Source organism: Streptomyces sp. NPDC030799, from assembly GCF_055572255.1.
On record NZ_JBVIDS010000020.1, the window covers coordinates 57,077 to 114,747 of the forward strand.

47 protein-coding genes, 1 tRNA gene and 2 pseudogenes (1 of these 50 cut by a window edge) are annotated in these 57,671 nt (G+C 71.5%); 33 read left to right on the top strand and 17 right to left on the bottom strand.

The features are described from left to right. The first annotated feature begins 4 nt into the window (after positions 1-4). From nth to ACZ41I_RS38335, 3 genes are all read left to right on the top strand, one after another. Entirely contained in the window at positions 5-994 is a 990-nt protein-coding gene (nth, locus tag ACZ41I_RS38325) for an endonuclease III (RefSeq protein ID WP_468516323.1), read from the top strand. A 54-nt stretch (positions 995-1,048) separates the two neighbouring features. Next, complete coding sequence (locus ACZ41I_RS38330; protein ID WP_399773306.1) at positions 1,049-1,774, top strand: NUDIX hydrolase; 726 nt, start codon at positions 1,049-1,051, stop codon at positions 1,772-1,774. 94 nt (positions 1,775-1,868) lie between these two features. Beyond that, positions 1,869-3,068 carry a MarP family serine protease gene (locus ACZ41I_RS38335; protein WP_363215586.1) on the top strand — a complete coding sequence of 400 codons (1,200 nt, stop codon included), beginning with the start codon at positions 1,869-1,871 and terminating at the stop codon, positions 3,066-3,068. A gap of 30 nt (positions 3,069-3,098) precedes the next feature. Here the strand turns inward: ACZ41I_RS38335 and ACZ41I_RS38340 are convergent, their stop codons facing one another. The 6 genes from ACZ41I_RS38340 to ACZ41I_RS38365 form a co-directional block, all read right to left on the bottom strand. Continuing rightward, positions 3,099-3,278, bottom strand: coding sequence for a hypothetical protein (locus ACZ41I_RS38340; protein ID WP_351243917.1), 180 nt, complete (start codon positions 3,276-3,278; stop codon positions 3,099-3,101). A 192-nt stretch (positions 3,279-3,470) separates the two neighbouring features. After that, entirely contained in the window at positions 3,471-4,400 is a 930-nt protein-coding gene (locus tag ACZ41I_RS38345; RefSeq protein WP_363215585.1) for an alpha/beta fold hydrolase, read from the bottom strand. Next, a complete protein-coding gene (locus ACZ41I_RS38350; protein WP_363215584.1) occupies positions 4,397-4,885 on the bottom strand; it encodes a phage holin family protein in 489 nt (162 codons plus the stop codon). Before ACZ41I_RS38350 ends, ACZ41I_RS38345 begins: the two co-directional genes overlap by 4 nt. 126 nt (positions 4,886-5,011) lie before the next feature. Next, positions 5,012-6,454: a Na+/H+ antiporter NhaA gene (gene nhaA, locus ACZ41I_RS38355; protein WP_399773298.1), complete on the bottom strand. Its 1,443-nt coding sequence runs from the start codon at positions 6,452-6,454 to the stop codon at positions 5,012-5,014. 180 nt (positions 6,455-6,634) lie between these two features. Next, positions 6,635-8,590, bottom strand: a complete 1,956-nt coding sequence (gene acs, locus ACZ41I_RS38360; RefSeq protein WP_363215582.1) for an acetate--CoA ligase — start codon at positions 8,588-8,590, stop codon at positions 6,635-6,637. A gap of 92 nt (positions 8,591-8,682) precedes the next feature. Beyond that, positions 8,683-11,049 carry a SulP family inorganic anion transporter gene (locus ACZ41I_RS38365; protein ID WP_468516324.1) on the bottom strand — a complete coding sequence of 789 codons (2,367 nt, stop codon included), beginning with the start codon at positions 11,047-11,049 and terminating at the stop codon, positions 8,683-8,685. Between the two features lie 283 nt (positions 11,050-11,332). On the opposite strand from ACZ41I_RS38365, the gene ACZ41I_RS38370 reads away from it, so the two are divergent. Beyond that, on the top strand, positions 11,333-12,598 hold the full coding sequence (locus ACZ41I_RS38370; protein ID WP_468516325.1) for a polysaccharide deacetylase family protein: 1,266 nt from the start codon (positions 11,333-11,335) through the stop codon (positions 12,596-12,598). Between the two features lie 3 nt (positions 12,599-12,601). Here the strand turns inward: ACZ41I_RS38370 and ACZ41I_RS38375 are convergent, their stop codons facing one another. After that, positions 12,602-13,582 (bottom strand): ATP-binding protein, encoded by a 981-nt coding sequence (locus tag ACZ41I_RS38375; protein WP_468516326.1) that lies wholly within the window; start codon positions 13,580-13,582, stop codon positions 12,602-12,604. Positions 13,583-13,683: 101 nt separating this feature from the next. On the opposite strand from ACZ41I_RS38375, the gene ACZ41I_RS38380 reads away from it, so the two are divergent. Then, positions 13,684-14,508, top strand: coding sequence for an oxidoreductase (locus tag ACZ41I_RS38380; RefSeq protein ID WP_399773290.1), 825 nt, complete (start codon positions 13,684-13,686; stop codon positions 14,506-14,508). Between the two features lie 412 nt (positions 14,509-14,920). On the opposite strand, the gene ACZ41I_RS38385 is transcribed toward ACZ41I_RS38380, so the two are convergent. Continuing rightward, complete coding sequence (locus ACZ41I_RS38385; RefSeq protein WP_363215577.1) at positions 14,921-15,751, bottom strand: HAD family hydrolase; 831 nt, start codon at positions 15,749-15,751, stop codon at positions 14,921-14,923. A gap of 593 nt (positions 15,752-16,344) precedes the next feature. Here ACZ41I_RS38385 and ssd point away from each other — a divergent pair. The 7 genes and pseudogenes from ssd to ACZ41I_RS38420 form a co-directional block, all read left to right on the top strand. Beyond that, complete coding sequence (ssd, locus tag ACZ41I_RS38390; protein WP_468516327.1) at positions 16,345-17,451, top strand: septum site-determining protein Ssd; 1,107 nt, start codon at positions 16,345-16,347, stop codon at positions 17,449-17,451. Beyond that, a complete protein-coding gene (locus tag ACZ41I_RS38395) occupies positions 17,448-18,656 on the top strand; it encodes a TadA family conjugal transfer-associated ATPase (RefSeq protein ID WP_468516328.1) in 1,209 nt (402 codons plus the stop codon). Before ssd ends, ACZ41I_RS38395 begins: the two co-directional genes overlap by 4 nt. 14 nt (positions 18,657-18,670) lie before the next feature. Further along, positions 18,671-19,516, top strand: a complete 846-nt coding sequence (locus ACZ41I_RS38400) for a type II secretion system F family protein (protein WP_468516370.1) — start codon at positions 18,671-18,673, stop codon at positions 19,514-19,516. Positions 19,517-19,726: 210 nt separating this feature from the next. Continuing rightward, positions 19,727-20,506 (top strand): type II secretion system F family protein, encoded by a 780-nt coding sequence (locus tag ACZ41I_RS38405; RefSeq protein WP_468516329.1) that lies wholly within the window; start codon positions 19,727-19,729, stop codon positions 20,504-20,506. Between the two features lie 85 nt (positions 20,507-20,591). Continuing rightward, positions 20,592-20,792 carry a DUF4244 domain-containing protein gene (locus tag ACZ41I_RS38410; protein ID WP_468516330.1) on the top strand — a complete coding sequence of 67 codons (201 nt, stop codon included), beginning with the start codon at positions 20,592-20,594 and terminating at the stop codon, positions 20,790-20,792. After that, complete coding sequence (locus tag ACZ41I_RS38415) at positions 20,779-21,153, top strand: TadE family type IV pilus minor pilin (protein WP_468516331.1); 375 nt, start codon at positions 20,779-20,781, stop codon at positions 21,151-21,153. The genes ACZ41I_RS38410 and ACZ41I_RS38415 overlap by 14 nt, the downstream gene beginning before the upstream one ends. Beyond that, a pseudogene (locus ACZ41I_RS38420) lies at positions 21,150-21,632 on the top strand (Rv3654c family TadE-like protein); the annotation flags it as partial. The gene ACZ41I_RS38415 and the pseudogene ACZ41I_RS38420, both read left to right, overlap by 4 nt. Before the next feature lie 34 nt (positions 21,633-21,666). On the opposite strand, the gene ACZ41I_RS38425 reads toward ACZ41I_RS38420, so the two are convergent. Beyond that, complete coding sequence (locus ACZ41I_RS38425) at positions 21,667-24,210, bottom strand: DEAD/DEAH box helicase (protein WP_399773270.1); 2,544 nt, start codon at positions 24,208-24,210, stop codon at positions 21,667-21,669. Between the two features lie 81 nt (positions 24,211-24,291). On the opposite strand from ACZ41I_RS38425, the gene bldG reads away from it, so the two are divergent. From bldG to ACZ41I_RS38480, 11 genes are all read left to right on the top strand, one after another. Continuing rightward, positions 24,292-24,633, top strand: coding sequence for an anti-sigma factor antagonist BldG (gene bldG / locus ACZ41I_RS38430; protein ID WP_009189842.1), 342 nt, complete (start codon positions 24,292-24,294; stop codon positions 24,631-24,633). 159 nt (positions 24,634-24,792) lie between these two features. Next, positions 24,793-25,224: an ATP-binding protein gene (locus ACZ41I_RS38435; RefSeq protein ID WP_363217558.1), complete on the top strand. Its 432-nt coding sequence runs from the start codon at positions 24,793-24,795 to the stop codon at positions 25,222-25,224. Between the two features lie 316 nt (positions 25,225-25,540). Then, a complete protein-coding gene (locus tag ACZ41I_RS38440) occupies positions 25,541-27,943 on the top strand; it encodes a sodium-translocating pyrophosphatase (protein WP_468516332.1) in 2,403 nt (800 codons plus the stop codon). Between the two features lie 242 nt (positions 27,944-28,185). Continuing rightward, positions 28,186-28,815, top strand: a complete 630-nt coding sequence (locus tag ACZ41I_RS38445; RefSeq protein ID WP_399773266.1) for a small secreted protein — start codon at positions 28,186-28,188, stop codon at positions 28,813-28,815. A 28-nt stretch (positions 28,816-28,843) separates the two neighbouring features. Continuing rightward, positions 28,844-30,364 carry a DUF7059 domain-containing protein gene (locus tag ACZ41I_RS38450; RefSeq protein WP_468516333.1) on the top strand — a complete coding sequence of 507 codons (1,521 nt, stop codon included), beginning with the start codon at positions 28,844-28,846 and terminating at the stop codon, positions 30,362-30,364. 475 nt (positions 30,365-30,839) lie between these two features. Continuing rightward, on the top strand, positions 30,840-31,037 hold the full coding sequence (locus ACZ41I_RS38455; protein WP_363217562.1) for a hypothetical protein: 198 nt from the start codon (positions 30,840-30,842) through the stop codon (positions 31,035-31,037). A 268-nt stretch (positions 31,038-31,305) separates the two neighbouring features. After that, entirely contained in the window at positions 31,306-34,140 is a 2,835-nt protein-coding gene (topA, locus tag ACZ41I_RS38460; protein ID WP_468516334.1) for a type I DNA topoisomerase, read from the top strand. A gap of 244 nt (positions 34,141-34,384) precedes the next feature. Then, positions 34,385-37,747, top strand: a complete 3,363-nt coding sequence (tmk, locus tag ACZ41I_RS38465) for a dTMP kinase (RefSeq protein WP_468516335.1) — start codon at positions 34,385-34,387, stop codon at positions 37,745-37,747. Between the two features lie 169 nt (positions 37,748-37,916). Further along, entirely contained in the window at positions 37,917-39,122 is a 1,206-nt protein-coding gene (locus ACZ41I_RS38470) for a DNA polymerase III subunit delta' (protein ID WP_468516336.1), read from the top strand. Between the two features lie 227 nt (positions 39,123-39,349). After that, the gene (locus tag ACZ41I_RS38475) at positions 39,350-40,954 is read left to right on the top strand and encodes an alpha/beta hydrolase (protein ID WP_468516337.1); all 1,605 of its coding nucleotides are present in this window, start codon (positions 39,350-39,352) and stop codon (positions 40,952-40,954) included. Positions 40,955-41,063: 109 nt separating this feature from the next. Beyond that, a tRNA-Thr gene (locus ACZ41I_RS38480) sits at positions 41,064-41,140 on the top strand. 149 nt (positions 41,141-41,289) lie between these two features. Here ACZ41I_RS38480 and ACZ41I_RS38485 read toward each other — a convergent pair. Both ACZ41I_RS38485 and ACZ41I_RS38490 read right to left on the bottom strand, forming a co-directional pair. Continuing rightward, a pseudogene (locus ACZ41I_RS38485) lies at positions 41,290-41,511 on the bottom strand (ATP-binding protein); the annotation flags it as partial. Continuing rightward, entirely contained in the window at positions 41,508-41,936 is a 429-nt protein-coding gene (locus ACZ41I_RS38490) for a hypothetical protein (RefSeq protein ID WP_468516338.1), read from the bottom strand. The pseudogene ACZ41I_RS38485 and the gene ACZ41I_RS38490, both read right to left, overlap by 4 nt. A 368-nt stretch (positions 41,937-42,304) precedes the next feature. Between ACZ41I_RS38490 and ACZ41I_RS38495 the strand changes: the two genes are divergently transcribed. The 4 genes from ACZ41I_RS38495 (at position 42,305) to ACZ41I_RS38510 (ending at position 49,923) form a co-directional block, all read left to right on the top strand. Beyond that, a complete protein-coding gene (locus ACZ41I_RS38495) occupies positions 42,305-43,600 on the top strand; it encodes a hypothetical protein (protein WP_399773249.1) in 1,296 nt (431 codons plus the stop codon). Between the two features lie 62 nt (positions 43,601-43,662). Next, the gene (locus ACZ41I_RS38500; RefSeq protein ID WP_468516339.1) at positions 43,663-44,340 is read left to right on the top strand and encodes a hypothetical protein; all 678 of its coding nucleotides are present in this window, start codon (positions 43,663-43,665) and stop codon (positions 44,338-44,340) included. 749 nt (positions 44,341-45,089) lie between these two features. Beyond that, positions 45,090-45,983, top strand: coding sequence for a glycosyltransferase family 2 protein (locus ACZ41I_RS38505; protein WP_363217568.1), 894 nt, complete (start codon positions 45,090-45,092; stop codon positions 45,981-45,983). A gap of 454 nt (positions 45,984-46,437) precedes the next feature. Further along, positions 46,438-49,923, top strand: coding sequence for an AfsR/SARP family transcriptional regulator (locus tag ACZ41I_RS38510; protein ID WP_468516340.1), 3,486 nt, complete (start codon positions 46,438-46,440; stop codon positions 49,921-49,923). 33 nt (positions 49,924-49,956) lie between these two features. Here the strand turns inward: ACZ41I_RS38510 and ACZ41I_RS38515 are convergent, their stop codons facing one another. Further along, positions 49,957-51,657, bottom strand: a complete 1,701-nt coding sequence (locus ACZ41I_RS38515) for a bifunctional 3'-5' exonuclease/DNA polymerase (RefSeq protein WP_468516341.1) — start codon at positions 51,655-51,657, stop codon at positions 49,957-49,959. A gap of 48 nt (positions 51,658-51,705) precedes the next feature. Continuing rightward, positions 51,706-52,455, bottom strand: coding sequence for a Clp protease N-terminal domain-containing protein (locus tag ACZ41I_RS38520; RefSeq protein WP_468325499.1), 750 nt, complete (start codon positions 52,453-52,455; stop codon positions 51,706-51,708). Positions 52,456-52,669: 214 nt separating this feature from the next. On the opposite strand from ACZ41I_RS38520, the gene ACZ41I_RS38525 reads away from it, so the two are divergent. Next, a complete protein-coding gene (locus ACZ41I_RS38525; protein ID WP_468516342.1) occupies positions 52,670-53,779 on the top strand; it encodes a DUF2786 domain-containing protein in 1,110 nt (369 codons plus the stop codon). A gap of 14 nt (positions 53,780-53,793) precedes the next feature. Here ACZ41I_RS38525 and ACZ41I_RS38530 read toward each other — a convergent pair whose 3' ends face one another. The 4 genes from ACZ41I_RS38530 to rpmB all read right to left on the bottom strand — a co-directional run bounded on the left by ACZ41I_RS38530 (position 53,794) and on the right by rpmB (position 55,546). Further along, entirely contained in the window at positions 53,794-54,309 is a 516-nt protein-coding gene (locus tag ACZ41I_RS38530) for a DUF4232 domain-containing protein (protein ID WP_399773233.1), read from the bottom strand. 112 nt (positions 54,310-54,421) lie between these two features. Next, entirely contained in the window at positions 54,422-54,901 is a 480-nt protein-coding gene (locus ACZ41I_RS38535) for a hypothetical protein (protein ID WP_399773230.1), read from the bottom strand. 103 nt (positions 54,902-55,004) lie between these two features. Next, positions 55,005-55,310 carry a 30S ribosomal protein S14 gene (gene rpsN, locus ACZ41I_RS38540; protein ID WP_468516343.1) on the bottom strand — a complete coding sequence of 102 codons (306 nt, stop codon included), beginning with the start codon at positions 55,308-55,310 and terminating at the stop codon, positions 55,005-55,007. Beyond that, entirely contained in the window at positions 55,310-55,546 is a 237-nt protein-coding gene (gene rpmB, locus ACZ41I_RS38545) for a 50S ribosomal protein L28 (protein ID WP_399773228.1), read from the bottom strand. Before rpmB ends, rpsN begins: the two co-directional genes overlap by 1 nt. 61 nt (positions 55,547-55,607) lie before the next feature. Here rpmB and rpmG point away from each other — a divergent pair, with 61 nt between their 5' ends. From rpmG to ACZ41I_RS38570, 5 genes are all read left to right on the top strand, one after another. Further along, positions 55,608-55,772, top strand: a complete 165-nt coding sequence (gene rpmG / locus ACZ41I_RS38550) for a 50S ribosomal protein L33 (RefSeq protein ID WP_043502886.1) — start codon at positions 55,608-55,610, stop codon at positions 55,770-55,772. Between the two features lie 8 nt (positions 55,773-55,780). Beyond that, positions 55,781-56,035 carry a type B 50S ribosomal protein L31 gene (locus tag ACZ41I_RS38555; RefSeq protein WP_468516344.1) on the top strand — a complete coding sequence of 85 codons (255 nt, stop codon included), beginning with the start codon at positions 55,781-55,783 and terminating at the stop codon, positions 56,033-56,035. Next, the gene (locus tag ACZ41I_RS38560; protein ID WP_468516345.1) at positions 56,032-57,327 is read left to right on the top strand and encodes a GTP-binding protein; all 1,296 of its coding nucleotides are present in this window, start codon (positions 56,032-56,034) and stop codon (positions 57,325-57,327) included. Before ACZ41I_RS38555 ends, ACZ41I_RS38560 begins: the two co-directional genes overlap by 4 nt. Then, complete coding sequence (rpsR, locus tag ACZ41I_RS38565; protein WP_468516346.1) at positions 57,327-57,560, top strand: 30S ribosomal protein S18; 234 nt, start codon at positions 57,327-57,329, stop codon at positions 57,558-57,560. The genes ACZ41I_RS38560 and rpsR overlap by 1 nt, the downstream gene beginning before the upstream one ends. Before the next feature lie 65 nt (positions 57,561-57,625). Beyond that, positions 57,626-57,671, top strand: the 5' end (the start) of a protein-coding gene (locus ACZ41I_RS38570; RefSeq protein WP_468516347.1) for a VOC family protein. Its footprint extends 329 nt past the window's final position; only the first 46 of its 375 coding nucleotides appear in the window; it begins with the start codon at positions 57,626-57,628; its stop codon lies beyond the right edge, outside the window.

Below are 57,671 nucleotides of genomic sequence, written 5' to 3' on the forward strand. Positions count from 1 at the left end.
CGCTGTGGGCGAACAAGGCTCGGGCGGTGATGAGAAAACCGGAAAAACGGCTAAAAAGGCTGCTTCGGTCAAAAAGGTCACGTCAGCCAAGAAGGTCACGTCAGCCAAGAAGGTCACCGCCAAGAAGGTCACCGCTGCGAAGAAGGCCGTCGCCACCGGCAAGACCGTGCCGGTGAAGAAGGCGGCGCCCGCCAAGAAGGTCGCCGTCAGGCCGCCGAGGGACGAGTCCCGCACCGCGCTGGTCCGCCGCGCCCGCCGCATCAACCGCGAGCTGGCCGAGGTGTACCCGTACGCCCATCCCGAGCTGGACTTCGAGAACCCGTTCCAGCTGCTGGTCGCCACCGTGCTGTCGGCTCAGACCACCGACCTGCGTGTCAACCAGACGACCCCGGCGCTCTTCGCGAAATACCCGGCCCCCGAGGACCTGGCCGCCGCCAACCCGGAGGAGGTCGAGGAGATCCTGCGCCCTTGCGGGTTCTTCCGGGCCAAGACCAAGTCGGTGATGGGGCTGTCCAAGGCCCTCGCCGAGGACTTCGGCGGTGAGGTCCCGGGCAGGCTGGAGGACCTGGTCAAGCTGCCCGGCGTCGGCCGCAAGACCGCTTTCGTCGTGCTCGGCAACGCCTTCGGACGGCCCGGGATCACCGTGGACACCCACTTCCAGAGGCTGGTGCAGCGCTGGCAGTGGACCGAGGAGACCGACCCGGACAAGATCGAGGCCGCCGTCGGCGCGCTGTTCCCGAAGAGCGACTGGACCGACCTCTCCCACCACGTGATCTGGCACGGCCGCCGGATCTGCCACGCCCGCAAACCCGCCTGCGGCGCCTGCCCGATCGCCCCGCTCTGCCCGGCCTACGGCGAGGGCGAGACCGACCCGGAGAAGGCGAAGAAGCTCCTGAAGTACGAGAAGGGCGGCCTCCCCGGCCAGCGGCTCAAGCCCCCGCAGGCCTACCTCGACGCGGGCGGCAGGCCGGCCCCGCCACTGGGGGCCGCGTGACGGAACGATCTCGGGGCCCTCGGGCGTTGGACAGGCAGAGCGAGGGGGGCGGCGATGGCGAGGGCCAGTGAGGCGCGGAGCGGCCAGGTGACACGCGGCGCGGCGGCGCGCGGCCCGGTGACGCTGAGCAGGGAAGGGCTGCCGGAGTGGCTGGCGCCGGTGGTGCGGGCGGCCGAGACGGTCGAGCCGCTCCAGCTGAGCCGCTTCCTGCCGCCGGAGAACGGCTCGGGGCGCAAGTCGGCCGTGCTGATCCTGTTCGGCGAGGGTGAGCGCGGCCCGGAGCTGCTGCTGATGGAGCGCGCCGGCTCGCTGCGCTCGCACGCCGGGCAGCCGTCCTTCCCGGGCGGCGCGCTCGACCCGGAGGACGGCGACCCGCACACCGACGGCCCGCTCCGGGCCGCGCTGCGCGAGGCCGAGGAGGAGACCGGCCTGGATCCGTCCGGCGTCCAGCTCTTCGGGGTGCTGCCCGCGCTGTACATCCCGGTCAGCGGCTTCGTCGTCACGCCCGTGCTCGGCTGGTGGCGCGAACCCAGCCCGGTCGGCGTCGTGGATCCGAACGAGACCGCGCGGGTCTTCACGGTCCCCGTGGCGGATCTCACGGACCCCGCCAACCGCGCCACCACCGTCCACCCCAGCGGCCACCGAGGCCCGGCATTCCTGGTCGAATCGGCCCTGGTGTGGGGCTTCACGGCGGGAGTGATCGACCGCCTGCTCCACTTCGCGGGCTGGGAGCGTCCCTGGCCCCGGGAGAGACACGTCCCGCTCGACTGGCACTCATGACAGGGTGTCGTCCGTGCTGTGTCTTTCCGGGGGCCGACCCCGGACCCCCGGCCGGGCCGCGGGGAGCGGAGTGGAGTAGGCGAGGCCTGAAGCAGTGAACGTGCTGGACATCCTGTTGCTGGTCGCGGCCGTGTGGTTCGCGGTCGTCGGCTACCGCCAGGGCTTCGTCGTCGGCATCCTGTCGGTGATCGGGTTCCTGGGCGGCGGCCTCGTCGCCGTCTACGCCCTGCCCGTGCTCTGGGACGCCGTGACCGACAACGCGGAGGTCGGCACCACCGCCGCCGTGGTCGCCGTGGTCGTCGTCATCGTCTGCGCCTCCGTCGGCCAGGCCCTGACCACCCACCTCGGCAACAAGCTGCGCCGGTACATCACCTGGTCCCCGGCCCGCGCCCTGGACGCCACCGGCGGCGCGCTGGTCAACGTCATCGCCATGCTGCTGGTGGCCTGGCTGATCGGGTCCGCCCTGGCCGGCACCACCCTGCCCACGCTCGGCAAGGAGGTCCGCGGCTCCAAGGTGCTCCTAGGCGTCTCCCGGGCGCTGCCCGCCCAGGCCGACACCTGGTTCGCGGACTTCTCCTCGGTCCTGGCGCAGAACGGCTTCCCGCAGGTCTTCAGCCCCTTCGCCAACGAGCCGATCAAGGACGTGGAGCCGCCCGACCCGGCCCTCGCGAACAGCCCGGTGACCCTGCGCGCCCAGCGCTCCATCGTGAAGGTGACCGGCACCGCCCAGAGCTGCGGCAAGGTGCTGGAGGGCACCGGTTTCGTCTTCGCCGACCGCCGGGTCATGACCAACGCGCATGTCGTCGGCGGCGTCGACGAGCCCACCGTGCAGATAGGCGGCGAGGGCCGCAAGTACGACGCCAAGGTCGTCCTGTACGACTGGAAGCGCGACATCGCCGTGCTCGACGTACCCGACCTGAGGGCGCACGCCCTGCGGTTCTCCCCGCAGGACGCGGCCGGCGGCGACGGCGCGATCGTCGCGGGCTTCCCGGAGAACGGCTCCTACGACGTGCGCGCCGCGCGCGTGCGCGGGCGCATCACGGCCAACGGCCCGGACATCTACCACCGCGGCACCGTCCGCCGGGACGTCTACTCGCTGTACACGACCGTCCGTCAGGGCAACTCGGGCGGCCCGCTGCTCACCCCCGACGGCCGGGTGTACGGCGTGGTGTTCGCCAAGTCCCTCGACGACGCCGACACCGGCTACGCCCTCACGGCGGACGAGATCCGGCCCGACATCGCGCGGGGACGTACGGCGAACGAGCAGGTGGGCACGGACAGCTGCGCCCTGTGACGCTGCGGAGGAAGAGTCAGCCGCGCGGTGTCAGCCGCGCGGGTGACGCAGACGCACGGACACCCAACGGGCGCGGCGGCGCAGGATGTGTGGAATCCCCACGCGGAGGTCTCCTTCGGCGAGTTGCGGATTGCCTCGCTGAGGCGTGCTCAGACCGGCGGCCGAGCGGCGGTTGCGGGGTGCGTCACTGTAGTCGTGCGTCCAGCCCATACCCCGACGTGTGCCCCTGCCCGAAGGTCGATAACCGCCTGAGCGCCGCCCAATTGGCCTATGCGGCAGGCATGTGGCCGTTCGCAGGACAAGTGTTCACGATCTGGATACTCGGCGCATCGAGCCCGTCACCGAACGGTCACAGACGAACGCGGCCACACGACCCTCGCATCTGCCCGTCACCGGCGCGTATCACCGGTCCGGCTCGGGATCCTTCAGCCAGTTGACCAGTTCCGTGGAGAACGCCGCCGGGTCCTCCTCGTGCGGGAAGTGGCCGAGGCCGTCGAACAGACGCCAGCGGTACGGCGCTTCGACGTACTCGCCCGAACCGGCCGCGCTGCGCGTGCGCGTCACCGGGTCCAGGGAGCCGTGCAGATGCAGCGTGGGCACCCGCACCGGCCGCTTCATCCGGCGGTTGAACTGGATGCCGTCCGGGCGGGCCAGCGAGCGCACCAGCCAGCGGTACGGCTCGATCGCGCAGTGCGCGGTCGACGGGATGCACATGGCCCGCTGGTAGATCTCCACCGCCTCGTCCTCCGGCGGGCGTGGCCCGGACCAGTCCCGGATCAGCCGGCCCACCAGCGCCCCGTCGTCCGCGGTGAGTTGACGCTCCGGGATCCACGGCCGCTGGAAACCCCAGATGTAGGAGTTGGCGGCCGTCTGCCGGGCGTCCCGCAGCATCGCCGCGCGCCAGCGCCGCGGATGCGGCATGGAGACGACCGCGAGCCGTCGTACGAGCTTGGGCCGCATCGCGGCCGCCGTCCACGCCAGATAGCCGCCCAGGTCGTGGCCGACCAGCGCCGCGTCCGGCTCGCCGAGCGAGCGGATCACGCCGGTGACGTCGAGCGCGAGATTGGCCGGGTCGTACCCGCGGGGCGTGCGGTCACTGCCGCCGACGCCCCGCAGATCCATCGCCACCGCCCGGTAGCCCGCGTCCGCGAGCGCCACCAGCTGGTGCCGCCAGGTCCACCAGAACTGCGGGAAGCCGTGCAGCAGCAGCACCAGGGGGCCGTCGCCGAGTTCGGCGATGTGGAAGCGCGCACCGTTGGCGGCGACGTCCCTGTGCGTCACTTTCCCGTGGGGAACATCGATCCGTACGGCCGAAGGGGCGGGGTCCGTCATGACGACGAGCGTGCCACAGCCTCGATGGCCGCGGGGGCCCGGTCCTCGGGAAGCTCCGCGCGCGGATGCGGCTTGGCGTTCTGCAGGACGCCCGCCGTCTCCTTCATGGAGGCGGCCACCTTCTGCGGGCCCTTGCTCTTCTTGGCCTTCTTCGCGAACGTCACGCCGATCAGCGCGAGGAGGCCGGCGACCAGCACGTTGGCCGCGAAGGACAGCAGGAAGCAGACCGCCAGGTTCCAGCCGCTCCAGGTCCGGATGCCGTAGGCGAGCGCGAAGTTGAGCATCGGCAGGGAGAACACCAGCACGGCGCCCGCCATCGAGAAGGCGCCGCCGCTCATCGCGCCCTTCTTCACGTCCTGCTTCAGCTGCGCCTTGGCCAGCGCGATCTCGTCGTGCACCAGCGCCGACAATTCGGTCGTCGCCGAGGCGAACAGCTGGCCGATGCTGCGTTCGGCGCCGACCGGGCTGCCGTCGGGTGCGCTCATCGCGTTCTCCCTCAGAGTTCTCTCGTGCCGCAGGCGTTCCGTCCGGTACGGCCGCCCCGCCGGCGCGGCCGTCCTGTCCGGCCGTCCTGCATCTGTGGCCGTCTTGTTTTGTACCGTCTCGTCAGATCATGCCGGACGGTCGTCATCATCGCCTGCCCCGCCCGGTACTTCCGCAAGCCCGTGGCGCGCCGCAGCCGCCCGCTCGGCGGCGATCCGCCGGTGTTCGGCGGCCTTGCGCTCGTGGATCCGGGCCATGCGCAGGTGATGAGCGGGGTCGTCCTGCTCGTAGATGTCCGGGATGCCGTCGAGGTCCTCGTCGCGCTCCTCTTCCTCGCACAGCCGCCGGTACTTGGCGTTGCGCATCTTCAGCAGCACCGTCGCACACAGCGCCGCGATCAGCGATCCGGTGAGGACGGCCGCCTTGACCTCGTCGGTGAGGACGGCGTCGCCCGCGAAGGCCAGTTCCCCGATGAGCAGGGAGACGGTGAAGCCGATGCCGGCGAGGGAGGCCACCGCGAAGACATCGGCCCAGGCGAGGTCCTCGCTGAGGGAGGCGCGGGTGAAGCGGACGGTGAGCCAGGTGCCGCCGAAGATCCCGAGTGTCTTGCCGACGACGAGCCCGAGCACCACACCGAGCGTCTCCGGCTTGGTGAACACGTCCCCGAGCGCCCCGCCGGAGACGGTGACCCCGGCGCTGAACAGTGCGAACAGCGGCACGGCGAGCCCCGCGGACAGGGGCCGCGCCAGGTGCTCGATGTGCTCGCCCGGGGAGTGCTGCTCACCCTCGCGGGGGGTGCAGCGCAGCATCAGGCCCATCGCCACGCCGGCGATGGTGGCGTGCACGCCGCTGTTGTACATCAGCGCCCAGATCACCACGGCCAGCGGCACGTACACGTACCAGCCGCGCACGCCCTTGCGCAGCAGCAGCCAGTAGACCACCAGCCCGGCGGCGGCCCCGCCGAGCGCGGCGAAGTTCAGCCGGTCGGTGAAGAAGACGGCGATGATCAGGATGGCGAAGAGGTCGTCGACGACCGCGAGGGTGAGCAGGAAGGCCCGCAGCGAGCTGGGCAGGGAGGTGCCGATGACCGCGAGGACGGCGAGTGCGAAGGCGATGTCGGTGGCGGTGGGCACCGCCCAGCCCTGCGCGGAGCCGTGCCCGGCGAGGCTGGTGAGGGTGTAGACGAGCGCCGGTACGGCCATGCCGCACAGCGCGGCCACCACAGGCAGGACGGCGGCCCTGGGGTCGCGCAGGTCCCCGGCGACCAGCTCGCGCTTCAGCTCGATGCCGGCGACGAAGAAGAACACCGCGAGGAGGCCGTCGGCGGCCCAGTGGGCCACGGACAGGTCGAGGCCGAGCGCGCCGGGGCCGAGGTGGAAGTGGCCGACCGACTCGTAGCTCGCGTGGAGCGCGGGGATGTTCGCCCAGAGCAGCGCCGCCACGGAGGCGAGGAGCAGCAGGACACCGCCGACCGTCTCGGTGCGCAGGGCGTCAGCGACCAGGGCACGCTCGGGCAGGGACAGACGTCCAAGAGCCTTGCGGGGGGTCTTCCGGGTAGGGGGCGCGGCCACGGCGGGGACCTCCGGGTCGGTACGGCGATGATCACGCCGTCACGCGGAATCGCCGACGGCGCCGCCGACCAGACTTCCCGGCACACCCTGAGATCGCCATTTTACTCGATTTTGACGCCAGAGGTTAGTGAGCCGAACGAAAAGGGGTGCCCGGTGCTGCCACCGGGCACCCCTGTCCGCCTAGTCCTCGCTGGGCGCCGAAGGCAACTTCGCCTGGATGAGGTCCATGACCGTGCTGTCGGTCAGGGTGGTCACATCCCCCAGCTGACGGTTCTCGGCCACGTCCCGCAGCAGCCGCCGCATGATCTTCCCGGAACGGGTCTTCGGCAGCTCCGCCACCGGCAGGATCCGCTTGGGCTTGGCGATCGGCCCGAGCGTGGCGCCCACGTGGTCGCGCAGTTCGCCGACGAGTGACTCGGTCTCCGCGGCCGTCCCGCGCAGGATCACGAAGGCGACGATCGCCTGGCCGGTGGTCTCGTCGGCGGCACCGACGACGGCTGCCTCGGCGACCGACGGGTGCGAGACGAGGGCCGACTCCACCTCGGTGGTGGAGATGTTGTGCCCGGACACGAGCATCACGTCGTCCACCCGGCCCAGCAGCCAGATGTCGCCGTCGTCGTCCTTCTTCGCGCCGTCACCGGCGAAGTACTTGCCCTCGAACCGGGACCAGTAGGTGTCGATGAACCGCTGGTCGTCCCCCCAGATGGTGCGCAGCATCGACGGCCACGGCTCGGTCAGCACCAGGTAGCCACCGCCGCCGTCGGGCACCTCGTTCGCCTCGTCGTCGACCACCGTCGCGCTGATGCCGGGCAGCGGGGTCTGCGCGGAGCCGGGCTTGGCCTCGGTGACACCGGGCAGCGGCGAGATCATCATCGCGCCGGTCTCGGTCTGCCACCAGGTGTCCACCACGGGCGTCCGGTCGGCGCCGATGTTCTTGCGGTACCAGATCCATGCCTCGGGGTTGATGGGCTCGCCCACCGAGCCGAGGACGCGCAGGGAGGACAGGTCGAACTTGGCGGGGATGTCGTCACCCCACTTCATGAACGTCCGGATCGCCGTCGGCGCGGTGTAGAGGATCGTGACCTTGTACTTCTGCACGATCTCCCAGAACCGGCCCTGGTGCGGGGTGTCCGGCGTGCCCTCGTACATGACCTGCGTGGCGCCGTTGGCCAGCGGGCCGTACACGATGTACGAGTGGCCGGTGACCCAGCCGACGTCGGCCGTGCACCAGTACACGTCCGTCTCCGGCTTGAGGTCGAAGACCGCCCAGTGGGTGTACGCCGTCTGGGTGAGGTAGCCGCCGGAGGTGTGCAGGATGCCCTTCGGCTTACCGGTGGTGCCCGAGGTGTAAAGGATGAACAGCGGGTGTTCGGCCTCGAACGCCTCCGGGGTGTGCTCGGCGGACTGCCGGTCCACCAGCTCGTGCCACCAGACGTCCCGCTCGCCGTTCCATGCCACGTCCTGCCCGGTACGCCGCACCACCAGCACGTGCTCGACGTTGTCGACCTTCCCGATCGCCTCGTCCACGGCGGGCTTGAGCGCGGACGGCTTGCCCCGCCGGTATCCGCCGTCTGAGGTGATGACGACCTTGGCGTCCGCGTCCTGGATCCGGGTCGCGAGCGCGTCCGCCGAGAAGCCGCCGAAGACCACCGAGTGCGCGGCGCCGATCCGGGCCGAGGCCAGCATCGCGATGGCCGTCTCCGGGATCATCGGCATGTAGATGGCGACCCGGTCGCCCTTGCGAACACCCAGCTCCAGCAGGGCGTTGGCCGCCTTGGAGACCTCGTCCTTCAGCTCGGCGTAGGTGATCGAGCGGCTGTCGCCGGGCTCACCCTCGAAGTGGATGGCGACCCGGTCCCCGTGCCCTGCCTCCACATGGCGGTCCACGCAGTTGTAGGCGACGTTCAGCTCGCCGTCCTTGAACCACTTGGCGAACGGCGGGTTCGACCAGTCCAGCGTCTCGGTCGGTTCCTTGGCCCAGGTCAGCCGGCGGGCCTGCTCGGCCCAGAAGCCGAGCCTGTCAGCCTTGGCCTGTGCATACGCCTCCGCGGTGACGTTGGCATGCGCGGCCAGGTCGGCGGGGGGCGCGAACCTGCGTTCTTCCTTGAGCAGGTTGGCCAGGCTTTCGTTGCTCACGACATCTCCCTCTCGAAGGGTGTCCGTTGTGTCCCAGGCCACAGCTCATCAGACACGGGGGTCCGATGACAAGGGTCGACGGGAAAATTGGTTTAGACCTGTCGGGGCGCACTCTCACACGCCGTACTCTCTGCCTTCTTTGCGGACACCCCTCCCGTGACACTTCCCGTGACCTCCTCGAACACCTCGCCCTCCTCGGTCTGCGCGAGCAGATACGCCTGGGCCTCGCCCACGTGGAAGTACATCCCGTGCAGCTCCAGCTCGCCCCTGGCCAGCGCCCGGGCCACCGGGCCGTGCGCCCGCAGGTGCTCCAGCTGCTGGACCACGTTGATCAGGCACAGCTGCTCCACCGCGTCCACCGGCGCCCGCCCGGCGAGCCGGGGAAGGGCACGGCGGTCGCCGGCCATCCGCGCCAGGCTCGGCCGCCCGTGCCGCAGCCAGCGCCGCAGCGAGGTGTCGGGGGCGTCGCCGCCTGTGTCGCGCGGGGCCGTCAGCGCCTGCATCGCTCCGCAGCCGGAGTGCCCGCACACGGTGATGGAGCGCACGCCGAGCACGTCCACCGCGTACTCGACGGCGGCCGCCACCGAGTCGTCACCGTGCTCCTCGCCCGGTGGCGGCACCAGGTTGCCGACGTTGCGGACGACGAACAGGTCGCCGGGACCACTGGCGGTGATCATCGACGTGACGAGCCGGGAGTCGGCGCAGGTGAGGAAGAGCTGCGCGGGTTGCTGGCCCTCCCGGGCGAGCCGCGCCAGCTCTCCTCGTACCAGCGGCGCGGTATTGCGCTGGAACGAGCTGATCCCCCGGGCCAGTTCCCGGCCCGGCTCCCGGCCCGCCGGAGCGGCGACGGCTTCCGGGAAGCAGAACTGGTGGTTGCGCCAGGGCGTCCAGGGCCGGCACCGGCACCCGGCGGAAGGGATCGGCCCGGCGGTCCGGATTCCGCCGCGCCGGCCCGACAGCTCGGCCGTACCGCCCCGCGCGATGTGGGCGCTGCGCCAGTCCTGCAGTGACTCGTACGCCGCGTGATCCATGAACGACCCGTCCAACTCCACGACGGCGTGGGCGCCCTGGGATACGAGATGCAGGGCTCGGCTGAGCCGGGGCACCGCGAGGAATGTCAGCTGACCTCGGACATGTACGTGATGGACTCCTTCCTTCTCTTCGTGGGTGATGCGGGTGCGGCCGAGGCGATTGAGGGCGAGGGCGACGGCCATGGCGACTCCGAGGAGCACGCCCTGGAGGACGCCGAGGAGCACCACGCCGAGTGTGGTCGCGGCGTAGACCGGCACTTCTCGGTGGCGCGTCACCGTGCGGATGTGGTGCAGGGACACCATCTGGATACCGACGGCCATGACCAGGGCGGCGAGGGAGGCGAGCGGGATCTCCTCCAGTGCCGGGACCATCAGCAGCGCGGCGACTACTACGAGAACGCCGTGCAGCATCGTGGAGTTCCGGCTCACGGCACCTGAATTCACATTCGCGGTGCTGCGCACGGCCACGCCGGCGACCGGCAGTCCGCCGAGCGCCCCGGAGACGATGTTGGCGGCACCCTGGCCCAGCAGCTCACGGTCGAGGTCGGAGCGCCCGACCCGGGGGAGGGGGCCGGGGCGGCCCGCGACCAGTTTGTCCACGGCCACCGCGCCGAGCAGCGACTGCACGCTGCACACCAGGGTGGTGGTGAGCACGGCCGCGGCGAGGCCGAGTGCCGGCCCCTCGGGCAGTCCGGCCAGGGCGTGGCTGCGCCAGGACGGCAGGTCCACACGGGGCAGGGTGAGTCCGGTCGCCGTCGCCGTGGCGGTGGACCCGGCGACGGCGACGAGGGCGGCCGGCACGCCCCGGAGCAGTCGGCCGGCGCGGCCGGGCAGGCGGGGCCAGACCAGCAGCAGGGCGAGCGTCAGCGCGCTCATCGAGACGGCGGCCGGGTGCAGATGGGCCAACTGGGCGGGCAGTGCACGCAGGTTGGCGAGGACGGAGCTGTCCGGGCTGCCGCCGAGGACGATGTGCAGCTGGGCGACGGCGATGGTGATGCCGATGCCGGCGAGCATGCCGTGCACCACGGCCGGGCTGACCGCGAGCGCGCCGCGCGCCACCCGCAGACAGCCGAGACCGAGCTGGGCGAATCCGGCGAGGACGGTGATGGCGCAGGTCGTCCGCCAGCCGTAGCGGTGAATCAAGTCGGCGGTGACCACGGTGAGTCCGGCGGCGGGACCGCTGACCTGGAGCGGGCAGCCGCCGAGCCGGCCGGCGACGACGCCGCCCACGGCGGCGGCCACGAGACCGGCTTGGAGCGGAGCGCCGGTGGCCAGGGCGATGCCGAGGGACAGGGGCAGGGCGATCAGGAAGACCGCGAGGGACGCGGACACATCGGCGCCCGCCACGGGCAAGCGGCGCCGACGGCCCGGCGAGGGGCTGTGCGATGCGTGCGGCTGCGGGGTGTGCGGGGGTGCGCAGGCTGGCATGGTCCCGTCTCCTCCGGGCTGGCAGGGTCACGGACTTGGGCGGGATGGATCACCATCGGTAAATGAACCGTAATGAAAAGTAAAGACAAGGCATAACTTCTCGGGGCAAATGGGGTAAAGCATCGCTCGCCGGAGTGAATTAATCATTTGATCGGCTTGTCGTACTAATTCCTTCTCGGTCCCGTGCGACCTTGGCGGCGCTGCCGGAGGACAAGCCCGGCATCTCACGAGAAAACGGCCCTCGTCAGCGTGTGTCCGAGAGAAGGAAGAAGGTGGGCGGAACATGGCCGCCACCCAGAGGATCGCCGTCGGCGCCATGGTCGCCGCGGCCTGTGCCTCGTCACTCGCCGGTTGCGCGACCGGCTCCAACGGTTCGAAGGAAGGGGCGTCCGGCCCGCAGGAGGGGGCCGCGGCCCCCGAGAGCGTGTTCCGGCTGATCGGGGACGGATCCACCGCGTACACCGGCGCGCAGCCGCATCTGCCGAGACCCGAGCGGCTGAAGTCCGGTCAGAAACCGCCCCAGTTCGTCGTGTTCTCCTGGGACGGCGCGGGCGAGGACAGCCAGAAGCTGTTCTCGCACTTCCGTAAGGTCGCCAAGGACAACCACGCGACCATGACGTTCTTCCTCAGCGGCGTGTACCTGCTGCCGGAGGAGAAGCGGGACCTGTACAAGCCTCCCCAGCATTCGCCGGGCAGCTCCGACATCGGCTTCAACGACGAGAAGGGGATCGCCGACACCGTCAAGCAGGCGCGGCTGGCCTGGCTGGAGGGCAACGAGATCGGCACGCACTTCAACGGCCACTTCTGCGGGCCGGACGGCGGGGTCGGCACCTGGTCGGTGGACGAGTGGAAGAGCGAGATCGCCCAGGCCAAGCAGTTTGTGAAGGCCTGGAAGACCAACAGCGGCCTGAAGAAGTCGGCCCCGCTGCCCTTCGATTACGAGAAGGAGCTGATCGGCGCCCGCACCCCCTGCCTGGAGGGTCAGCAGAACTTCATGAAGGCAGCCCGCCAGTTGGGCCTCCGCTATGACTCCAGCGGGGTCAACAACCAGGTCTGGCCCAAGAAGAAGGAAGGGCTGTGGGACGTGTCCATGCAGCTGGTGCCCTTCCCCGGGCACACCTATGAGCAGCTGACCATGGACTACAACTTCATGGTCAACCAGTCCGGCACCGAGACCCAGGGCGACCCGGACCAGTTCGACTACTGGGGCGACCAGATGCGCGACGGCCTCATCAAGGGCTTCTACCGGGCCTACGACGGCAACCGCGCGCCGCTGATCATCGGCAACCACTTCGAGTCCTGGAACGGCGGCACGTACATGCGCGCCGTCGAGGACACGGTGAAGGAGGTATGCAACAAGCCCGACGTGCGCTGTGTGTCCTTCCGCCAGCTGGTCGACTGGCTGGACGCCCAGGACCCGAAGACCCTGGAGAAGCTGCGCACCCTGAAGGTCGGCGAGGCTCCCAAGCAGGGCTGGGCGTCCTTCCTGTCCGGCCGCCCGGCCCCGGCGCCCAAGGGCGTGCCCGGGGCGCCGGCGGTCAAGCAGTAGGCGCTAAGCGGGAGTCGCCACGCTCTCGCCGAGCACGAAGGCGGGGTCGACCTGCGCCGCCAGGTCGGCCCCGGTGCGCTCGTTGCCCCACGCCTCGGCGTTCTTCAGGTGGAAGTGCACCATCTGGCGGGTGTAGCGCTCCCAGTCCCGCAGCTCGTACGTGGCGTCCGCGGTCGCCCGCAGGGTGTGCAGGGCCCGGGCGTTGGCCTCCTCCAGGAGGTCGAACCGCGGCGGGCGGCCCTTCTCCATGGCGCGCACCCAGTCCGAGCGCCCGACCGTCACGAGCAGGTCGTCCCCGACCTCCGCGCGCAGGAAGTCGATGTCGTCCGGGTCCTGGATCTTGTTGCCGACGACCTTCAGGGCGACGCCGAAGTCGCGGGCGTACTCCTTGTACTGGCGGTAGACGGAGACCCCCTTCCGGGTCGGCTCGGCGACGAGGAACGTCATGTCGAAGCGGGTGAACATGCCGGAGGCGAAGGAGTCCGAACCCGCCGTCATGTCGACCACGACGTACTCGTCGGGGCCGTCGACGAGGTGGTTCAGGAACAGCTCCACCGCTCCCGTCTTGGAGTGGTAGCAGGCGACCCCCAGGTCGGCGTCCGTGAAGGGGCCGGTGACCATCAAACGGACGGCGCCGCCGTCGAGTTCCACCGGGCGCGCACAGGCGTCGTAGACCGGATTCGGCTCCCGCACCCGGACCAGCCGCGAGCCCTCGCCGGGCGGAGTGGTCTTGATCATCGTGGCGGCGGAGGGGATCCGCGGGTTGGAGCCGCGCAGGTAGTCCTTGATCAGCGGCAGCCGTTCCCCCATGGCGGGCAGCGCGGCGGCCTCCCTCTCGTCGAGGCCGAGCGCGGGCCCGAGGTGCTGGTTGATGTCGGCGTCGATGGCGACCACCGGGGCGCCGGCGGCCACCAGGTGGCGGATGAAGAGGGAGGAAAGCGTGGTCTTGCCACTGCCGCCCTTCCCGACGAAAGCAATTTTCATGTTCACCAACAGTAGTCAGGTGATAGCTGTATGTGGCAGGCGGAAGTGAAGAAGACCACTCCTTCGAGGGGTCGGCCGATGGGGTGCGTAGGGTCGTACTCATGAGTACGACAGGCGCGAACGCCGACCCGCTCGCGGCCCTGGGCTCGCTGCCCGGTGTGGCCGACTCCGTGGAGTCCGTGCGCAAGGCCGTGGACCGGGTCTACGGACACCGGATCATGCGGCGCCGCAGCACCGAGATCACCTCCGAGGCGGCCCTGCGCGCCGCCCGCGGCTCCGCCGCGCTCTCCGGCGCCGACTGGGCCCTGGAGGAGGTGCGGCGACGCACCGACTTCGGCGCCGACGCCGAGGCGCGGGTCATGGGCGCGGCCCTCAGGCTGTCGGCGGAGGCCGGGCAGCTGCTGTCCATCTGGCGGCAGTCGCCCCTGCGGGTGCTGGCCCGGCTGCACCTGGTGGCCGCGGCGAGCCAGGGCGACGAGGTCGGCCGGCCGCGCCAGGCGGGCGAGACGGTGGACGAGCCGCTGGTCGAGTTGCCGCTGCCGGACGTCCGGGAGGTCTCCGGCCGGCTGGAGGGGCTCGCGGACCTGATCATCAAGGGGACGTCCGCGCCCGCGCTGGTGACCGCGGCCGTGGTGCACGGCGAGCTGCTCGCGCTACGGCCCTTCGTGTCCCACAACGGCCTGGTCGCGCGCGCGGCCGAGCGGATCGTGCTGATCGGCAGCGGCCTGGACCCGAAGGCGATCTGTCCGGCCGAGGTCGGCCACGCCGAGCTGGGCCGCGCCGCCTATCTGGCGGCGCTGGACGGCTATGTCTCCGGCACCCCGGAGGGCATGGCGGCCTGGATCGCGCACTGCGGCAGGGCGGTCGAGCTGGGGGCGCGCGAGTCGACGGCGGTGTGCGAGGCGCTGCAGCGCGGCGCGGCCTGAGAGGGCTTCCCGGAACTGCCCCGGACATGGGTTGCGGCGGTACGAATGCTCGTACCGCCGCTGGCATGCTCACCGGGTTACCAAGCGTCCTCGATATGTGCCCATCAGGTCGGGGACTTTGCCCGTCACCTGGTGCGGCTGGCCCGTAATCGACGGGTCGACGTCGCGTGGGTGCCCGATGTCCATGCGGGGTCCGTGGGCCAAGTGCGTAGTGTCAGGGGATCCTCTCGGATGTCCTTTGGTCTCGCGGGCCTAAGGCCTTTGTACCGCGAGCCGCAGGGAAGCGGAAGCCCTGCCTGCTGTTCTTTACTTTCAGGCTCGAACAAGGGCGAAACGGGCGCTGCTCCGGTGCTGGTCCGGCTGAGGCGCCGCTCCGGCTGAGGCGCCGCTTCCGCTGAGGCGCTGGGCCGGCTCAGACGGTGCTCCGGCGTCGGCTGGCGTACCAGACGAGGCCCGCGGTCGCGGCCGCCGCTCCTACGGCCGCCGCCGCGACCAGCGCGGGGCGGGGCGGTACGGAGAACGTGGGCAGCCTCTTCTTGAGCGGAACCGGCCGGCGGAACTCCAGGACCGGCCACCCCCGTGCGAGTGCCTCGCGGCGCAGCGCGCGGTCCGGGTTCACCGCGTGCGGATGCCCGACCTCCTGGAGCATGGGCAGATCGGTCGCTGAATCGCTGTAGGCGTAGCAGCGGTCGAGGTCGTAGCCCTCGGACGCGGCCAGTTCCCGGATCGCCTCGGCCTTGGTCGGGCCGTAGGCGTAGTACTCCACCTCCCCGGTGAAGCAGCCGTCCTCGCCGACGACCATGCGCGTCGCCACCACCCGGTCGGCACCGAGCAGCTCGCCGACGGGCTCCACCACCTCGGCGCCCGAGGTCGACACGATCACCACGTCCCGCCCCGCCGCGTGGTGCTCCTCGATGAGGGAGGCGGCCTCGTCGTAGATGATCGGGTCGATGAGGTCGTGCAGGGTCTCGGCGACGATCTCCCGGACCTGCTGCACGTTCCAGCCGCGGCACATGGCGGACAGATACTCGCGCATGCGCTCCATCTGGTCGTGGTCCAGGCCGCCGACCAGGAAGACGAACTGGGCATATGCGGTGCGCAGCGCGGCCCTGCGGTTGATCAGCCCGCCTTGGTAGAAGGACTTGCTGAAGGTGAGCGTGCTCGACTTCGCAATGACCGTCTTGTCCAGGTCAAAGAAGGCCGCTGCGCGGGGCAAGGAGTGGTTTTCCACGACCCTGAGCATAGGCGCAGCCCATTCGGCGTAAGGTGGGCGTGTGGGTTTGCCTGAGAGGGCTCTCGGGTACACCATGGAAGTCACGGATCGTTCGCGACCGTGCTAACCCGGTCCGGCTCCTCCCCCCCCGAGTCGGCCGTGGAGACGACCCCCGCTCTCCCCCCCGGCGGGGGTCGTCGCATGTCCGGACGGGTTTCCCCCCTCCTCCCCTGCTTTCCGCGCGACCGCGGCCCAGGCGCCATGCCACCGTGGCGGCCGCTTCAGCGCGCCCGTGATCCGTCACCCGTTGTAATCGTCGCGCTGCGCTGCGGAAGGCGCACGGGCAACAGTACGGACGTCACCGGTATGGGTGATGGCGATATTCACAGCCTGCGAGTTGTCCACAGTTTTCCAACAAGATCCACTTTATTTCGCGGATCGCTGCACCGTGATTCCCACGCGCTCGGGCCATGGCGAGTTGGTGGCCGGTTCCGATTGCCGGAGCGTGTATGGCCGGTTACCGCCGGCCGCTCATATGGGGGACCGCTTTCCGGTTCTTCACACCTTTGGGAATCGCGTGGCCGCAGGGGCTGCGCGGCCCATGCAGCGAAGGGGGAACGCACGTGACCGCTGCCGTCACCCACGACCCGCCGCCCGGCGCCGGAGACCGGCCGGGCCGGCCGCTCATCGTCACCGAGGACGCCGCAATCCTGGACGACCTGCTGCGCCTGTGCGCGGCCGCCGGCGCCACACCCGAGGTCCACCACGGCGTGCCCGAACACGGCGGTGGCTGGGAAACGGCCCCGCTGGTGCTCGTCGGCGACGACGCCGCACGCCGGCTGGGCAGCGCCACACGCCGGCGCGGAGTCGTGCTGGTCGGCCGTGACCAGGACGACCCCGGGGTGTGGAAACGCGCCGTCGAGATCGGCGCCGATCACGTCCTGATGCTGCCCGACGGCGAGCAGTGGCTGGTCGACCGGATCGCCGACGTCGCCGAGGGAGTCGGCCGCCCGGCCCTCACCGTCGGGGTGATCGGCGGCCGCGGCGGGGCCGGCGCCTCCACCCTCGCGTGCGCGCTCGCCGTCACCTCCGCGCGTGAGGGCCTGCGCACCCTCCTTGTGGACGCCGATCCGCTCGGCGGTGGACTCGACGTACTCCTCGGCGGCGAGAGCACCGACGGACTGCGCTGGCCCGCCTTCGCCGCCTCCCGCGGCCGGGTCGGCGGCGGCGCCCTGGAGGAGTCGCTGCCCGAACTGCACTCCCTGCGGGTGCTGAGCTGGGACCGCGGCGACTGCGTCGCCATTCCGCCGCAGGCGGTGCGCGCGGTGCTCGCCGCCGCCCGGCGGCGCGGCGGCACGGTCGTGGTGGACCTGCCCCGCCGCCTCGACGACGGGGTCGCCGAAGTCCTCGCCCAGCTCGACATGGCACTGCTCGTCGTCCCCGCCGAACTGCGCGCGGTCGCGGCCGCCGGGCGGGTCGCCTCCGCTGTCGGCATGGTCGTGCGCGACCTGCGCGTGGCGGTGCGCGGGCCGTACGCACCGGGCCTGGACGACCAGGAGGTGGCCCGCCTGCTCGGCCTGCCGCTGGCCGGCGAGGTCCCGGTCGAACCGCCGTTGCTGCATCCACGGGGCGGCGCGAAACCGCCGGGCGCGGCCGCACGCGGCCCGCTCGCCCGCTTCTGCGTGAACTTCTGGGAGCGGACGCTGGTCGAGGCGGGGGGACCGCGATGACCCACCCAGCACTCGACCGCGCGGACGGCGCCGCCCTGCTTGACGGCGTACGGCGCCGACTGGCCGAAAGCGGCGCCGAACCCACCCCCGCGCGCGTGGCACAGGCCCTGCGCGAACAGGGCCGGGTGCTCGGCGACGCCGAGGTCCTCGGCGCGGCCCGGCAACTGAGGTCCGAACTCGTCGGCAGCGGCCCCCTGGAGCCGTTGCTCGCCGACCCGGACGTCACCGACGTCCTCGTGTCCGCCCCGGACCGGGTGTGGGTCGACCGCGGCGGCGGACTGGAGCTGACCTCGGTGACCTTCCCCGACGCGGCGGCCGTACGGCGCCTCGCACAGCGGCTGGCCGCCGTGGCCGGACGCCGGCTGGACGACGCCCGGCCGTGGGCGGACGCCCGGCTGCCCGACGGGACCCGGCTGCACGCGGTGCTGCCCCCGGTCGCCGTCGGCTGCACCTGCCTCGCCCTCAGGGTCGTACGGCCCCGGGCCTTCACGCTGGAGGAACTGGTCGAGGCCGGCACCGTACCGCCCGGCGGCGACCGGGTCCTGCGGGCCCTGCTGGCGGCCCGGCTGTCCTTTCTGGTCAGCGGCGGCACCGGAAGCGGTAAGACGACCCTGCTCAGCGCCCTGCTGGGCCTGGTCGGCGCGGGCGAGCGGATCGTGCTCGCCGAGGACTCGGCCGAGCTGCGACCAGACCATCCGCACGTCGTCCGGCTGGAGACCCGGCCCGCCAACCAGGAGGGTGCCGGCCTGGTCACCCTGGAGGACCTCGTCCGGCAGGCGCTGCGGATGCGGCCCGACCGGCTCGTCGTCGGCGAGGTCCGCGGTCCGGAGGTCGTGCATCTGCTCGCGGCTCTCAACACGGGCCACGAGGGCGGCTGTTGCACGATCCACGCCAACGCCGCCGCGGATGTGCCGGCCCGCATGGAGGCACTGGCCACGGCCGCGGGGCTGGACCGGGCCGCGCTGCACAGCCAGCTGGCGGCCGCGCTCTCCGTGGTCCTGCACCTGGTGCGGGACCGGTCCGGGCGGCGCCGGATCGCCGAGGTGCACGTGCTGGAGCGGGACGCCACCGGGCTGGTCCACACGGTGCCGGCGCTGCGTTGGGGCGAGCGGGCCTTCCAGCGGGAGCGGGGCTGGGAGCGGCTGCGGCACCTCCTGGGCGCGGCCGGGGAGTGCGGGGACGACGGAGAGAGGTGGCGGAAGTGATCGGTGGCACGTCGATGGGGGCCGCGCTGATCTGTCTCGGCGCGCTGGCCTGGCTGCTGGGCGGACGGCACCACGGGATGCGGCGGGCGCGGCTGCTGCTCGCCGGCGGGGGAGTGGTGGCGACCGGTCCGCCCGCCTGGGACCAGACCCTCGCGGAACTGCGGCGGCTGCGCGGCCGGTTGGGCGCCGAGTGGTGGGCGCTCGCGGCCGGCCTGCTGCTCGGGCTGCTGGGGGCCTCGCCGATTCCGGTGGTCGCGGGGGCGGCCGGAGTCCCGGTGCTGCGCCGGGTACGGCTGGCCCGCCAGGCCCGGCGCGTCCGGGAGCGGCGGGCGGACACGGTGATCGCCCTGTGCGGCGCCCTCGCCGGTGAAGTGCGTGCCGGACGGCAGCCGGGCGACGCGCTGCTGCGGGCCGCGCGGGACTCCGGCGGGCTCGACGAGGCGCAGGCGGCCGTGGTCGCGGCGGCGCGGTTCGGCGGGGACGTGCCCGGCGCGCTCGCCGCGGCGGCCCGGCAGCCGGGCGCGGAGGGCCTGCTCGGGCTGGCCGCGTGCTGGCGGGTGGCCGTGGACCAGGGCGCAGGACTCGCGCAGGGCCTGGACCGGCTGGACGCGGCCCTGCGGGCGGAGCGGGACCAAAACGCCGATCTCCGAGCACAGTTGGCGGGCGCTCGGGCGACCGCCGTGCTGCTCGCCGTACTGCCCGCCCTCGGCCTGCTCCTCGGCACGGCCATGGGCGCGGACCCGCTCCGCGTGCTCCTGCACACCGGAGCCGGCCTCGGCTGCCTGGCGACCGGATCGGCGTTCGAGGCAGCCGGGCTGTGGTGGGCCGTGCGGATCGTGCGGGGAGCGGAGGCGGCGTGAGCGGGCGCGCGGGTGAGGGCGTGCGGGCAGTGACCCGAGACGAGCGGGGCAGGGCGGGAGGCGGACGCGACGTGCAGGGGGAGAGCGGCATGCGGACACGACGTGCAGCGCGGCTTGCCGGAAGTGGCCGGCGATGAGCGGGGGAGCGGTGTGGGCAGCGCGGTGTGCGGTGGCGCGCGCGGTCCGGCAGGCGGGGGGAGAGCGGGCGGCATGAGCGGGGAAGTTGTCCACAGGCTGGGGACGGTCGGGGTCGCGGCGCTGGTCCTTGGCTGGACGGTTCGGCGGTTGGATCTGGTCCGGCGGCGGCGTCGGGCGCGGCGTCGGGTGGCGGAGCTGCTGGGCCGGGAAGTCCCGGTCACCGGACGGCGGTTCGCATCGGCGGACGCGGTACGGCGGTGGCTGCCGCCGGCCGCAGCGGCATGCGGGGCGTGGGTTCTGGTCGGCGGTGTGACCGGGGCCGCGCTGGGCCTGGGGGCCGGTGTCGTGCTGTGGCGATGGCGTGGCCGCCAGTTGGCGGCCGACCGGGCGGCGCCGGTCGACACCGCCGCAGCCACGCGCCAACTCCCCCTCACCGCCGACCTGCTGGCCGCCTGCATTGCGGCCGGTGCCGGGCCGGTGGTGGCCGCCCAGGCGGTGGGGGAGGCGCTCGGCGGGCCTGTCGGGGAGGCGCTGGCGCGGGGCGCGGCGGAGGTACGGCTCGGCGGTGAACCCGCCGACGCCTGGCGCCGGTTGGCCCAGCTGCCCGGCGCCGCGGCCCTGGCCCGGTTGCTGCAGCGGGCCGACGAGTCCGGGCTTCCGGCGGCCGGCCCGGCCGCCCGCCTCGCCTCCGACGCACGCGCGCAGTGGGCCCGCACCGTGACGGCCCGTGCCCGGCGCGCGGCCGTACTGATCTCCGCGCCGGTGGGCCTGTGCTTCCTCCCCGCCTTCATCGCGGTCGGTGTGCTGCCCGTCGTGATCGGCCTGGCGGGCGGGGTGACGGGAGGCAGGTGAGGCGCACGAGGACGAACGAGCCCGAGCAGACGCACACAAGCACAGAAGCACAGAAGCAACAGACCTGAACCTCATGGGGGTTGGAATGAACAAGAAGATCAGGGCAGCGGCGGTACGGCTGCGGGGGAAGTGCCGCGCGGACGCCGGAATGGTGACGTCCGAGTACGCGATGGGGATCATCGCGGCCGTCGGGTTCGCGTTGCTGCTCTACGAGGCCGTCACCAGCGGCCAGGTCCGCACGGAGCTGCAGGACATCGTGAAGAAGGCCCTCAGTGCGCGGATGTGAGCGGGGCGCGGACCGGGGGTTCGTGACCGCGGAGGCGGCCGTGGTGCTCTGCGTACTGGTGGCGTTCACCATGGCGCTGGTCTGGGGGCTGCTCGTGGTGGCCGCACAGATCCAGTGCGTGGACGCCGCCCGCGTGGGCGCCAGGGCCGCCGCCCGGCAGGATCCGGCGGACGCGGTGGAGACGGTGACCCGGCAGGCCGCGCCCCGCGGGGCGCGGGTGTGGGTCGGGCGCGAGGGCGACCAGGTCCGGGTGACGGTGGTGGCCAGACCGCCGGTGCTGAGCGGCCTGCCGTTCGAGGTGCGCGAGGAGGCCGTCGCGCCGGCCGAGGACACCGCGGGGGCCGGGGAGGCGGGGCCATGAGGCTGGGTGCGGTCGGGGGAGGTGCGGCGAGCAGGGGCGCGGCGAGGGGAGGTGCGGCGAGGAAGGGCGCGGCGAGAAGCGCGGCGCGGGACCGGAAGAAATCCGGCTGGCAGGATTCCGGCTGGCAGGACTCCGACGGGCAGGACTCCGACGGGCACAACTCCGACCGGCAGAACTCCGACCGTGGTTCCGCCACCGTGTGGAGTCTGGGGGCGGTTGCCGTGCTGTGCGCGGTGTTCGGCGCCGTACTCGCGCTCGGACAGGCCGTCGTGGTCCGGCACCGGGCGGCCGGCGGCGCTGATCTGGCGGCCCTCGCGGCGGCGGCCCACTGGACGGAGGGCGGTGCGGCGGCCTGCGCGCGGGCGGAGAAGCTGGCGGCGGCCGAGGGGGTGCGGCTGGTCCGGTGCGCGATCGTCGGCGAGACCTCGGACGTGACAGCGGCCGCGGGAAGAGGACCGTTCGCGGCCGAGGTCAGGGCCAGAGCCGGGCCTGCGGGACCGGCACCGGACGCCCTCAACCGCGAGGCGTCCGGCCCGGAGCCGTCCCGTCCAGGTTCTCCAGGCCCTCGGGGTCAGCTGGAGGCACCCGGCTCTCCCCGTCCGGCTTCTCCTCCGGCGCGCCCCGCAGCAGCACCGTGAGAAGCCGTACCGCCCCCCTCTTGTGCAACGGGTCGTTGCCGTTGCCGCACTTGGGGGACTGGATGCAGGAGGGGCAGCCGGCCTCGCACTCGCAGGAGGCGATCGCCTCCCGGGTGGCGGTGAGCCAGGCGCGGGCGGTGTGGAAGGCGCGCTCGGCGAAGCCCGCACCGCCAGGATGGCCGTCGTACACGAAGACCGTGGGCAGGAGCGTGTCGGGGTGCAGGGGCACGGACACGCCGCCGATGTCCCAGCGGTCGCAGGTCGCGAACAGGGGCAGCATGCCGATCGAGGCGTGCTCGGCGGCGTGCAGGGAGCCGCCGAGGATCTCCGGGATGATCCGGGCCTCGTCCAGCTGGTCCTCGGTGACCGTCCACCACACCGCGCGGGTGCGCAGCGTACGAGGAGGGAGGTCGAGTTTCGTCTCGCCCAGCACTTCACCGGTGATGAGGCGCCGGCGGAGGTAGGAGACCACCTGGTTGGTGACCTCGACCGAGCCGTAGCAGAGGCGGCCGGCGCCCCACGGGATCTCGGTGTCCGTCTCCAGGATGGAGATCGACGTGGTGTCCCGGGCGACCGTGGAGTACGGCGGGTCCGCCTGTTCGACCAGGGCCACCGAGTCCTCCAGGTCCAGCTGACGCACCAGGTAGGTGCGGCCCTGGTGCAGGTGGACCGCGCCCTCGTGGACCGTGGAGTGCGCGGCGCCCGCGTCGACCGTGCCGAGCAGCCGGCCCGTGCCGGACTCGACGACCTGCACCGGGCGCCCGCCCGCGCCGCGGATGTCGGTCAGGTCGGCGGCCCGTTCCCGGCGCGTCCAGTGCCAGGCCTTCGTCCTGCGGCGGAGCAGCTTCGCGGCCTCCAGCTGCGGCAGTACGTCCGCGCAGGCGGGGCCGAAGAGGTCCAGGTCCTCCTCGGTCAGCGGGAGTTCCGCGGCGGCCGCGCACAGGTGCGGGGCGAGGACGTAGGGGTTGTCGGGGTCGAGGACGGTGGATTCCACCGGCCGGTCGAACAGGGCCTCGGGGTGGTGGACCAGGAAGGTGTCCAGCGGGTCGTCGCGGGCCACCAGCACGGCGAGTGCGCCCTGTCCGGAGCGGCCCGCGCGGCCCGCCTGCTGCCACAGGGAGGCGCGCGTGCCCGGGTAGCCGGCGATGACCACCGCGTCCAGGCCGGAGACGTCCACGCCCAGCTCCAGGGCCGTCGTGGCGGCCAGCCCGAGGAGTTCGCCGGAGTGCAGGGCGCGTTCCAGGGCGCGGCGCTCCTCGGGGAGGTAGCCGCCGCGGTAGGCCGCGACACGCCGGACCAGGGAGCGGTCGACCTCGGCGAGTTTCTCCTGGGCGATCACCGAGATCAGCTCGGCGCCGCGCCGGGACCGTACGAAGGCGACCGAGCGCACGCCCTGCACGGTCAGGTCGGTCAGCAGGTCGGCGGTCTCGGCGGTGGCGGTACGCCGTACGGGTGCGCCCCTCTCGCCGTGCAGTTCGGTGAGCGGGGGCTCCCAGAGGGCGAAGACGAGTTCGCCGCGCGGGGAGGCGTCGTCGGCGACCTCGGTCACCGGCAGCCCGGTCAGCCGGCGGGCGGCGACGGCGGGCTCGGCGGCGGTCGCCGAGGCCAGCAGGAACACGGGTGAGGCGCCGTAGCGGGCGCACAGGCGGCGCAGCCGGCGCAGCACCTGAGCCACGTGCGAGCCGAAGACGCCCCGGTAGGTGTGGCACTCGTCGATGACGATGTACCGAAGCGATTTCAGGAAGGAGGACCAGCGCGGGTGGGACGGGAGTATCCCGCGGTGCAGCATGTCGGGGTTGGTGAGGACGTAGTTGGCGTACTGCCGGATCCACTCGCGTTCCTCGAACGGGGTGTCGCCGTCGTACACGGCCGGGCGTACGGCGGTGCCCAGAGGTTGTGAAAGTTCCTTCACCGACCGGCACTGGTCCGCCGCGAGCGCCTTGGTGGGCGCGAGGTACAGGGCGGTGGCGCCTCGGCCGTTCGGCGCCTCGGAGCCGTCCACAAGGGTGGAAAGGACGGGCACCAGATACGCGAGGGACTTGCCGGAGGCGGTGCCGGTGGCGACCACCACCGAGTCGCCGTCCAGGGCGTGCTCGGCGGCCAGCGCCTGGTGCGCCCACGGGTGCTCGATGCCGCACGCCTGGACGGCCGCGATCACCTCGGAGCGAATCCGGTCAGGCCAGACGGCATGGCGGCCCGCGCGCGGGGGCAAGTGCTCCGTATGAGTGATGCGCGCAGCCCGGCTCGGCCCGGAGGCGAGCCGGTCCAGGACCATGCCCGGAGACGGGTGGGACGCCGGGTCCGCCGGGGATCGATCGGATCGGTGATTCTTGGCCATCGGCACCGAGTGTGTCACTGGCGTGACGGACAATGGAGCCAAGGCGTCGTGCACGCCTGCCGGTAAGTGATTGAATGCCATCGCGGCTGGCGATGCGTCCCGGGGGCCGCAAGCCGAGGTGCCCGAGGGGCGACCGCTCGATAGCAAGGTGCTGGAGGATCCGTGGACCTGTCCCTGTCGACCCGTACCGTCGGCGATCGTACGGTCGTCGAGGTCGGTGGCGAAATCGATGTATACACCGCGCCCAAGCTGCGCGAGCAGCTGGTCGAGCTGGTGAACGACGGGAATTTCCACCTCGTCGTCGACATGGAGGGCGTGGACTTCCTCGACTCCACCGGGCTCGGCGTGCTGGTCGGCGGCTTGAAGCGAGTGCGTGCCCACGAGGGCTCGCTGCGCCTGGTCTGCAACCAGGAGCGCATTCTGAAGATTTTCCGCATCACCGGCCTCACCAAGGTGTTCCCGATCCACACCTCGGTCGATGAAGCGGTGGCGGCCACCGACTGACCCTGGGCCCGTCACCGGCGCCGGGCTCCCGATGGAGCCCGGACGCCGGGCGGTCCCGTCCGGGCCGATGCAGCGGCCCGGGCACAGAAGCACACCAGGGGGTGCGGGCTCTCGGCGGCCCCGCCCCCGACCGCACGCCCGTAGTCGCGAGGGGGATGCATGGCCATCGTCGAACTCCGCTTCAGCGCGCTGCCCGAGCACGTCCGGACCGCCCGGTTGGTGGCGGCCGCGGTGGCACGCAGGGCCGGAGTGGACGAGGCGGTCCTCGACGAGGTCCGGCTCGCCGTCGGCGAGGCCTGCTCCCGTGCCGTCGGACTCCACCAGAGCAGCGGCATCAGCGCGCCTGTGAAGGTGGCGCTGATCGAGGAGGAGAAACAGTTCTCCATCGAGGTCGGCGACGAGGCGCCGCACGCCACGCCGGGCGACACGCCCGGTGCAGCACAGGACGCCGAGGCTGAGGTCGAGGAGGACGAGATGGGCCTCGCGGTCATCAGCGGCCTCGTCGACGACGTGGAGGTCACCACCGGACAGGACGGCGGCCTGATCCGCATGACCTGGCCGACCGCACCGCCGGCAGCGGCGCTTCTCTGAGCGCCGCAGTACCACTTCCCGAGGGCCCTGCTCAGCAGGGCCCTCGGTGTTTTCCGGCCCGATGAGGTGGCCTTCCGAATGCGTGAAGGAATTCACGATCATTCCCGATCTTCCCCCCGATCATTCATCAATGCCTTGAGGGCGTTACTCCACATGCCTTGAGGGCATTACTCCATTCGGGTGGTCTGGCGGGATCGCGATCATTACTAATGAGCCGGTGGAGGCTAATTCCGCTTACCGCGCTCTGTTGAGATCACTCCGGGGTACCTAGAATCCGTCCACATCTTGAGCTCAGCCCAAGCGTCAAGGAGGACGAATGGCGGGGCTTTCCATCCCTCAATCGGATCACCCCACATCTTTCGCAGCAGCGGTTCTGACCGACGACAACCGGATCATCGTGGCCGTCATCGCGGCGGTCGCCCTGGCCGCGCTGGTGGTCGCGGGGATCCTGGTGCGCCAGGTGCTGGCCGCGGGCGAGGGCACCGACAGCATGAAGCGGATCGCCGAGGCGGTCCAGGAAGGTGCCAAGGCGTATCTCGCCCGGCAGCTGCGCACGCTCGGCGTATTCGCTGTCGTCGTCTTCTTCCTGCTCATGCTGCTGCCCGCGGACGACTGGAATCAGCGTGCCGGGCGATCGGTGTTCTTCCTGATCGGTGCGGCGTTCTCGGCGGCCACCGGCTATATCGGCATGTGGCTGGCCGTGCGCAGCAATGTGCGGGTCGCCGCGGCGGCCAGGGAGGCCACACCGGCACCCGGAGAACCGGAAAAGGATCTCACCACCGTCTCGCACACCGCGATGAAGATCGCATTTCGCACGGGCGGCGTCGTCGGCATGTTCACGGTGGGGCTCGGCCTGCTGGGCGCCTCCTGCGTGGTGCTGGTGTACGCGGCCAACGCGCCGAAGGTGCTGGAGGGCTTCGGCCTCGGCGCCGCCCTGATCGCCATGTTCATGCGAGTGGGCGGCGGCATCTTCACCAAGGCCGCCGACGTCGGCGCCGACCTGGTCGGCAAGGTCGAGCAGGGCATTCCGGAGGACGACCCGCGCAATGCCGCGACCATCGCCGACAACGTGGGCGACAACGTCGGCGACTGCGCGGGCATGGCGGCCGACCTCTTCGAGTCGTACGCCGTGACCCTGGTGGCCGCGCTGATCCTCGGCAAGGCCGCCTTCGGCGACTCCGGGCTGGCCTTCCCGCTGCTCGTTCCCGCCATCGGCGTCATCACGGCGATGATCGGCATCTTCGCGGTCGCGCCCCGCCGGGCCGACCGCAGCGGCATGACCGCGATCAACCGCGGCTTCTTCATCTCCGCGGTGATCTCCCTCGCGCTGGTCGCGGTCGCGGTCTTCGTCTACCTGCCCTCGAAGTACTCCGCCCTCGCCGGGGTCACGGAGGCGGCGATCAAGGGCAAGGACGGCGACCCGCGGATCCTCGCCCTGGTCGCGGTGGCGATCGGCATCCTGCTCGCCGCCGTCATCCAGCAGCTGACCGGCTACTTCACCGAGACCAACCGCCGCCCGGTGCGGGACATCGGCAAGACCTCCCTCACCGGCCCGGCCACCGTCGTCCTGTCCGGCATCTCGGTCGGCCTGGAATCCGCCGTCTACACCGCGCTGCTCATCGGGCTCGGCGTGTACGGGGCGTTCCTGCTCGGCGGTACGTCGATCATGCTCGCGCTGTTCGCGGTCGCACTGGCCGGCACCGGTCTGCTCACCACGGTCGGCGTGATCGTCGCCATGGACACCTTCGGGCCGGTCTCGGACAACGCCCAGGGCATCGCCGAGATGTCCGGCGACGTGGAAGGCGCGGGCGCACAGGTGCTCACCAACCTGGACGCGGTCGGCAACACCACCAAGGCGATCACCAAAGGCATCGCCATCGCCACCGCCGTCCTCGCCGCGTCGGCGCTGTTCGGGTCGTACCGCGACGCGATCACCACCAATGTGCAGGACGTCGGGGTGAAACTCACCGGCCCGGGCTCGCCGCTGAGCCTGTCGCTGGACATCTCGCAGCCCAGCAACCTCGTCGGCCTCATCGCCGGCGCCGCGGTCGTCTTCCTCTTCTCCGGGCTGGCCATCAACGCCGTGTCCCGGTCGGCGGGTTCGGTCGTGTTCGAGGTGCGACGGCAGTTCCGTGAGAAGCCCGGGATCATGGACTTCACGGAGAAGCCCGAGTACGGCAAGGTCGTCGACATCTGCACCAAGGACGCCCTCAGGGAGCTGGCCACGCCCGGTCTGCTCGCCGTGATGGCGCCGATCTTCATCGGATTCACGCTCGGTGTCGGCTCGCTGGGTTCCTACCTCGCCGGCGCGATCGGCGCGGGCACGCTGATGGCGGTGTTCCTCGCCAACTCCGGTGGCGCCTGGGACAACGCCAAGAAGCTGGTGGAGGACGGCCACCACGGCGGCAAGGGCAGCGAGGCCCACGCCGCCACGGTGATCGGCGACACGGTCGGCGACCCCTTCAAGGACACCGCAGGACCGGCGATCAACCCGCTGCTGAAGGTCATGAACCTGGTCTCGCTGCTCATCGCGCCCGCGGTGATCAAGTTCTCCTACGGCAACGACAAGAACCTGGGCGTACGGATCGGGGTCGCGATCCTCGCGCTCCTGGTGATCGTCGTCGCCGTGTACGTCTCCAAGCGGCGCGGAATCGCCGTCGGTGAAGAGGAGGGCGTGGAACGGGTCGCCAACTCACCGAACACGGCGGTCGTTTCGTAGCCGTACTGCTGGTTCTGTTCGAGAAGCCCTGCTCAACGGGCGGGCGGGCGGCGCGTGCTGACGTGCCGCCCGCCGTTGGCGTTCTTATGGGTGCGCCCGCGTCCGGGCGGTGGGCGGCTGTGGGCTCGCCCACGTGGTGAGCCTTCTCTCGCATGGTGCAAAGAGTCACAAAGGGCGCCTCGGAGGGCGTTCGGGGTACGGAGGGTGTGCGTCCGCCGTGTAGGGTCCGTGGGCCGAGAGCCATGGAAGGGACCAATCCGGTGAACAAGAAGCTCGCGGCCGCACTGTCCGGCGGTTCGGTACTGGTAGTGGCGCTGTCGGGATGCAGCAGCAGCGGCGGCGATGGCGGCGACAAGGGGCCCGACCCCAAGCTCGTGGCCTGGGCCAAGACGGTGTGCGACCCGCTGCCGGCGCAGCAGGCGAAGATCTCCGGTGCCTTCGACGCGCTGGCGAAGGTCGTCAAGGACGGTCCGCCCAAGGACATCCAGAAGACCGACTCCCAGGCCTTCCAGGACCTGGCCGATGGTTTCAAGGCGCGCGCGGGCAGCCTTTCCGACGCGGGGGCGCCTCCCGGCGTCGACGGCGGCGCGGCGAAGCAGCAGGACGCCGTCAAGAAGCTCACGGCCCTGTCCGCGGCGTATGCCGATCTGAAGAAGCGGGTGGACGGGCTCGACACCAAGGACCAGAAGAAGTTCGCCTCCGGTCTGGGTGACCTCTCGGAGCGGATGAAGGCGGTGGCGGCGCAGTACGACGGCACGATCACCGCTCTGCAGAACCTCGAGAAGGGCGACGTCAACCAGGCGGTGACCAAGCAGTCGGGCTGCACGAAGGCCTCGAAGGCCTCCTCGGCGCCGTCGTCCGCGAACGGCTGAGCCGCCCGCCACGGGCCACAATGGGGGCGTGACCAACGCCACCTCCTCACCCCTGCCCTCCACCGACCGACTCGATGTCGCAGCCCGGCTGCGGGACGCCCTGCTCGGCGCCTCCTTCACCGCCGACGGGCTGCTCGACCTGCTCGGCGCTCCCGCGTACGCGGCGCTGGCGCGCAGCGAGACCGTGCCCGCCCTGAGGGCGACCCGTGGCGACACGCCGCTGGAGACGCTCGTACGGCTCTTCCTGCTCCAGCAGCCGGTGCCCCACGCGCGCGTGGCCGCCGTTCTGCCGGTCGAGGAGGCCCAGGAGGCCGGGTGGCTCACCCGTGTGGGCGGCGACGAGGTGGCCGCCACCGTGGACGTACGGCCCTACAGCGGTCCCAGTGGCGAGGACTGGTTCATCGTCTCCGACCTCGGCTGTGCGGTCGGTGGAGCGGGCGGCATCGGGCAGCGGGACGAAGGTGTCGTGCTGGGCGTCGGCGGTGCCTCCACGACGCTCGCCGGCATCACGGTCCGCACGCCGGTCTCCTCCGCCCTGGACCTCGGCACCGGCTCCGGTGTCCAGGCGCTGCACGCCGCCCAGCACGCCACGCGCGTGACGGCGACCGACCTCAACCCGCGTGCGCTGCACATCACCGCGCTCACGCTCGCGCTTTCCGGCGCGCCCGCCGCCGACCTGCGCCAGGGCTCGCTCTTCGAGCCGGTCCGGGACGACGAGCGGTTCGATCTGATCGTCTCCAACCCGCCCTTCGTCATCTCGCCCGGTGCTCGCCTCACGTACCGGGACGGCGGCATGGGCGGGGACGATCTGTGCCGCTCGCTCGTTCAGCAGGCGGGGGAACGGCTGAACGAGGGCGGGTTCGCGCAGTTCCTCGCCAACTGGCAGCACGTAGCGGGGGAGGACTGGCAGGACAGACTCAGGTCATGGGTGCCGCGCGGGTGCGATGCCTGGATCGTGCAGCGCGAGGTGCAGGACGTCACGCAGTACGCCGAGCTGTGGCTGAGGGACGCCGGGGACCACCGCGGGGAGCCGGCGGCGTACCAGGCTCACTACGACGCCTGGCTCGACGAGTTCGAGGCGCGCAAGGTCAAGGCGGTCGGCTTCGGCTGGATCACCCTGCGCAGGACGGGGGCGGCGGAGCCCTCGATCACCGTGGAGGAGTGGCCGCACCCGGTCGAGCAGCCCCTCGGGGACGCGATCCGGGCGCACTTCGAGCGACTCGACTACCTCCGGGGGCACGACGACGCGGCGCTGCTCGACAGCCACTTCAAGCTCGCTGTCGAAGTGGTCCAGGAGCAGGTCGGGATGCCCGGTGCCGAGGACCCGGAGCATGTGGTGCTGCGCCAGCACCGCGGCATGCGCCGGGCCACCAAGGTGGACACGGTCGGTGCGGGGTTCGCGGGCGTGTGCGACGGCACACTGAGTGCGGGCCGCATCCTGGACGCCATCGCCCAGCTCATGGGCGAGGATCCGGTGGTGCTCCGCGACCGGACGCCCGCGCAGATCCGGCTCCTGGTGGAACAGGGCTTCCTGGAGCCGGCGAGCTGAACGAACCGGGCCGCGCCGTGCGGGTCTGCGTCGTGCGGGTCTGCGTCGTGCGGGTCTGCGTCGTGCCGGTCTGCGTCGGCGAGCCGTGCGGGCGAGCTGCGGCGGCCGGTTCGACGGGCGGCGGGCCGGGACGGGGCGGCCGGCTCGGTGTGCGGAGGCACGGTGGCTGGTGCGGCTGAGGCAGGGCCGGTGCCCACGTGGTCGTAGGTGTCCCGGGACGCCTTGGGGGCGGCGCCCGGCTCATCGTCGTATGCCCGTGGCACTGGCCGGAACCAGCCGGTGCCGGGTGCCGGGGCGCGGCGTGCCGGGAAAACGGCCGGAAAAATACGGAGAGGCGCCCCGAGATGCCGGTGTTCGATCGCGTGTTCGGCATCACGTTGACCCTCCGTTCACCCCGGTGTCGTCCGTTCTTCTCCCGCGCCTGCCAGTCTCCGGCGCTGGGCGGAGCCGGACGGCACGGAAGAGGTGGGCGGGGATGGAAAGCGGGCCGGCGATCTTCACGGGCGTGGTGTTCGCCCTGTTCGGGAGCGCTGTACTGGCCTGGACCGGCACCCGCCTCAGGCGCCGAGAGCCGGTGGCCCACGGTGTGAACCAGATCGCATCGGCCGCCCTGGCGAGCGTGGCCGGGACGGTCGCGCTGGCCCTCGGCGCGTACTGCCTGACCCGCCTCTGACGTCGGCGGGTACGCGGCGGCGACCGTGTTGCCGGAGTAAGGGGACTGTCACGCTCCGGACATGCCTCAGCGGGGTACCCGGTACTCCGGGCGGCAGGAATGGCGGTAGTCGGGTTACCGTTCGAGTGGCCGTTGTGGGCTTTTCCCGTTTGACACGGGGGCGGGATGTACCGTCACACTCCGCAGCATCACATGAGCCAGAAGCACGCCGCGACCCCGGGACCAAGGCCCGGGGAACCCCCAGCGTCGACCGGAGAGAAGAGCGAAGTTGTCCCCGACCAGCGAGACCGCACAGGGCGGCCGCCGACTCGTCATCGTCGAGTCGCCTGCCAAGGCGAAGACGATCAAGGGCTACCTCGGCCCCGGCTACGTCGTCGAAGCGAGCGTCGGGCACATCCGCGACCTCCCGAACGGCGCCGCCGAGGTGCCCGAGAAGTACACCGGCGAGGTACGCCGCCTCGGTGTGGACGTCGACCATGACTTCCAGCCGATCTATGTGGTCAATGCCGACAAGAAGGCGCAGGTCAAGAAGCTCAAGGACCTGCTGAAGGACTCCGACGAGCTCTTCCTCGCCACCGATGAGGACCGGGAGGGCGAGGCGATCGCCTGGCACCTCCAGGAGGTCCTCAAGCCGAAGATCCCCGTCAAGCGGATGGTCTTCCACGAGATCACCAAGGACGCGATCCGCGAGGCCGTCGCCAACCCGCGCCAGCTCAACCAGAAGCTGGTCGACGCCCAGGAGACCCGCCGTATCCTCGACCGCCTCTACGGCTACGAGGTCTCGCCGGTCCTGTGGAAGAAGGTCATGCCCCGGCTGTCGGCCGGCCGCGTCCAGTCCGTCGCGACCCGTCTCGTCGTCGAGCGGGAACGCGAGCGCATCGCTTTTCGTTCTGCTGAGTACTGGGACCTGACGGGCACCTTCGCGACCGGCCGCGCCGGGGATCCGTCGGACCCGTCGTCGCTGGTCGCCCGCCTGCAGACCGTCGACGGCAGGCGGGTCGCGCAGGGCCGCGACTTCGACTCCCTGGGACAGCTCAAGAGCGAGAACACCCTCCACCTCGACGAGGCGACGGCCCGCGCCCTCGCCGCCGCCCTGGAGAGCACGCGCTTCTCCGTGCGTTCCGTCGAGTCCAAGCCGTACCGCCGCTCGCCGTACGCCCCGTTCCGTACGACGACGCTGCAGCAGGAGGCCAGCCGCAAGCTCGGCTTCGGCGCGAAGGCGACCATGCAGATCGCCCAGAAGCTGTACGAGAACGGCTACATCACGTACATGCGTACGGACTCCACGACGCTGAGCGACACGGCGATCGCGGCGGCCCGCGCGCAGGTCACGCAGCTGTACGGCGCCGACTACCTGCCGCCGCAGCCGCGCACGTACGCCGCCAAGGTCAAGAACGCGCAGGAGGCGCACGAGGCGATCCGCCCCTCGGGTGATCGTTTCCGCACTCCCGCGGAGACCGGTCTGACCGGTGACCAGTTCAAGCTCTACGAGCTGATCTGGAAGCGGACCGTCGCCTCCCAGATGAAGGACGCCACGGGTAACTCCGTCACCGTGAAGATCGGCGGCACCGCGGCCGACGGCCGGGACGTCGAGTTCAGCGCCTCCGGCAAGACGATCACCTTCCACGGCTTCCTGAAGGCCTACGTGGAGGGCGCCGACGACCCGAACGCCGAGCTGGACGACCGTGAGCGCCGGCTGCCGCAGGTCGCCGAGGGCGACGCCCTCAGCGCCGAGGAGATCACGGTCGACGGGCACGCCACCAAGCCCCCGGCCCGCTACACCGAGGCCTCGCTGGTCAAGGAGCTGGAAGAGCGCGAGATCGGCCGCCCGTCGACGTACGCGTCGATCATCGGCACGATCCTCGACCGCGGGTACGTCTTCAAGAAGGGCACGGCCCTCGTCCCGTCCTTCCTCTCCTTCGCGGTCGTCAACCTCCTGGAGAAGCACTTCGGGCGGCTCGTCGATTACGACTTCACCGCGAAGATGGAGGACGACCTCGACCGCATCGCGGCCGGTGAGGCGCAGGCGGTGCCGTGGCTGAAGCGCTTCTACTTCGGTGAGGGACACAACGGCGTCGGCAGCGCGGCCGAGGCCGGCAACGGCGACGGGGACCACCTCGGCGGGCTCAAGGAGCTGGTGACCGACCTGGGCGCGATCGACGCGCGCGAGGTGTCGTCGTTCCCGGTGGGCAACGACATCGTGCTCCGCGTCGGCCGCTACGGCCCGTACATCGAGCGCGGCGAGAAGGACAGCGAGCAGCATCAGCGCGCCGACATCCCGGACGACCTGGCGCCGGACGAGCTGAGCGTCGAGCTGGCCGAGGAACTGCTGGCGAAGCCGAGCGGCGACTTCGAGCTGGGTACGGACCCGCAGACGGGCCACCAGATCGTCGCCAAGGCCGGCCGCTACGGCCCGTACGTCACGGAGATCCTCCCCGAGGGCACCCCGAAGACCGGCAAGAACGCGGTCAAGCCGCGTACGGCCTCGCTCTTCAAGTCGATGTCGCTCGACACGGTGACGCTTGAGGACGCGCTGAAGCTGATGTCGCTGCCGCGTGTCGTCGGTACGGACGCCGAGGGCCAGGAGATCACCGCGCAGAACGGCCGCTACGGGCCGTATCTGAAGAAGGGCACCGACTCGCGCTCGCTGCAGTCCGAGGACCAGCTCTTCACGATCACGCTGGAAGAGGCGCTGGCGATCTACGCCCAGCCCAAGCAGCGGGGCCGTGCCGCCGCCAAGCCGCCGCTGAAGGAGCTGGGCGCGGACCCGGTCTCCGGCAAGCCCGTCGTGATCAAGGACGGCCGCTTCGGTCCGTACGTCACCGACGGCGAGACCAATGCGACCCTTCGCTCGGGTGACAGCGTCGAAACGATCACTCCGGAGCGCGGCTTCGAACTGCTTGCCGAGAAGCGTGCGAAGGGGCCCGCCAAGAAGACCGCGAAGAAGGCCGCGGCCAAGAAGACGGCCCCGGCGAAGAAGACCGCCGCCAAGAAGACGGCGGCGAAGAAGACGGCCGCGGCCGCGAAGAAGACCACGGCGAAGAAGACGACCGCCAAGAAGGCGACGGCTTCCAAGGCCACGGCTTCCGGCACGGAGGAGTGACAGCACCACCACGGAACACCGCCGCGCCGGCTTCTGTCTGGGGTCGGCGGGGTCCGGTGCGGGGAGGGCTTCCGCTGCGGAGGATGGTCTCCGTAAGGGCGTTGATGTGCTGCGGTGCGGCGGGCTGACCGTTCGGCGGGTCCCGGCTTCACGCAGCGAACGCTCCTGCATCACTTTGGTGTCGGACGTGCGCATGCCAGGACAGGCGAGGTGTGGTGTCGGTGGCTGCGGATAGGCTGAACGCATGACGCGAGCCGAGCAGCCAACGGCCCCCACCACAGCCCCGGACGACGCCCTGGTCGCGGACTCCCGCGAGCGCGCCGTCCGTTCCCTGCTGCGCCGACCGCAGCTGCGGCGCCTGTGGAGCGCGCAGCTGGTGAGCGGTGTCGGCGACAGCCTGGCACTCTTCGTCCTGGTCGTCCTCACCCTCCAGGCGGCGATCGCCCAGGGCGCGTTCGGCGGTGGATACCGGGGCGTGGCGTTCGCAGTGGCGACGGTCTTCGCGGCGCGTGTCCTCGCCGCGCTGCTGTTCGGCGCGGTCCTCCTCGGCCCGCTGACCACGCTCACCGCCCAGGAGGGTCCGCTCGACCGCCGCTGGACCATGGTCGGCGCCGACGGCGTGCGCGCCGCCCTGTTGATCGTCGCCCCCCTGTGGATCGACTGGACGCCGGACAACGCGCTGGCCGTCGTACTGGTCACCGCCTTCGTCACCGGCGTCGCCGAGCGCCTGTGGACGGTGTGCCGGGAGAGCGCGGCTCCGGCCCTGCTGCCCGGCCCGCCCCCGGAGGGCGCCACCGTACGGCCGCTGCCGGACCACATGGACGCCCTGCGCCGCCTCTCGCTGCGCACCAGCTTCCTGGCCGTCCCGCTGGCGGCCGCCGCGCTGGTCGTCGCCGGCCTGTTCAACAACCTGCTGGGCACCGGCGTGGCCTGGTTCGACCAGCACCACGCGGCCCTCGGGGCGTATGTGGCGGCCGGCCTGTTCGCCGCCTCCCTGTCCGTGCTGACCTTCCTGGAGCTGCCCGACACACGCACCCCGCGCGCACGGTCCCCGCTGGAGGGCCTGCGCCGCCCGCGCACCGGCACCGGCGTGGACAAGGGCCGTACGGGCGTGATCCCGCTGCTCGTCCCGGCCTGCGCCGCGGTCGCCGGAGCCATCGCGGCGGCCGTGTCGGTGTGCGTGCTGCACGCCACCGACCTGGGCGGCGGCCCGGTGCTGTACGGCCTGCTGGTGCTGGGCCTGACCGGCGGTGTCGCCGTCGGCATCCGTACGGCCCCCACGCTGCTGCCCTCGCTCTCGCGCCGCCGGCTGCTCGCCCTCGCGATCGCCTTCACCGGTATCGCCCTGCTGGCCGCGGGGCTGGTCCCCGACGTCACCACGGTGCTGCTGATCGTCACGCTGGCCGGTGTCACCGCGGGAGTGGCCGCGAACACCGGGCACGCCCTGCTCGACCAGGAGACCGAGGACTACCGCCGGGCGCGTGTCACCGAGCACCTGCATGCGGTCGTCCGGGTCTTCATAGCGCTCGGCGCGCTGATCGCACCCGTGGTCGCCGGGCTCATCGGCCGCCACCGCCTGGAGAACGGCAGGCTCGTCTTCGCGCACGGCGGCGCCTCCTTCACGCTGATGCTGGTCGGCGCCCTGCTGCTGCCAGTGGCGGCGCTGGTGCTCGCCAAGGTCGACGACCGCTCCGGCATCCCGCTGCGCCAGGACCTCAAGGACGCGCTGCTCGGCGGCGACGACCCGGTCGAGGCACCGGCGGCGAACGGTTTCTTCATCGTGCTGGAGGGCGGCGACGGCGCCGGCAAGTCCACCCAGGCCGAGGCCCTCGCCGAGTGGATCCGCGCCAAGGGCCACGAGGTCGTGCTCACCCGCGAGCCGGGCGCCACGCCCGTCGGCAAGCGGCTGCGCTCGATCCTGCTGGACGTGTCCTCGGCGGGCCTGTCCCACCGCGCGGAGGCGCTGCTGTACGCCGCCGACCGCGCCGAGCACGTCGACACGGTCGTACGCCCCGCCCTGGAGCGCGGTGCGGTCGTGATCTCCGACCGTTACATCGACTCCTCCGTCGCCTACCAGGGCGCCGGCCGAGACCTGTCCCCGACCGAGATCGCCCGCATCAACCGCTGGGCGACCAACGGGCTCGTCCCGCACCTGACGGTCCTGCTGGACGTCTCGCCGGAGACCGCCCGCGAGCGGTTCACCGAGGCGCCGGACCGCCTGGAGTCCGAGCCGGCGGAGTTCCACGCGCGCGTGAGGTCCGGCTTCCTCACCCTGGCCGCCTCCGACCCCGGCCGCTACCTGGTGGTGGACGCCGGTCAGGAGCCGGAGGCCGTCACCACCGTCGTCCGGCACCGGCTCGACACCGTGCTGCCGCTGTCCGAGGCCGAGATCAAGGCCCAGGAGGAGGCGCGGAAGAAGGCCGAGGAGGAGGCCCGTCGCAAGGCCGAGGAAGAGGCCGCGCGCAGGGCCGAGGAGGAGCGCCTGGAGCGTGAGCGCCAGGAGGAGCTGGCCCGGCTGCGCGCCGAGGAGGAGGAGCGCAAGCGCCGCGAGCTGGAGGAGGCGCAGCGCCGCGAGGCCGAACGGCAGGCGGAGGAGGCCCGGCAGCGGGCGGCGGAAGCGGCCCGGCGCGCGGAGGAGGAGCGGCTGCGCCTCCTCGCCGAGGAGAAGGCCCGTGCCGAGGAGGAGGCCCGCCGCAGGGCCGAGGAGGAGCGGCGCCGCAAGCAGGCCGAGGAGGAGGCCCGGCTGCGCGCCGAGGAAGAGGCCCGGCAGGCCCGGCTGCGTGCCGAGGAGGAAGCGCAGCGCCTGGAGAAGCAGCGCAAGGCCGAGGAGGCGCTGCTGCGCGCCGAGGAGGCCCGGCGGCAGGCGGCCGAGGCAGCGGCGGCGGCCGACACGGCGGCCCGCAGGTCCAGCATGCCCCTGCCGACCGCGCCGGGCGTGGCTTCGGACGCGGTGACGGTTCCCACGCCCGTGGTGTCACCGGGTCCGCGCGGCACCGAGGAGACGCTCCCGACGCCCGCGGTCTCTCCGGGACCGGGTGAGCCGGGCACGCGCGGGACGGGCACGGACGAGACGACGGTGCTGCGTCCTGTGCGTGACGAACGGAACGGCCGGGGCGAGGTGGGCGAGCAGCGGAACGCCGCTGGTCCGGCCGAGCCCGGCTCCGACGCCGAGGTGACGGCCGAGCTGCCGCAGCCGCCGTCGGTTCCGGGCGCGGCGGACGAGACGACGGTGCTGCCTCCGGTGGGTCCGGGGCCGGCGGACGAGACGACGGTGTTGCCGCCGGTCTCGGGTGCGGCGGATGAGACGGCCGTACTGCCGCCGGTACGGGGTGACGCGCCGGCGGACCGGGTGCCGCCCGGCTTCTTCCGGGACGAGCGGCCCGCCGCGGGCCCCGACGGCTCCGAGGACCGTACGCGCGAGATGCCCCGGATCGACACCGACGGAAACCCTGCCCGCCGGCCTCGGCCCGACTGGGCCGAGGAGACCCCGCTGGACGATCTGCCGTCGCTGGCGGACGAGCTGCTGGGCTCGTACGACGAGAAGAACCGGGGCAACCCCGACGAGGAGCAGGGCCGCAGCGGCCGCGGCCGGGGCCGACGCGGCTGAGACGGTCCCTCGTGGGCACGGGCTCGGGGCGGCACCGATCGGAACGGCGATCGGCGCCGCCCTCGTCTTTCACCACCCTCGGGGCAACATCCGCCGGACCGCGTTGTCAGTGCCCGCCCGCACAATGGAGGGACGGAACGCGGAGTGTGACGGAAGGGCGGCGTGACCCATGACCGTATGGGACGACCTCGTCGGGCAGGAGAAGGTGAGCGCAGTGCTCGACGCGGCCGCGCGGGACGCCGACGCCCTCGTCACGGCCGCCGCGGCCGACGAGCCGCTGCCGGAGGCGTCGAAGATGACGCACGCCTGGCTGTTCACGGGCCCGCCCGGAGCCGGCCGGAACCAGGCGGCGAGGGCCTTCGCCGCGGCCCTGCAGTGTGTGAGCCCCGACCGCGCCCTCGGCGGCTCCCCCGGCTGCGGCTTCTGCGACGGCTGCCACACCGCGCTGCTCGGCACCCACGCGGACGTCACCACGGTGGCTGCGGTGGGCTCCGAGATCCTCGTGAAGGACATGCGGGACACGGTCCGCAAGTCGTTCACCGCCCCGGCGAACGGCCGCTGGCAGATCATCCTGGTCGAGGACGCCGAGCGGCTGAACGAGAAGTCGGCGAACGCCGTCCTCAAGGCCGTGGAGGAGCCCGCCCCGCGCACGGTCTGGCTGCTGTGCGCCCCCTCCGTCGAGGACGTCCTGCCGACGATCCGCTCCCGCTGCCGCCACCTGAACCTGCGCACGCCGTCCGTCGAAGCGGTCGCCGACATGCTCGTACGGCGTGACGGCATCGAGCCCGCGGTCGCGACGGCCGCCGCCCGCGCCACCCAGGGGCACGTCGACCGCGCCCGGCGCCTCGCCACCGACCCGGCGGCCCGCGAGCGCCGCATGGCCGTGGTCAAACTGCCGCTGCGCCTGGACGAGGTCGGCGCGTGCCTCAAGGCCGCCCAGGAACTGGTCGACGCGGCCGCCGAGGACGCCAAGCAGCTGGCCGAGGAGATGGACGGCAAGGAGGCCGAGGAGCTGAAGGCCGCACTGGGCGCGGCCCAGGGCGGCCGGCTGCCGCGCGGCACGGCGGGTGTGATGAAGGACCTGGAGGACATGCAGAAGCGCCGCAGAACCCGCACGCAGCGCGACAGCCTCGATGTCGCCCTCGGCGATCTCACCGCCTTCTACCGCGATGTCCTCGCCCTTCAGCTCGGTTCCCGCGTGGCGATCGCCAACGCCGACGCCGAGGACGCCCTGGAGCGGCTGGCGCGCGGCAGCAGCCCGGAAGCCACGCTCCGCCGCATCGAGGCCATCGCCGCGTGCCGCGAGGCCCTCGACCGCAATGTGGCTCCGCTGCTGGCGGTGGAGGCGATGACAATGGCACTGCGGGCGGGCTGACACCCCGCACCGCGGGCCGGTCGCCCCCGGTGCCGGGACCGCCCCGGAGCCGGGGAGCCGAGAGCCCCCGGCGCGCTTCGGCCCGGCCCCCTGCCGGACCAAGGCGGCCCATGGACACCGCTCTGACACCCTTGGAGACACCCCTCGGAGGTGCGGTTGTGTACCCCGTACGAGCCATAATTCCCACGCGCCGCGTCCGATCCGTCGCTCAGCGTTACGCTCGCTTGATGCACCTCAGGCCATCCCTCCGCCGGACCCGGAGCCCCCGCGCCCGCACGACGGCCCGCCTCACGACCACCCTTCTCGCGGCCGTCGCCCTGCTCGCGTCCGCGTGCTCCTCCGGGAGCTCCACCACGTCGGCCGACGGTGCGACGGACGCGGCGCTGGCCGCGCTGCCGCGCGCGACACCGTCGGCGCTGGCGCCGTACTACAGCCAGAAGCTGCACTGGCGCAGTTGCGGTGTCTCCGGCTTCCAGTGCGCGACGATGAAGGCCCCCCTCGACTACGCCAAGCCCGCTTCGGGTGACGTCCGGCTCGCCGTCGCCCGGAAGAAGGCCACCGGCAAGGGCAAGCCGCTCGGTTCGCTGCTGGTCAACCCGGGCGGACCGGGCGGCTCGGCGGTCGCCTACCTGCAGGGTTACGCGGGGATCGGCTACCCGGCCGACGTCCGTGCCCGCTATGACATGGTCGCCGTGGACCCGCGGGGCGTCGCCCGCAGTGAGCCCGTCGAGTGCCTCGACGGCCACCAGATGGACGTGTACACACAGACGGACCTGACACCCGACGACCAGCAGGAGCGGAACGCGCTGGTCACTGCGGACAAGAAGTTCGCGGAGAGCTGCGGGGCGCGTTCGGCGCGGCTGCTGCGGCACGTCTCCACCGTCGAGGCGGCGCGGGACATGGACATCCTGCGGACGGCCCTCGGTGATCCGAAGCTGAACTACGTGGGAGCGTCGTACGGCACGTTTCTCGGGGCGACGTACGCCGGGCTGTTCCCCGACCGGGTGGGCCGGGTGGTCCTGGACGGCGCGATGGACCCCTCCCTGGACGCCCGGAAGCTGAACCTGGAGCAGACGGCCGGCTTCGAGACCGCGTTCCAGGCGTTCGCGAAGGACTGCGTACGGCACTCCGACTGCCCGCTCGGCGGCAAGGGCACGATGCCCGCGCAGGTCGGGGACCACCTCAGGGCGTTCTTCCGCAAGCTCGACGCGCATCCCGTCCCGGCGGGCGACGCGGACGGCCGCAAGCTGGGCGAGGCGCTGGCCACGACCGGGGTGATCGCGGCGATGTACGACCAGGGCACATGGGAGCAGCTGCGCGGGGCGCTGACCTCCGCGATGAAGAAGAACAACGGCGCGGGCCTGCTCGCGCTCTCCGACAGCTACTACGAACGGGACGCCGACGGCCACTACAGCAACCTGATGATGGCCAACGCCGCCGTGAACTGCCTGGACCTGCCGCCCGCCTTCACCGGCCCCGACCAGGTGGAGAAGGCGCTGCCCGCCTTCGAGAAGGCGTCCCCGGTCTTCGGTGCCGGTCTGGCCTGGGCGTCGCTGAACTGCACGTACTGGCCGGTGAAGGCCACGGGTGAGCCGCACCGCATCCGCGCCGGGGGCGCGGCGCCGATCGTGGTGGTCGGCACCACCCGCGACCCGGCGACCCCCTACCGCTGGGCGCAGGCCCTGTCCCGCCAGCTGTCCTCGGCCCGTCTCCTGACCTACGTCGGCGACGGCCACACCGCCTACGGCCGCGGCAGCACCTGCATCGACACGGCGATCAACACCTACCTGCTCCACGGCACCCCACCGACCGAGGGAAAGCGCTGCTCGTAACCCCGCCCACCGGCCCCGGAGCCACCCGCCCCGGGGCTGGTACGAAGCACCCCCGGAAACTGTGTAGACTTACCGACGTCGCTGATCGCACCATCGGTGCAGCAGGCGCGCCGCTTTAGCTCAGATGGCCAGAGCAACGCACTCGTAATGCGTAGGTCTCGGGTTCGAATCCCGAAAGCGGCTCCACTGAAGCCCAGCTCAGACTTGTCTGAGCTGGGCTTTTGCGTTCAGTGGATGCGACGGCGGCGCAGGGAGCGTGCTGCGCGGGTGTCGGTCGTCTCTCTTCTGGTCTCAGTGGGGCCGGAATCGGGGTCGTCGGTGTACAGGACGCGCTTGGTCGCGCAGTCGAATCCGGGGGCGACGCGGATGTGGACAGGCTGCACGTCCTCGGCAGGCGCGAGGGCTTCGAACGGGGAGCGGAGGCGGGCCGGCCACAGGGTGGGCGTTGTTCTGCGTGTACACGGCCCCGTCGGCGGTGCGGAGTACCGGAAATGCGCCCAGGCGTAGTCAGTGATGACCTCGCGGGTCGGGTTGTTTTCGTCGTCGGCCTTGGTCACAGTTCCACCCGGCCGACGCCGTTGGTCCACGTGCCGGGGCGATTCCCCTTTGCCTGAGCGGCGGTGAACAGCCGCGCGATGTGAGCGTCGGTGAGGCAGCCGCACCGGCCATGGGTGGACAGCACGGCTAGAAACGTCCGGTCCACGGTCGTGTGGACTGCGCTGCGGGCCTCGGTGATGCGCTGTTCAGCCATGTGACCGCGTTCCAGGTAGGCGGAACGTTCGGTGGCGGCACGCCCCGGCCGCCGGCCGGTGCGGGCACGGTGATTGCGGGTGGGCACCATCCGGGTGCTGGGCAGGGACTGGCCGGCCCATTCGATGGCCGCTGCATCGTCCAGGTCCACGGTTATCCCGGCCCCGCCGGGGTGATAGCCGACCGCCGCAGTGTGCCGCCACGCCGGGACCCACGACGGCGAGGTGAGCACGCGAGATTCGATGGTGGCGGCGGCCCACTCGTGGCACGGGGCCGGTCACAGGCATGGCAGACCGCCAGGACGACCGGAATGAAGCCGACGCCATCGCTTCCAAGGTGGGAATATCCGCCAACCGGGAAAGGGTCGCTGATGACATCAGGCGGGATTGCTCATTCTGGTGCCCGGAGGACTTCGACCTCCCCCATCGGCGTTCCGACGATCTCTGCCAGCGGCCGGCGGAAACGGCGGATTAGGGATGGACCGCAGGACGGTAGCGATACCTCTACGGTCGCTTGAGTTCCGCGACCTGCTTCTGTCTCGACTCCCCAAACGGAGTAGTCCAGGATGCTGACGAGCACCATCACTGTGACCATGATTTCATGGGCAAGAATTTTTCGAGCAGACTAGCCGCCAGCCCACGGTTAGCATACCTGTATGGGCACATTACGCCCATCACAATGATCCTGGGCCTGCTTGTCTCGGCTGCATTCCTCGGTCTCATGGGAGTCAGTGATGTGGCTGGAGCAATCACGTACCTTGGGCGACTTACAGGCGTTCTCATGGTCGTTGGCGCCGGAATCTGCCTACTTGCCGCAGTCGCTTCGTTCGACTATTGGGGGCAGGTGCACGTCAAGTTTTCGGGAGCTTTTGTTCTGCTCGGGGCGATGACTGTTCTGGGCCACAACTTGATGATGATGTCCCTGCAGATCCAGGGACGTGAATACACTCCCTACGTCTTCGTGTGGATCACACTCATAGCCTGGTCGATTTGGGCTCTATGGACCCTGCTGCACAAAAAAGGCGTATGGAAGGATATCCCAGCACCACGGCAGTTTGCGATTGGAGTCCTTGCCTCTGGGCTTATCGCAGTGGGGAACTTCGCGTATTCGCAAATATACCTGCCATATTCAAATCCTGAGAACATTTCAAATCGTGTTGTATTCGGAAAGCCGACAGCGAGGGCGGGCGGTGGAACACTGCTGCCCGTAAAGTTGGAAGTGAGCAATATCGGCAAAGTCGGCGTTTCTATCGTAAATTCTGTCTATTCGGTCGTCGGGGAGTATGCCGAAAAGGATGTCCTGAGGGGGCAGGCAGATTGGATGGAAGAACTGACCAACAATGGAGATGCCGCGATCCATCAGAGCATTGGCCCACCGAGTCAGGTCTTGATTGAGTCCGGGCGGATTGTCGCGCCGGATTCATGGCTGGAGCCGGGGGAAACCATAACCGAAGAAAAAATCATTGAGCTCGACAAGGCGAGTCCCTATGACGCGATCGAAGCCTCAAGCGACGTCCTGCTCACCCGGAGAGACCGGGTTACCCTGGAGTATGTCTCTATGGGCGATTCTTGGAATGACTGGCTGCAGCAGAGGGAACGGGCCCCTGATTGGGTAACACAGCCCGCAGCAAATAAGGACGTCCCGTTTGTGCGCTACGAGTATCGACTTCAGCCGGGCAGCGGTGTCCTGAGGTTTACACGACGTCCCAAATATCTTACTTCCTGGTGGATTCTAGATGCTGAAAGCCCGTACTTGGAGTCGACGGTTTCCTCGAAGCCCGGTACGGGTGCTAATCCTAGCGATAGAGAGCTTAGCGCATGGGTTAGAAGGTATGGATTTGTAGATAAACCTAGCGGGTATTCAGTGTGTCCCCTGACGGGACTCCCTGGACAATAGAGTTTTTGCGGTGAGATGTAGCGCCCGGTTGCGTACCCCTTAGGCCTACTGGAGAATCAGTCATGCCATTCCCCCTTGCTGTGACCCTGATCTGCGTGGGCCTGATGTTTATTACGCTCGCAGTGATCAACAGTGGACACCTTCCCCGTTCGAAGGCCTCGAGAATGCGGCGGAAGGTTCGCCTTACCCTAGCATTTCTGGGTGCCTTGATGGTAATCGGCAATGTTGTACTTTTGATTGCTCCAAGCACCAATCGCCCTCTTGGACGCAAGAGTAGGTCAACACCGTCGGCAACACCCTCGCTAAATGTCGATGCGGCGTTGAATGTACTGGCATATCACGCCGTGGCGGAAAGTGAATGGAGCAATTGCAAAAGAACTGCAGATGTGCCGTTATCGGCAATTGGCTATGTCTGCGGAAAAAGTGATGATCCCGGACACGCGAAGTACATCGCTTTCCCGACTCTTAAATCCATGCGCGCCTATTTTGATGCGACTTCTAACGCTGCGCCGGCTAAGCGCTCTCAATGCAACAGCATCGAGGACTATCTATCGGGCGGCGGTCATCGAAATATCGACAAGCCGGGTATTCATGGAGAGCTGGCATGCTTCTGGCGAGTAGGGGAGTTCTGGATTGCATTGGCTTATGACGATTACAAGATCGCAGGGTTGGCGAAAATGAACAGCGATCAAGAGGTTGCAGACTTCCTCAATTGGGTCCTTAAAGGAATCCGTCAATAGTCGCATGCGGTGACGAGTCAACACACTGAACTACCTGTTTGTGCGCAGGACGCGGCTGAAAAGCGGCGTACTGTCATGGCGGGATGTCGCGCTTGGGGCAGGCTTCCTCAGCGCACGCGTTCCAGGCTCGGCGAGTGCGGATTCGACGGTGGCGGTTCACGACCGGGCTGCTTCGCAGCGCCCCGCCATCGTCCGCCGTCCGAAACCGAGTGTGACCAGGAGTGGAGACCCGTTTCTCGGACATCCGCGGACCCTGGCAGACCAAGATCGGACAACTCCTAATGCGTAGCGGCCCTGACCGTGCGCATCTGCAGCGCGGGCCGCACGGATTGCCGGTTGTGTTCCCGGGCTGCTCTCGTCTGGATCAGGCTGACCCAGAGCGAACCAAGCGCTATCAAGACCGCGCAGACGGCGATAACCGTATCGGCGCCCATGATCCCCCCGGTGCCTTGGTGGCGAGGATGAGACTCTTTCGCCGGAAGCGCGGCGAACCGGCTTGGTCGCGCCCCGGTCGTGACACAGATACCGCCTCCTGGGCGGCATGGCCACCCGCCCGGAGCTGCGCCGCCCGTCGCCTCGCTGCCCGTTGGTCGCCGCCCGCACAGGAAACGTGCGGGTGAATCCGGAGCAAAAGGGCCGCAAAGTGAATCGGGGCCGGGTGAACCCGCGGAGCTGAGGCAACATCTTGGTGAACGGCGGGCACCGCGTTCAGGGGGCGGCGCCGCCGTCGGCCGGATGGGGTGAGTGACGTGGTGGAGCCGAGGATCGCCGTGGCCGTGGTGACCATGGGCAACCGGCCGGCGGAGGTCGACGCCCTGCTGGAGTCCGTGGCCAAGCAGGACCTCGCCCCCGCCCGCATCGTCATCGTCGGCAACGGCTGCCGGCTGCCCGAGTTCGCCCGCCGGCTCTCCCTGCCCGGCGAGGTCACCACCATCGACGTGGAGGAGAACCTCGGCTGTCCGGGCGGCCGCAACGTCGCGCTCGCCCGGCTGCGGGAGTACGGCGACGTCGACGTCGTCGTGGAACTGGACGACGACGGGCTGCTCGTCGACGCCGATGTGCTGCGACGCGTACGGGACCTGTACGCCGCCGATCCGCGCCTCGGCATCGTCGGCTTCCGCATCGCCGACGAGCACGGCGAGACCCAGCAGCGGCACGTGCCCCGCGTGGGCAAGTCGGATCCGATGCGCGGCGGTTACGTCACCGGCTTCCTCGGCGGCGGACATGCCCTGAGCATGGCCATGCTGGCCGAAACCGGGGACTGGCCCGCCGAGTTCTTCTTCGCACACGAGGAGACCGACCTCGCCTGGCGCGCCGCGGACGCCGGCTGGAAGATCCTCTACGCTCCCGAGCTGCTGCTCCAGCACCCCAAGACCTCACCGGCCCGGCACGCCATCTACTACCGCGTCAACGCCCGTAACCGTGTCTGGCTCGTCCGGCGCCGGCTGCCGTTGCCGCTGATTCCCGTGCATCTCGGCGTGTGGGTCCTGCTCACCCTGGCCCGCACCCGCTCCCCGGCCGGGCTGAAGGCATGGTTCGCCGGTTTCGCGGAGGGGCTCCGGAGGCCGGCCGGCGAGCGCCGCCCGATGCGCTGGCGGACGGTGTGGCGACTGACCCGGCTGGGGCGCCCGCCGGTGATGTGAGGAGCGGTTCCGCCGGGGAACCGCGCCCTGCCGGTGGGCCGACCGGCGCAAAGGAGTCGTGGCGGAGGGGACGGGACGGGGCCCCGGGCGTTCACCTCCGCCGACCGGGGCCCCTTGCGTCCCCGGATCCAGCCTGCGGCGACACTCCCCCGAGTTACGCGACATACGCGCGCGCCGTTGGACCAGATCCGATGGAGATGATCACATCAGGATTCGCCAACGGATCGCTAACATGTGGCCAACGGTTCGTCGGCAGGTCGAGGGCTCGTTGGCCGGAACTTGCCGACGGTATCCGGAATCAAGCCGTCGGACAGGCCGATCCGGGGCCGGACCGGCAGGCGGAAGGTGGCGGGAAACCGTTGTGGACAGGCGGATTTCCGCCAAGGATCGGCGGGCACACGCTCGCCGCGGAGCACGGTCGGCCCCGACCGCGGGAAGGCAGTGGAGCGGCGTGATGCGGCGGTGCGGGCTGCGGTTCGGACTGCTGGGACCGCCGGTCCTGTACGACCGACCGCCATTCGGAATCTCGACCAAGTCCCCCGGTGCAGATCCCGGCGAACCTGCCACCGGCGGCACGCCGCAGGGCACCCCGCACGGCACCCCGCACGGCAAGCCCACCCCCGACGGCTCCGACGCCACCGACGACCCCGACACATCTGGCGCCCCGGGCGCCACCGCCCCCGGCGACACCGCGTCCTCCGAGTCCGCCCCCAACAGCCCCGACAACCTCGTCCGTGCCATCGGCAGCCCCAAAGTGCGCGCACTGCTCGCCGCGTTGCTGCTGGAGCCGGGCCGGGTCGTGTCGGTGGAGTCGCTGAAGGACGCCCTGTGGGGCGGGGCGCCGCCGGTCTCCGCGCAGGCGTCCCTGCACAACCACGTGACCCGGCTGCGCCGGCTCCTGGACGACCCCGACCGGCTCAGGGCCGTAGCGCCGGGATACGTACTGCGCGTCGATCACGGCGAGTTGGACGTGCACGTCTTCGACGCCCGGGTCGCCGAGGCGCGGGCCGCGCACGCCCGGCGGGACTGGCCGGGTGTCGTACGGGCCTGCGCGGCCGGACTCGCGCTCTGGCGCGGCGCCCCGCTCAGCGGACTCCCCGCCGACCTCGGCGGTTACGCCCTGGTGCAGCGCCTGGAGGAGGCCCGGCTGCTCCTGCTGGAGTGGCGCTACGACGCCGAACTCGCCCTCGGCGGCGCACGATTGGTCGAAATTGTCCCCGAGCTGGCGGCGCTGGTCGCCGAGCACCCGCTGCGCGAGGCGTATCACCGTCAGCTCATGCTCGCCCTGCACCGCACCGGCCGTCAGGCCGAGGCGCTCGCCGTGCACCGTGATCTGCGCGCCCGCCTGGTCGAGGAACTCGGCATCGAACCCGGCACCGCGGTCCGCGAGGCGCATGTCGAGGTGCTGCGGGGGAGCGACGAGAAGGGTGACGCCCGCCGGCCGGGCGTGAAGAGCGATGTCCGTCAACCGCGCCGGGACGACCGCCCCTTGGACGCCGATACCGATGCAGACACCGAGGGGGAGGGGCCGGGTGCGACGCCGGTCCCGCACCCGGCCGGTGCCCCGGAGGTCCGGCAGGCCCCGCGGCCGGCCCAGCTGCCGCCCCCGCCTGCCCATTTCACCGGTCGTGCCGACGTCCGCCGCGAGCTGCGGCACGCGCTCACCGAGCCGCCCGCTCCGGCCCCCGCCATCGCCGTGATCAGCGGCATGGCGGGCGTCGGCAAGAGCGCGCTCGCCCTGGATGTCGCGCACGGGCTGCGGGAACGATTCCCCGACGGTCAGCTGTACGTCAACCTGCACGGCGCCACCCCCGGCATGACCCCGCTCCCCTCCGCGCAGGCGCTCGCCGCGCTGCTTCGGGACCTGGGGGTCGAGCCCCGCAGCATCCCGGAGCACCCGGACGCGGCGGCCGCCCTGCTCCGCTCGCTGCTCGCGCCGGCCCGCATCCTGCTGGTGCTGGACGATGCGGCGAGCGCGGCCCAGGTACGGCCCCTGCTGCCGGCCGGGCCTGGCTGTGCCGTGATCGTCACCAGCCGCTCGCCGCTGACCGCGCTCGACGGCGCCCGGCGCTTCCCGCTCGCCCCGCTGACCGGTGAGGACAGCGCGGCGCTGCTCCGCGCCGTGAGCGGACGCGAGGGACTGGACGCCGGTCACGCCCTGGTCGAGCTGACCGGCGGGCTCCCGCTGGCGCTGCGCGTCGTCGCCGCCCGGCTCGCCGCCCGTCGCGCCCTCACCCCGGATGCGTTGGCGGGCCAACTCGCCGAGACCGGTGGGCGGTTGCGGCACCTGGAGTACGACGACCTGAGCGTCCGGCGCTCCCTGGCCGTCGCCCACGACGCGCTCGCCGCCGCCGAGCGCGAGGCCGACCGGGACGCGGCCCTCACCCTGCGCCACATCGGCGCGCTCGACCTGCCGACCTACGGCGCCCCGCTGATCGCCCGCCTCACCGGCACCGACGAGCGCCGTGCCGAGGCCGCCCTCGACCGCCTGGTCGACGTCGCCCTGCTGGAGGAGACGGCCTACGGCCGCTACGCCCCGCACGACCTGGTCCGCGACTTCGCCCGCGAACTGGCCGACACGGGGAAGGCGACGGAGGCGGGCGCGGGGAGGGACGCAGGGAAAGACGCAGGGAAGGACACACGGAAGGGCCCAGGGGAGGAGCCGGCGAAGGACCCGGAGAAAGACCCCGGCGCGTGGGTGCCCGGTGCTCCGTCCGGCGCCGAGCCGGGGCGCGACGGCCACGGCCCGCGCCGGGAAACCGCCGGCCCGGCCGGTGCCGCCGCCGCGTCCGGCTCCCTCCCGGTCCCCGCCCCGGATCCGACCGCCCTGCGCTGGTACGCCGCCGTGGCCGAGCGGCTGCTGGAGGCGATCGCGGAGCCCGGGCTCGACCAGGACGACCGGCGCCGGCCGACCGCCGCACAGCCGCCGGACCATGCGACGGACCTGGCCGGGATGGCGCGCTTCGAGTCCGCCGAACAGGCCTTCGCCTGGGGCGAGGTGGAGCTGGAGAACGTGGTCGCCCTGGTGTCACGGAACGCGGACACGCTCGACGCGGAACGGGCCGCTCCTCTCTCGGTGCTGGCACGGCTGCTCTTTCCGTATGTCCAGCGCAGCGGACGGGTCGCCGAGATGGAGGTGCTGGGGCGGGCCGCGCTCGGCGCGGCGCGGCTGCTCGGGGACGCGCCGGCCGAGGCGTATGCGCTGGGCGACCTGGCGGGCCTGCACTTCCTGGCCGGCCGGCAGAAGGACGCCCTCGCCCTCACCGACCAGTCGCTGGAGATCTGGCGGCGGCTCGGTGTGGCCTCGCGGATCCGGCGCTGCCTGAACAACCGCGGGCTGCTGCTGGAGGGGCTCGGGCGGTTCGAGGAGTCCGGGGAGGCGCTGCGGCAGAGTCTGGCCTACTCCCGGCAGCTGAACGACCCCTACGGGGAGGCCGTCACCCACAGCCACCTCGGCAACCTCTACGAGCACACCGACCCGCGCGCCGCCATCGAGCAGCACCGGCGCTCGCTGGCGATCGGGGACGCGATCGGCGCGGTCATCCTGCAGCACTCGGCGCACTGCAACATCGGCTACGCCCATCTCAGCCTGGGCGAACCGGGTGCCGCCGCCGAGCACTTCGAGGAGAGCCTGCGCATTCTCGGCGGCCACGGCGACTGGCACGGCGAGTCCCAGACCCGGCTCGGCCTGGTCCGTGCGCTGCGGCAGCTGGGGGAGACCGAGCGGGCGGCCCACGAGTGCGCCGAGCTGCTCAGCCGGGCCGACGCCCGCGCCGACGGGTACACGGGCGGCCTGGCCCGGCACCAGCAGGGGCTGCTGCTGCGCGCGCAGGGACGTCGGCCGGAGGCGCACGACGCCTGGCACGCGGCACTCGCGGCGCTGGACGGCACGGACGAGCAGGCGGTCGTGACCGAGCTGCGCGAACTTCTCGCGGAGTGATCGAAGAGCGGCCGAAGTGTCCTGGAACGGCGTTCATTTGGCGTCGGCATAGCACTCCACCACCGCTGTCGTGAACGGGAACCGCACCGGTGTCTCGCCGAAGGTCAGGCGGCCGGCGAGGTCGGCGGCGGCGCGGATGGCCCGGACGACCGTGTCGGCCTCCTCGGCGGGGCAGTGCACGATCACCTCGTCGTGCTGGAAGAAGACCAGCTCGGCCTTGAGGTCCGCGCAGGCCCGACGGAGCGCGGCGAGCATCAGCAGGGCCCAGTCGGCGGCGCTGCCCTGGACGACGAAGTTCCGCGTGAAGCGGCCCCGCGCACGGGAGTTGACGGAGGCGTAACCCGGAACCCAGGCGGCCTGGCCGTCGGCCTGTGTCTCGGCATCGTCCTCGCCGACGGGGATGCCCGCCTCCTCCGCGGCGTCCTCGCCGGCCCCGGCGGCCGGCGGGCAGGTGCGGCCCAGCCAGGTGCGCACCAGCCGGCCCTCCTCGCCCGCACGGGCCGCCTCGTCGACGTAGGCGACGGCCTTCGGGAAGCGGCGGCGCAGCGCGGCCAGGTTCTTCAGGCCGTCGCCCGAGGTCTGGCCGTAGACCGCGCCGAGTACGGCGAGTTTGGCCTGGTCGCGGTCGCCGGAGAAGGCGCGGTCGGACACCGACTGGTAGAGGTCGCTCTCGCGGCCGGCGACCTCCATCAGACCGGGGTCCCGGGAGATGGCGGCGAGCACGCGCGGTTCCATCTGGTCGGCGTCGGCCACCACCAGCCGCCAGCCGGGGTCGGCGACCACGGCCCGGCGGATCACCTTGGGGATCTGCAGTCCGCCCCCGCCGTTGGTCACCCAGCGTCCGGTGACCGTGCCGCCGGCCAGGAACTCGGGGCGGAAACGGCCCTCGCGCACCCAGTCCTGCAGCCAGGACCAGCCGTGCGCCACCCAGATGCGGTACAGCCTCTTGTACTCCAGCAGAGGCGCGACGGCCGGGTGGTCGACGGACTGGATCTCCCAGCGGCGGGTCGAGCGCACCTTGATCCCGGCCTGCGCGAACGCCTTGACGACGTCCGCGGGCAGGTCGGGGCGCACCCGGCGGCCGAAGGCGGCGGACACCTCGTCGGCCAGCTCGGCGAGGCGGCGCGGCTCGCCGCCGCCCGCATAGCGCTCGCCCAGCAGGTCGTGCAGCAGGCTGCGGTGGACCTCGGCGCTCCAGGGGAGGCCCGCGTGGTTCATCTCGGCGGCCACCAGCATGCCGGCCGACTCGGCGGCCGTCAGCAGGCGCATCCGGTCGGGGTGGGCGGTCTCCTCGTGCCGCCTGAGCTGCCCGGCGTAGACCGCGAGGAGGTCGGTCAGGGGCAGCCGGATGCCGGTGGGCTCGAACAGCGGGGACTGCGCGCCCGGTTCGGCCGAACGCTGGGGCGGGTCGGGCGGTACGGGGCCGCCCCGGAGGCGGGCCAGGGCGGCGGCGGCCGAGCGCGGCTCGCCGTACCGGCCCTCGTGGCCCAGCAGGAGTGTCTCGGCGTCCTCGATGTCGTAGCACCGCTCCACTCGCACCCCCGTGGCGAGCAGACGCGGGTAGACCTCGGGGGTGGACCGCCACACCCAGCGCGTCACCTCCGGGCGGCTCCGCACCGCCCCGGCGAGATCGCTCTCCCGCCGCACCGGCCCGGCGGGCAGCCCGTCCGGGCCGAGGGGGGCGACCTCCACGCCTCCGTCCTCGGCCGGTGCGAGCGCCCACCGGTCGGTCATGACTGCGAGTGTGGCAGGCGGCACTGACAATGGCCCTGACCTGCTGTTTCAGTCCTCCCTGGATTCCTGGGCGGGTTCCTGGCGCTGCTCCGTCAGCAGCGCCAGAGCCTTGCCGAGATACTCCTCGGCCGCCGCCTTGGTGAGGCCGACGCCGCTGAGGACGCCCCGGCCGTTCTCGTGTTCCAGCAGGGCCAGCAGGATGTGCTCGGTGCCGATGTAGTTGTGGCCGAGCCGAAGGGCCTCGCGGAAGGTGAGCTCCAGGACCTTCTTGGCGTCGGGGCCGTAGGGGACGAGGCCGGGGACCTCCTCCGCGGCGGGCGGGAGCGCGGCGGTCGCCGCCTGGCGTACGGCGTCCAGGAGGACGCCCTGCTCGGTGATCGCCTTCGCGGCCAGCCCCTCGGGCTCGGCCAGCAGGCCGAGGACCAGGTGCTCGGGGCGGCCCTCGGGGTTGCGGGCGGCCAGTGCCTCGTTGTGCGCGGCCATGACGACGTTCCGCGCGCGGGTGGTGTAGCGGCTGAAGTCGGCCGCGCCGAGGTCGGCGGACTCCTTCGGCACGAACCGCTTCTGCGCCGCCTGCCGGGTCACGCCCATGCTCCTGCCGATCTCGGTCCAGGAGGCGCCGGAGCGGCGGGCCTGGTCGACGAAGTGGCCGATCAGATGGTCGGCCACGTCGCCGAGGTGATCGGCTGCGATCACCGCGTCCTGCAGCTGTTCGAGAGGTTCGGAGTGGGATTTCCTGATGGCCTCGATGAGGTCGTCGAGACGTACGGATGCCGTGATGTTCTGACGGTTGGCCATGTGTCAACCGTAGGTTGCACCCCTCGGGCTGTCAACCATTGGTTGACACTCTGTCCCCGGCCGGTTTCCCGGCCGAGTGGCTACTTTGGTCCGGGCCGCCCGCACCCGTCGGACACCGACGGCCCGATCGCTCCGCAGTGCCCGCCGCCCCTTCCTCCACAGCCTGTGGACAACGCTCGGCCGGGTGTCGGTGGGGCATGGCACGATCGACGATGTGACCAGCACTGCCAGCACCGTCGAGCGGGCTTTCCGGGCCGCCCTCTACGACGACAGCGACACCGGGCTCGACACCGGCGCCTCCCTGCTCGCCGCCGACCCCGCCGCGGACGCCGAACTCGCGCGCCGCGGCGAGGAGTTCGTCGCGACGGCCTGGCGGCGCGGCTGGCAGCCCGCCGACGTCGTACGACTGGTGCGGCGCGAGCTGGAGGACGCGCATGTGCGCCGGGCCGCCGCGCTGATCCGTGCGCAGGCCGGGCAGGACCGCCCGCGGGGGCGCCGCTGGGCCGCCCAGCTGGCGGATCTGCCCGAGGCTGCCGCCCGCGAGACCGACCGCTTCACGCAGGCCACGACCGCACTGGAGCTGTACCGCCTGCTACTGCGCCTGCCCGCCCTGGAGCCCCTGGAGCAGGAGTCCCGCCCTGCTCCCGGCCCGGCCGCCGCCCGCATGCTCACCCGCATCCGCGCGCTGCTCGCCAAGGCCGAGGCGACCGGGTATCCCCAGGAGGCGGAGGCGCTCAGCGCCAAGGCGCAGGAGCTGATGGCACGGCACAGCGTCGACGAGGCGCTGCTCGCGGCCGGGGCACCCGCGCCGGACGCGCCCGGCGCCTGCCGGATAGGCGTCGAGCCGCCGTACGAACAGGCCAAGGCGGTCCTGCTCGACGCCGTGGCCGGCGCGAACCACTGCCGCGCGGTGTGGAACGAACCGCTGGGCTTCTCCACGGTCGTCGGCTACGAGGCGGACCTGGAGGCGGTCGAGCTGCTCTACACCTCGCTGCTGGTGCAGGCCACGCACGCGATGACCAGGGCGGAGGCCGCGCAGAGAGCCGGCGGGCGGAAGCGGACCAAGACCTTTCGGCAGTCGTTCCTGGCCGCCTATGCCCACCGCGTCGGCGACCGGCTCGCGGCCGCCGCCGAGACCCAGGTCACCCAGGACCTGCTGCCGGTCCTCGCCACCAGGGAGCTGGCCGTCACCGACCGGCTGGAACGCATGTTCCCCGAGACCACCACGACCCGACTGCGCGGCGTGAGCGACGCCGCCGGGTGGACGGAGGGTGCGCGGGCGGCGGACCGCGCCCGGGTCGGAGCCCGCCCCCGACTGGAGTGACGCCGCGCGGGCCGTCAGTCGCCGACCTGCTGGAAGGCACTCACGGAGGCGTCCGGACCGCTGCCGCCGGCCTGGGCCGCCACGGGGCCGTAGGACCAGGGGAAGCTCCGGGTGGTGGGGGAGCCAGGCAGGCTGATGGTCACGGTCTTGGCGTCCACGACGGTCTTGGCGCCCGCGTCGCCGCGCACATAGCTGATGGTGAAGGACGCCGAGTCGCCCTTGGCGAGCTTGAGCTTCTGCGCCTTCGCGCCCTTGAGCGCCGGCACGTCGGTCTTGGCGCCGCCTGCGTTCAGGACGACGCCCGCGAAGTGGTCCAGGGTGCAGGGCTTGCTCTGGTTGGTGATGCTGACGGGAATCTCGCCCGTGTCACCGGCCTTCGGCGCGACGCTCGCCGACCCGATCTGCACGGAGACCCCGCCGATCTCGCAGTCCGAGCTGTTCTTGCTCTCGCTCTTGCTCCCGCCACCGTTGCAAGCGGTGAGCAGCAGGGCGGCGGCGAGGGCCGTGACGGTGAGCGGAATGGCGCGCATGAGCAGGTCCCATCGAGGTCGTGACGGTGCCCCTGCATCATGGCGCCTGTGCGCCGCCCCCGCTCGCGCACCCCCTCGGAATCACCGCTTCAGGTGGCACGTCCCGCCGGCGTCACGGCTTCACCCGGGGCGGCGGTGCCGACGGCAGCTTGCCGCCCTCCGCCTTGGTGTACGTCTCCCGGCCGGTCCCGCCCGACCAGTTCACCGTCATGCCCTTGCCGTCCACCGAGTCGACCATGCCGGTGATCCGGTCCTTGTCGCCGTCGGGGCAGGTCAGATGGATCATCTGCATCCCCGCCTCCTCGCCCGCGGACCCCTGGCACCAGGTCTTGCGGCCGGTCACGAACAGCCCGGCCTTCTTCCCGGTGATCACCAGAGCCACGATCTTGCCCCCGCTGGTGGTGAGCCAGCTGCCCTGGAGCTTGCCGGAGGCGCCGGTCACGGCCGCGGAGCCCGAGCCGGCGGTGGGTGTCGCGGTCGCGCTCGGCGGCGCCGAGGGGGCGCTCTTGCCGCCCCCGTCACCGCCCCCGCTGCACGCGGTCAACGCGGCGAGCGCACCCACCAGCCCCGCGGCCACGGCTGCGGTCCGCACCCTTGCAGTCGCACTCCTTGCTGTCGCAGAAGTCACCGGAAAGCTCCCAAGCTGTAGCGGCCGGCCGCCCTCGGCCGGACGGCCCGCAGCAAGTTACCAGCCGTTACCAGGAGGACTTCCGGACGCCGGGCAGGAATCCGTTGTGAGCCTGCTCGCGCAGATTCACCCGGGACAGGCCGAAGGTACGCAGATATCCGCGCGGGCGGCCGTCGACCTGGTCGCGGTTGTGCACGCGCGTGGCGCTCGCGTCCCGCGGTTGCCTGCGCAACTCGGCCCGGGCGGCGAGCCGTTCGGCGTCCGTGGACGACGGCCGACGGATGATCTCCTTCAGTTCGGCGCGCCGGGCGGCGTACCGGGCGACGACCGCCTTGCGCCGCTCGTTCTTCGCGATCTTGCTCTTCTTCGCCATCAGATCCGCACCCCCCGGGCGCGGATCCGGGCCACGGCCGCCTCGACGCCGATCGCGTCCACGGTCTTGATCCCCTTCGTGCTCAGCCGCAGCCGGACGTACCGGCCCTCGCCGGGCAGCCAGTAGCGCTTGCTCTGGATGTTCGGGTCGAAGCGGCGGGAGGTGCGCCGGTGGGAGCGGGAGATGTGATTGCCGAAGCCCGGCCGGGTCCCGGTGAGCATGCAGTGCGCGGACATGGTGACGTAGCTCTCCTCAGACAGAGTTCGTAATGGAATTCATTTTCAGTAAGGTAGCAGCATGGCACGCAACGAACTCCGCCCGGTCGTCAGGCTCCGGTCCACCGCCGGGACCGGCTACACCTACGTGACCCGCAAGAACCGCCGCAACGACCCGGACCGCATGACGCTGCGCAAGTACGACCCGGTCGCCGGCCGGCACGTCGACTTCCGAGAGGAGCGCTGAAGGCCGCCATGCGCAAGGGAATCCATCCGGCCTACGGTCCCGTCGTCTTCCGTGACCGCGCCGCGAACCACGCCTTCCTGACTCGATCGACCATGACCAGTGAGAAGACGGTCGAGTGGGAGGACGGCACCACCTACCCCGTGGTGGACGTCGAGATCTCGAACCTCGGCCACCCCTTCTGCACCGGCACAGCGCGGGTGCTGGACACCGCCGGGCGCGTGGAGCGCTTCGAGCGCCGGTACGGGAAGCGGGGCGGGGCATGAGCCTCGCCGTGGCTGTCGTGGGCGGGCTGCACGCCGACGCCCGCAAGGCGGCCGTCGACCGCCTGCTCGCCGAGGTGTCCGGCAGCGTCGTACTCCATCACGACCTGTCGACGGCCGCCGCCGGCACGGTCGTCCGTACCATCCGCGACCGCGGCGGCGTCGTGACCGTGGGTGAGTCGCCGCTGGTCAACGACTGCGCGTGCTGCGCGCTGCGCGAGGACCTGGTACCCGAGCTGCGCCGGCTCGCCCGCGACGGCACGACCCGGCTCGCGATCGTCGAGCTGTGGGACTCGGTCGAGCCCAAGGCGATGGCCGAGGTCGTCGCGTCCGGCGGCCTGACCGTCACCTCCGTGATCACGGCCGTGGACCCGGCGCTGGTGCTGCCGTATCTGGGCAACGGCGACGACCTCGCCGAGGCCGGCCTCGGCGCGGCGGCCACCGACCGGCGCACGGTCGCCGACACCTTCGCCCGGCAGCTGGAGTACGCCTCCGTCCTCGCCGTGGCCGACTCCCCGGAGGCCGACGACGAGGACCGCGAACTGCTCACCCAACTCCACCCGACGGCCCACCGGATCCCGATCCCCCCGGGACCCCCCGGACAAGCCCCCCGCCGGGACCCGCAGCCGCCAACAAGGGACATCCTGCCGACCTGCCAGGGCACGCAGGCGCAGCCCCCGGACGCGCACGCCCCCTCAGTGGACACCCACGCCCCCTCACCGGAAGCTCACGCCCCCTCCCCGAACCCCCGACCCCCCTCCCCCCTCGCCCAAGCCGCTCTCGCCGGTTTCGATGTGGAGGCCGCTGCGGCGGCCCAGCATCCGGCCTGTGCCCTGCTGCCCGTCGAGGCGGACGGGCACGGTGTGTCGACCCTGGTCTGGCACCGGCGCCGGCCCTTCCATCCGGAGCGGCTGTACGCCGCACTGGAGGACCTGACCTGCGCCGCGGCCCGCAGCCGGGGCCGGTTCTGGCTCGCCGACAAGCCGGACACGCTGTTGCACTGGGACGCGGCCGGCGGGGCGCTGTGCGTGGAGAGTGCCGGGCCGTGGCTGGCCGCGCTGCCCGACGCGGCCTGGGAGATGGTCCCGCCGGTACGCCGTGCCGCCGCCGCGCTGGACTGGCACCCCGAGCACGGCGACTGCTGCAACCACCTCGTGTTCACCTCGCCCGGCCTCGACCGTGACGGACTCACGCGCCTGCTGGAGTCCTGTCTGCTCACCGACGCCGAGTACGCCGCGGGGCGCGACGCCTGGAAGAGGCTTCCGCCCGCCTTCGACACCCTGCTGGAGATCTGATGCCGCGCAAGAGCGACGGCAAGCCCGTCAAGGACCGCCCCAACCCGCTGGACCAGGCCGGGATCACCTACATCGACTACAAGGACACGGACCTGCTCCGAAGGTTCCTCTCCGACCGGGGCAAGATCCGCAGCCGCCGGGTCACCCGGGTCACCGCCCGGCAGCAGCGGCTGCTCGCGCGGGCCATCAAGAACGCCCGGGAGGCGGCGCTGCTGCCGTATGCCAACAGGTGAACGGGTATAGGTAGGCAATCCCCTACGATTGACGCGTAGGGGATTGCCTACCTATTCTCGGTGGCATGGCCATCACGCACGCCTCCTTCGTCACCCTTCCGGTCTCCGACC

What these genes read in the sequence shown, in the direction of transcription:
- ACZ41I_RS38330 (WP_399773306.1), top strand. Translation starts at nt 1,049, where the DNA reads ATGGCGAGGGCCAGTGAGGCGCGGAGCGGCCAGGTGACACGCGGCGCG.
- ACZ41I_RS38340 (WP_351243917.1), bottom strand. Translation starts at nt 3,278, where the DNA reads ATGGGCTGGACGCACGACTACAGTGACGCACCCCGCAACCGCCGCTCG.
- ACZ41I_RS38345 (WP_363215585.1), bottom strand. Translation starts at nt 4,400, where the DNA reads ATGACGGACCCCGCCCCTTCGGCCGTACGGATCGATGTTCCCCACGGG.
- ACZ41I_RS38350 (WP_363215584.1), bottom strand. Translation starts at nt 4,885, where the DNA reads ATGAGCGCACCCGACGGCAGCCCGGTCGGCGCCGAACGCAGCATCGGC.
- ACZ41I_RS38365 (WP_468516324.1), bottom strand. Translation starts at nt 11,049, where the DNA reads ATGCCAGCCTGCGCACCCCCGCACACCCCGCAGCCGCACGCATCGCAC.
- ACZ41I_RS38370 (WP_468516325.1), top strand. Translation starts at nt 11,333, where the DNA reads ATGGCCGCCACCCAGAGGATCGCCGTCGGCGCCATGGTCGCCGCGGCC.
- ACZ41I_RS38375 (WP_468516326.1), bottom strand. Translation starts at nt 13,582, where the DNA reads ATGAAAATTGCTTTCGTCGGGAAGGGCGGCAGTGGCAAGACCACGCTT.
- ACZ41I_RS38380 (WP_399773290.1), top strand. Translation starts at nt 13,684, where the DNA reads ATGAGTACGACAGGCGCGAACGCCGACCCGCTCGCGGCCCTGGGCTCG.
- ACZ41I_RS38385 (WP_363215577.1), bottom strand. Translation starts at nt 15,751, where the DNA reads ATGCTCAGGGTCGTGGAAAACCACTCCTTGCCCCGCGCAGCGGCCTTC.
- ACZ41I_RS38395 (WP_468516328.1), top strand. Translation starts at nt 17,448, where the DNA reads ATGACCCACCCAGCACTCGACCGCGCGGACGGCGCCGCCCTGCTTGAC.
- ACZ41I_RS38400 (WP_468516370.1), top strand. Translation starts at nt 18,671, where the DNA reads ATGGGGGCCGCGCTGATCTGTCTCGGCGCGCTGGCCTGGCTGCTGGGC.
- ACZ41I_RS38405 (WP_468516329.1), top strand. Translation starts at nt 19,727, where the DNA reads ATGAGCGGGGAAGTTGTCCACAGGCTGGGGACGGTCGGGGTCGCGGCG.
- ACZ41I_RS38410 (WP_468516330.1), top strand. Translation starts at nt 20,592, where the DNA reads ATGAACAAGAAGATCAGGGCAGCGGCGGTACGGCTGCGGGGGAAGTGC.
- ACZ41I_RS38425 (WP_399773270.1), bottom strand. Translation starts at nt 24,210, where the DNA reads ATGGCATTCAATCACTTACCGGCAGGCGTGCACGACGCCTTGGCTCCA.
- ACZ41I_RS38435 (WP_363217558.1), top strand. Translation starts at nt 24,793, where the DNA reads ATGGCCATCGTCGAACTCCGCTTCAGCGCGCTGCCCGAGCACGTCCGG.
- ACZ41I_RS38440 (WP_468516332.1), top strand. Translation starts at nt 25,541, where the DNA reads ATGGCGGGGCTTTCCATCCCTCAATCGGATCACCCCACATCTTTCGCA.
- ACZ41I_RS38445 (WP_399773266.1), top strand. Translation starts at nt 28,186, where the DNA reads ATGGAAGGGACCAATCCGGTGAACAAGAAGCTCGCGGCCGCACTGTCC.
- ACZ41I_RS38455 (WP_363217562.1), top strand. Translation starts at nt 30,840, where the DNA reads ATGGAAAGCGGGCCGGCGATCTTCACGGGCGTGGTGTTCGCCCTGTTC.
- tmk (WP_468516335.1), top strand. Translation starts at nt 34,385, where the DNA reads ATGACGCGAGCCGAGCAGCCAACGGCCCCCACCACAGCCCCGGACGAC.
- ACZ41I_RS38470 (WP_468516336.1), top strand. Translation starts at nt 37,917, where the DNA reads ATGACCGTATGGGACGACCTCGTCGGGCAGGAGAAGGTGAGCGCAGTG.
- ACZ41I_RS38475 (WP_468516337.1), top strand. Translation starts at nt 39,350, where the DNA reads ATGCACCTCAGGCCATCCCTCCGCCGGACCCGGAGCCCCCGCGCCCGC.
- ACZ41I_RS38495 (WP_399773249.1), top strand. Translation starts at nt 42,305, where the DNA reads ATGGGCAAGAATTTTTCGAGCAGACTAGCCGCCAGCCCACGGTTAGCA.
- ACZ41I_RS38500 (WP_468516339.1), top strand. Translation starts at nt 43,663, where the DNA reads ATGCCATTCCCCCTTGCTGTGACCCTGATCTGCGTGGGCCTGATGTTT.
- ACZ41I_RS38510 (WP_468516340.1), top strand. Translation starts at nt 46,438, where the DNA reads ATGCGGCGGTGCGGGCTGCGGTTCGGACTGCTGGGACCGCCGGTCCTG.
- ACZ41I_RS38515 (WP_468516341.1), bottom strand. Translation starts at nt 51,657, where the DNA reads ATGACCGACCGGTGGGCGCTCGCACCGGCCGAGGACGGAGGCGTGGAG.
- ACZ41I_RS38520 (WP_468325499.1), bottom strand. Translation starts at nt 52,455, where the DNA reads ATGGCCAACCGTCAGAACATCACGGCATCCGTACGTCTCGACGACCTC.
- ACZ41I_RS38530 (WP_399773233.1), bottom strand. Translation starts at nt 54,309, where the DNA reads ATGCGCGCCATTCCGCTCACCGTCACGGCCCTCGCCGCCGCCCTGCTG.
- rpsN (WP_468516343.1), bottom strand. Translation starts at nt 55,310, where the DNA reads ATGGCGAAGAAGAGCAAGATCGCGAAGAACGAGCGGCGCAAGGCGGTC.
- rpmB (WP_399773228.1), bottom strand. Translation starts at nt 55,546, where the DNA reads ATGTCCGCGCACTGCATGCTCACCGGGACCCGGCCGGGCTTCGGCAAT.
- rpmG (WP_043502886.1), top strand. Translation starts at nt 55,608, where the DNA reads ATGGCACGCAACGAACTCCGCCCGGTCGTCAGGCTCCGGTCCACCGCC.
- ACZ41I_RS38555 (WP_468516344.1), top strand. Translation starts at nt 55,781, where the DNA reads ATGCGCAAGGGAATCCATCCGGCCTACGGTCCCGTCGTCTTCCGTGAC.
- ACZ41I_RS38560 (WP_468516345.1), top strand. Translation starts at nt 56,032, where the DNA reads ATGAGCCTCGCCGTGGCTGTCGTGGGCGGGCTGCACGCCGACGCCCGC.
- rpsR (WP_468516346.1), top strand. Translation starts at nt 57,327, where the DNA reads ATGCCGCGCAAGAGCGACGGCAAGCCCGTCAAGGACCGCCCCAACCCG.